Below are 56,785 nucleotides of genomic sequence, written 5' to 3'. Positions count from 1 at the left end.
CGCCCGATCGGGGCGCGGCTGGTCGTGGAGCCGCCGTTCTACCAGGGCGTCACGGTCGTCGCCCGGCTCGTCCCCCGCCCCGACACCGCCGTCGCCCAGCTCCGGGCCGTCGCGACGGCCACCCTCTACCGCTATCTCGACCCCGTGCACGGCGGGCCGGAGGGGACCGGTTGGCCGTTCGGGCGGCAGGTGCACTCCGGCGAGGTGTTCGGGGTGCTGCAACGGCTGCCGGGGGTCGAGGTCGTCGAGGAGGTACGCATGTTCCCCGCCGACCCGCTGACGGGCCGCCGGGGCGAGCAGGTGACCCGGATCGAGCTGGACCGGCACGCCCTCGTCTTCTCCCACCAGCACCAGGTCCGCGTCGACGAGCACCGGTCGGGTGCCTGAACAGGAGGGGCTCGCATGCGCGCCGCCGTCGAGGGGCTGGCCACGCCCGATCCGCTAGGTCGGCGGCTGCCCGCCGTCTACGCCGCCGACGACCTGGCCCAGCGCCTGACCGGCGCGTACGACCAGGTGATCGCGCCGGTGCACGCCACCCTGGACAACCTGTGGGCGTACTTCGACCCGGCGCTGGCCCCGCCCGACTTCGTGGACTGGCTGGGCGGCTGGGTCGCCGCCGGTGGCCCGCCCGACGGGGCCGGCGACGACCGGCGGCGGGTGGTCGCCGGTGCGGTCGGCCGGCACCGCGTACGCGGCACGGCCGCCGCGCTCGCCGAGGAGGTGCGGCTGGCCACGGGGATCGCTGCGGAGATCGTCGAGAGCGGCGGCACCGCCTGGTCGGCCACCCCCGGCGGCGCGCTGCCCGGGTCGCCCGAGCCGGCCCTGACGGTGCGGATCCGCGTCGCCGAGCCGGGTCCGGCGCTCGCGGCGCGGCTGCGGGCGGTCATCGAGGCGAACCGGCCGGCGCACGTGCCGTACACGGTGGAGGTGCTGCCGCCCGACGGCGGACCGGCGACGGGCGGGGCTCGGTGAGGACCTGCGACAACTGCGGTGCCGAGGTTTCCCCCGGCGACGGGTTCTGCGGCAACTGCGGTGCGTTCCTCGCCTGGAACGACCCCACGCCGCCGCCCGCCACGGCGGCCACAGTCCACGACGCCACGGCCGAGCCCGCCGCGGACGCCGGGGCCGAGCCCGTCGCGGCCGTCGAGGACACCGCCGCCGAGCCCGTCGCGGACGCCGGGGACACCGCCGCGCGGCGGGCCGCCGCGCTCGTCGTACCCGTGCGCCCCGCCGACGACGACGGCCTCGGCGGGCCGCCCGACCCGGTGCCCGCGTCGGCCCCCGCCGAGCCGCCGCCCGCCGCCGACCAGCCCCGCGCGGTGCAGCCGGGGCTGCCCGTGGCCCCCGCGCCGGTGGTCCGCGACTTCGCCGGGGACACCGCCGGCGCGCCGGGCGACGTGGTCTGCCCGGCCTGCGGCACCGGCAACCCGGCGGGCCGGTCGTTCTGCCGCCGCTGCGGCGGGCCGCTGGCCGCACCGACGGGCCCGGCGGGGGCCGTGCCGTGGTGGCGTCGCCTGCGCTGGCCCCGGCGGCGACCCGGCCGGGGCGGGCTGCGCCGGCTGCTCGCGGTGCTGGTCGTCCTGGCCCTGCTCGCCGTGGCGGTCTGGGCGGCGGTCCGGTTCGGCCCCCGGGCCGTCGATGCGGTGCGGGACCGCACGGCGACGCCCGAGGCCGTCCTGCCCAGCGCCGTGGTGGCCTCCAGCGAGGCGCGCGGGCACCCCGCCCGGTCCGTCGTGGACGGGCTGAACAACCGCTACTGGGCGCCCGCCGCCGACCGGCCCGCCACCGGCCAGTACGTGGAGCTGACCTTCGACCCGCCGATCCGGCTGATGGACCTGATCGTGCACACCGGGGCGTCGCCGCAGCAGGACGCCTTCGTCCGGCAGGCGCGACCGGCCGAGCTGACGATGACCCTGTGGACCGGGGACGGCCCGAGCAGCGCCCGGCAGCTGCGGCTGACCGACCGGCCGGGGCCGCAGACCTTCCACCACGTGGTGGGCGGGGTGACCCGGCTCCGGTTGACGATCGACGCCAGCTACGGCGCGCAGCGGGGGCGGGAGGTGGCGCTGGCCGAGGTGGAGGTGTTCAGGCGGCCGTGACGTGCACGGGCCGGGCGGCCGACGGGTGGGTCACGCCCAGCGAGCGCAGCACCCGCTCGTACGTCTGCTGGCTGCGCCGGGACGCGGCCACGTCGCCGGCCCGCCGCTGCGCGGCCACGAGCAGCCGCCAGCCGTCGTCGTGGTAGCCGTCCAGCTCCAGCGCCCGCCGGGCGGCCAGCACCGCCGCCCGCGCCCGCCCCCGGTCCAGTTCCACCCGGGCGAGCAGCGCCGCCGCCTCCGTCGCCCGCGCCCGGTACCGTTCCCGGTCGGCGACCACCCATTCGGCGGTCCCGTCCTCGGGCAGCAGGTCACCGCCGTAGTGGTCGAGGGCGCCGCGCAGCGCCCCGGTGACCGCGGTGGCGTCGCCGGTCGGCCCGGCGTGCCGGGCGACGGCCAGCGCCGCCTCGAAGGCCAGCACGTCGCTGCCGCCGCCCGGCCCCGGGTCCAGCAGGTACGACGCCCCGTCCCGGACGACGAACCGGGACGCGCCCCGGGCCACCCCGGGCTCCAGGAAGGTGCGCAGCGTCGACACGCTCACGTGCAAATTGTTGACGGCGGCCCGTTCCGGCAGCTCCGGCCAGAGCGCCGCCATGATCCGGTCCCGGTGCACGGGCCGGCCGGCCTCGGCCGCCAGGTAGCGCATCAGGGCCCGGACCCGGGGCCGGACGCCCGACCAGGCCACCGGGACGCCGTCCAGTTCCAGCCGGAATCCGCCGAAGCACCGCAGCCACAGGCGGGGGTGTTCTGCCGCAACGATCGGGCGATCCCTCGAAATCATGTGATCTGTCTCCCTTGCCGCCACGGCGACGCCGACCGCGCGCCGGCACGCGCCGGACGCCGACACCGGGCCGCGCGGGGCGACGACGCCGGGGCGGCCCAGGCGCGACGGCCGGTGCTGGGGAGGTGGCGACGTCGACGCCGCGGGGGACAGTGTGCGCGGCGCGCGGGGGACATGGACAGCCGTCATTTTGGGGACTTCTCCGGCATCTACCATCGGTAGCGCTCGGTACACGCTGGAGTTCGGGCACCCCTCCTTCCCGGGAGCAACCTGATGCCGACCGTCGATCCACCCGACGCCGGCCCCGCGCCGGTCGTCGTCCGGTGGGACCGCCTGACCGGCGAACGCTGGCCGGAGCTGGCCACGCTCACCGCCGACGGGCTGGTGCTGCTCGTGCTGCCCCGCGCCACCACGGTCGACCCGCTGGCGTTGCTCGCCGCCGGGGCCCGGGCCGTCCTGCGCGACGGCGACGGCGTCGACGAGCTGGAGCTGGCCCGGTCGGCGGTGCTCACCGGCGGGTCGTACCTGTCGCGGAGCGTGGCGGCGCTGGTCGGCGGCCGACCGGACGGCGGCGGCCGGGCGTCGCCGGGCGGGTCGGAAGTGTCGCTCGGCCCCCGCGAGGTGGAGACCCTGCGGTGCATCGCGCAGGGCCTCACCCACCGGCAGGTCGCCCACCGCCTCGGGGTGACGGAGCAGACCGTCAACACGTACGCCAAGCGGCTGCGCCGCAAGCTCGGGGCGGCCAACAAGGCGGAGCTGACCCGGCGGGCGGTGGAACTCGGCTATTTGTCGGTGTGAACCCGTTCTTGCCGGTCATCTTGCCTCGCCCCGCCACCCGCAGCGTAGTTGACTGCTCACCGAGGGGTGGGGCGATGTTCGACGTGTGTGTGGTGGTGGCCGAGCCGTTGGCCCGGCGCGGGGTGCGCCAGCTCATCGACGGCAACGACCGGGTGCGGAGCCTGCGCACCGTCGACGCGGTGGGCGAGGTGGCGGCCGGGACGGTGGCGGTCGTGGTCCTGGTCGACCCGCCACCGCAGGTGCTCCGCTGGTCGTGCGCCCGGCACCCGACGCTGGTGATGGTGCCGGAGTCCGCGGAGGGCGCGACGCTGGACGCGATCCGGGCCGGCGCCCGCTCGGTGGTGACCACCGCGACCGAGCGGGTCCACCTGTGGACGGCCCTCGACGTGGTCGCGGCCGGCGGGTTCTACCTGTGCCCGACGCTGTCGGCGCGGCTCCGGGCCTGCGCGACCGGCCCGGAGGCGGGGCGGCCGGCGGCCGGCGGAGGTCGGGCCCCGGCCTGCGCGCCGGGGCCCGGCCCCGGCCGCGACCGGGCGCGCTTCCGGCCGCCCGGCCGCCCGGCGCTCGCCCCCCGCGAGGCGGCGACGCTGACGCTGATCGCCCAGGGGCTGACGCACGCCCAGGCCGCGCGCCGGCTGGGCATCTCCGAGGCGACGGTGAACACCTACCTCACCCGGATCAGGTCCAAGTTGGACGTCGGGAACAAGGCGGAGCTGACCCGCGAGGCGATCACCCTCGGCCTGGTGCGGCGGCGGCCGGGGAGCACCGACCCGGTCACCTGAGGGAGCCGGGCCCGCCGGCCCCCGGGCTGGCTGCTGGTCGTGCCGCCGCGCCCCGACCGCGCAGGTGGGCGGCCAACCGCCCCCGGGCCGCCTCCCGGTCCCCGGCCGCCTCGTCACCGGCGAACCGCTCGGCGGCGAACAGCGCCAGCAGCGTGTGCAGGACGTACCGGCCGGGGGCCGCGCCGGTGCCGAGCAGTCCCGCGTCGACCAGCCTGTCGAGCCGGTCCTCGGCGACCGGCACCGGCTCGCCGGACAGCGCCGCGACCACCGGCGCGGTGTACTCCGGCAGCGGGGCCGCGCCCAGCAGCCGGAACGTGCGCCGGACGGACGGGTCGAGCAGCCGGTACGACCGTTCGAACGCCCCCCGCACCTGGATGTCGCCGGCCCGCAGCAGGTCGAGCCGGCGCTGCTCGTCGCGGAGCCGCTCGACGAAGCACCGCGCGCTCCACTCGGGCCGGACCGCGAGTCGGTTCGCGGCAGCCCGGACGGCGAGCGGCAGCCCGCCGCAGAGCCGGCCCAGCTCCGCCGCCGCCGGGTCGTCGGCGGCGATCCGCCCGCCACCCACCGACGCGGCGAGCAGGGTGCGCGTCTCGGCGGCGGACAGCACGCCCAGCGGCATCCGGTCCGCCCCGACCAGCCCGGCCAGGGCGTTGCGGCTGGACACCAGCACCAGCCAGCCCGGCCCGCCCGGCAGCAGGGGCCGCACCTGCGCCTCGTCGCGCGCGTCGTCCAGCACCAGCAGCCCGCGGCGGGCGGCCGCGAGGGTGCGCCACAGAGTCAGCCGGGCGTCCGTGGCAGGCGGTGGGGCCGCCACGCCGAGGGCGGTCAGCAGTTGGTCGAGGGCCTGCGCCGGGGTCGTCGGCTCGTCGTCCATGCCCCGCAGGTCCACGTACAGGGGCCCGCCCGGGAAGCGGCGCGCCAGCTCGTGGGCGGCGTGCACCACCAGGCTGGACTTGCCGACCCCGGGCGCGCCGCTGACGACCACGACCCGGCTGACGCCGGACCGTCCGGCCGCCTCGGCCGCGCCGGCCAGCCGGCGCAGTTCCCCGGCCCGGCCGGCGAAGTCGGCCAGGTCACCGGGGAGGGAGCCCGCCCCGTCGTCCCACCCGCCCCCGCGGGCCGCGGTGAGCAACCGGGACCGGTCCGGCTCGGAGAGGCTGAGGCGGTCGGCCAGTTCCTGCACGGTGCGGCGCTGCGGCCGGGCCACGCGGCCGAGCTCCAGGTTCCGCACCGTACGCACGGCGACGCCCGCGAGGTCGGCCAGCTCCTCCTGGGTCAGGCCGGCGTCCGTGCGGTGTCGCCGCAGCAGGGCCCCCAGCCGGCCGTTCATCCCGACGCCCCCGACGCCGACCCCATCCGTGAACGTCACCCCACGGATAGTTACAGAAACCGAGGGCCGGTGCCCAACCCCGGTCCCGCCCGACGGGGTCACGGGGCGTCGACGGTCCTGCGGCGCTCGGCCCGGAAACGCGACGGGGTCACCGCGTAGTGGGTGAGGAACGCCTGGCGCAGCGACTCGGTGGAGCCGAAGCCGCACCGCCGGGCCACCGCCGCGAGCGGCAGCGCGGTCGACGTCAGCAGGTGCGCGGCGGCCTCGGTGCGCGCCCGCCGCACGTACTGGGCGGGGGTCGACCCGGCGTGGGCGAGAAAGAGCCGGGAGAGCTGCCGCTCGCTGACCCCGGCGAGCCGGGCCAGGGCGGCGGTGCCGAGGTCGTCGGCCAGGTGGGTGGCGATGTGGCTACGGGCCCGGCGCACCACGAGGTCGTCGGTCGAGCAGCGGGCCAGGAACATGCTCAGTTGTGCCTGGGCGCCGGGGCGTTGCAGGTAGGCGACCACGCCCAGCGCGACGCCCCGCGCCAGGGCCATGCCGTGGTCCTCCTCGACGAAGGCGAGGGTGAGGTCGAGGGCGCTGGTGACGCCGCCGGAGGTGGCGACGTTGCCGTCGCGGATGTAGATCGGCTCCGGGTCGACGGTGACGTCGGGATAGCTGCGGGCGAGCTGGTCGGCGTACATCCAGTGGCTGGTGGCCCGGCGGTTGGCGAGCAGGCCGGCCTCGGCGAGCACGGTCGCCCCGGTGCACACCGACGCGACCCGGCGGGCCAGCGCCGCCAGCCGGCGCACGTGGCCGGTCACCAGCGGGTTGGCGGCGGCCCGCGTGTGGCCCAGGCCGCCGGAGACGACCAGCGTGTCGACGGGGCCCGTGCACCGCTCCAGCGTCTCCTGGGCGCAGAGTCGCAGGCCGGAGTCGCAGGTGATGGGCTGCCCGCCGGGCGTGGCCAGCACGATCCGGTACGGCGGGTCCGCGCCGATGCGGTTGGCGATGTCCAGGCTGGAGCTGACGCAGGCGATGTCGATCAGCTCCGCGCCCTCGTAGCCGACGATCAGGACCGTTCTCTCCCCCATCGCCCCACCGTACGAGACGACCGGAAAAGATCGATCACGACTTATAGTGTGGCCATGGCGTGGCAACCGGTGATGGCGATCGACGAGGCGCGGGCGTGGCTCGCCGAGATCCTGTCCGGCACCGACCGGCTCCGGGTGGAGGCGATCGACGGCGGCCGGGTGGTCTGCGCCGCCGGCCCCGACGGGCTCGAACGCCGCATCGACGGGGCGCTGTCCGGGCCGGCCATGTTCTGGGCGATCGACCTGGCCGGCTTCGTCGCGGTGAACGTGCTGGTCGGGCCGGCGCCCGCGATGGCGCTGGCCAACAGCAGCATCAGCTTCCTGGAGCCGGCCGAGCCCGGCGTGCTGCGGGTCGCCGCCGAGGTGGTCAACATCGCCAGCCGCTCGGCGGTCGTGGACGCGCGGGCCACGGACCACCGTGGCCGCCTGGTCGCCATGGCCACGCTGCACTTCGCGCTGCCGTCGCGGGCCGCCCGCGCGGCCACGCTCGCCGCCCAGGCCGGGGCGGAGAGGGCTCAGGCCGGGGCGGAGAGGTAGGTGCCGCGCTGCCACGGGTAGCCGGGCAGCGAGACGACCGCCCGGCCGGGCGGGGCCGGCACCGGCTCGTCCGCGCCGAGCGCCCGCACGGCCGGGTGCGCCTCGCCTGCGGCCAGGGCCGCCAGCGCCGCCGCCGCGCCGGCCGGCTCGGCCGCCTCGACCCACACCGCGTGCTTGAGCCGGGTGCGGCCGCCGGTGGCGGTCGACGCGAACGCCGGGTAGTCCGCGTCGGGCAGGGCGGCCAGGTGCGCCGCGTACCGGCCGGCCAGCTCGGCGAGCGCGCCCGGGGTGGCGGCCGACACGGGGAAGCCGCGCGGGGCGGGCACCGCTGCGGCCGGCTCGGGCGGCGGTGCCGGGGACAGCACCGCGAAGGCGTTGGTGCCGCTCATCCCGTACGAGCTCGTCGACGCGCAGGGGCCCAGCCGGTCGTCCCAGGGCACCGCCGCCGCCGCGATCTCGATGCCGGTGCCCGCGAGGTCGACGCGCGGGTTGAGCGCCCGGTAGTTGGCCTGCGGGGCGATCGTGCGGTGGTGCAGGCACAGCACGGCCTTCACCAGCCCGAGCACCCCGGCGGCCGACTCGGTGTGGCCGACGTTGCCCTTCACCGAGCCCACGTACAGCGGGCGGCCGTCGCGGCGGCCGAGCGCGGCCACGACCGCCTCCAGCTCGGACGGGTCGCCCAGCGGGGTGCCGGTGCCGTGCGCCTCGTGGTAGCCGACGTCCCGCGCGGACACGCCGGCCGCCGCGAGGACGGTGTCGATGAGCCCCGCCTGGGCCGACACGTTCGGCGTCGTGAACGTCGCCGTGCGCCCGTCGTGGTTGATGCCGGTGCCGCCGATCACCGCGAGGACGCGGTCGTGGTCCCGGCGGGCGTCGGCGAGCCGCTTGAGCACCAGCAGGCCGCAGCCCTCGCCCCGGACGAACCCGTTCGCGTCGGCGTCGAACGGGCGGGAGCGGCCCTGCGGCGACAGCGCGCCGGTCTGCGCCACCGCCCGGGTGGTGCCCGGGGCGAGGACCAGGTTGACGCCGCCCGCGAGGGCGACGTCGCAGTCGCCGGCGGCCAGCGCCCGGCACGCGGTGTGCACGGACACCAGCGACGACGAGCACGCCGTGTCCAGCGCGAACACCGGACCCCCCAACCCGAGGGTGTACGCGACCCGGCCGGCGGCGAACGCGTGGCCGTTGCCGATGGTCCAGTACGAGTTGGGGTCGCCGGAGAGCCACTGCCAGTAGTCCCGGCCGGTGATGCCGACGAACACGCCGGTGGACGCGGCGACGGCGGCGACGGGGATCGCCGCGTGCTCGAACGCCTCCCAGGCGACCTCCAGCAGCAGCCGGTGCTGCGGGTCGAGCACCCGGGCCTCCTTCGGCGCGATGCCGAAGAACTTCGGGTCGAAGTCGAACGCCGCGTCGAGGTATCCGCCCCGGGTGACCATGCCGTCCCACGCCGCGCCGAACGCGTCGCGCCGGTCGGCCGGCAGGTCGCCGGTGAGGTCGCGGGCGTGCAGGATGGCCGACCAGTACGCGTCGAGGTCGGCGATGCCGCCCGGCGCGCGGACGGCCATCCCGACCACCGCGATGGGTGTGCCCACTACAGGACCCGGTGCATCCAGCCGTGGGTGTCCTCGGCCCGGCCGTACTGGATGTCCAGCAGGTGGGTGCGGAACTGGCGGGTGTACTTGCCGGGGGTGCCGTCGCCGACCGGGGCGGAGAACTCCTCGCTCTTGAACCCGATGATCGGGGTGATCACGGCGGCGGTGCCGGCCGCGAACGCCTCCGTGACCGTGCCGTCGGCGAGCCCGTCGCGGATCTCGTCCATGCCGATCGACCGCTGCACCGGGTCGAGGCCGTGCTCGGCGGCGAGCGCCAGCACGCTGTCGCGGGTCACCCCGTCGAGGATGGTGCCGAGGCTCGGGGTGACGAGCTGCTGGTCGCGGGTCACGAAGAAGACGTTCATGGTGCCCGACTCGTCGATGTCGCGCCGCTGCTCGCCGCCCAGGTAGAGCACCTGCTCGCAGCCGTGCCCCAGCGCCTCGCGCTGCGGGGCGAGGCTCGCGGCGTAGTTGCCGCCGCACTTGGCCGCGCCGGTGCCGCCGATCGACGCCCGGCTGTACTTCGTGGAGATCCACAGCGTCACGCCGGTGACCCCGTTCGGGAAGTACGACCCGGCCGGGCAGGCGATCACGCAGTAGGTGACCTGCTGCGCCGGCCGCACCCCGAGGAACGCCTCCGCGGCGAACATGAACGGGCGCAGGTAGAGGCTCTGCTCCCCGCCGTACGGCGGCACCCACGCCTCGTCGGCGCGGACCAGCGCGGCGACGCTCTCGACGAAGGTCTCCTCGTCCAGCTCGGGCAGGACCAGCCGGTCGGCGGACGCGGCGAACCGGCGCGCGTTGAGGCCGGGCCGGAACAGCCAGATGCTGCCGTCGGCACGGCGGAACGCCTTGAGCCCTTCGAGGATCTCCTGCGCGTAGTGCAGGACGGCCGCCCCGGGGTGCAGGGTGAACGGGGCCAGCGCGGTGACCTGGTGGTCGTGCCAGCCCGCGTCCGGCGTCCACGTCACGGTGACCATGTGGTCGGTGAAGTGCCGGCCGAACCCGGGATCGGCGAGGATCTCCTCCCGCTGCTGCTGGGGAGTCGGGTGGTCGGTTCGCCTCAACCGGAACTCGGCGGTCATCTGGGCTCTCCTCGGGACGGTGGCTCGGTGAAGACGGCGACGCAGTTCTGCCCGCCGAAGCCGAAGGCGTTGGTGAGCGCGGCCCGCACCGGCATCTCCCTGGCCTGGTGCGGCACGTAGTCCAGGTCGCACTCCGGGTCCGGCTCGTGCAGGTTGATCGTGGGCGGCACGACCTGCTCGCGGATCGCCATGGCGCACACCATCGCGCCGAGTGCCCCGGCCGCGCCGATCAGGTGGCCGAGCATCGACTTGGGCGCGCTGACCGCCACCCGGTCGGCGGCGTCGCCGAGCGCGGCGCGGATCGCGACGGTCTCCGTGCGGTCGTTGGCCTTCGTCGAGGTGCCGTGGGCGCAGATGTAGTCGACGTCGTCGGGGCGCAGCCCGGAGCGGGCCACGGCCTGCCGGATCGCGGCGGCGGCGTGCACGCCGCCCGGGGCGGGGGCGCTCACGTGGAACGCGTCGCTGGTCAGCGCGCCACCGGCGAGGGTGGCATAGGGGGTGGCCCCCCGGCGGCGGGCGTGCTCGGCCGACTCCAGGACCAGCACCACCGCGCCCTCGCCGAAGACGAAGCCGTCGCGGTCGGCGGAGAACGGCCGGCTGGCGCCCGCCGGGTCGGCGTTGCGCTCGGACATCGCGCCCATGCTCACCAGGCCGGCGAACATGGCCGGGGTGATCGCCGCGTCGGTGCCGCCGCAGACGACCACGTCCGCCTCGCCGCTGAGGATCAGGCGGCGGGCGTCGAGCAGCGCGTACGCGCCGCTGGCGCAGGCCAGGGCGCTGGCGTTGACCGGCCCGTGCGCGCCCAGGTCGATGGCGATCTCGCAGGCCGGCATGTTGGTCAGGGAGGACGGCACGAACTGGGCGCTGGGCGCGGACGGCACGGGCGCGAGGAGCCCCCGGGTGGCCGCCTCGACGGTGTCGAAGCCGGCGACGGCCGCGTTGACCACCACGCCCACCCGGTCGGCGTGGTCGGGGTCGACGGTCAGGCCCGCGTCGGCGACCGCCTCCCGCGCGGCGACGACCGCGAACTGGCTGAACCGCGCCATCCGGCGGGCCCGCTTCGGGGTGAAGTGCGCCGCCGGGTCGAAGCCCCGCACCTCGGCGGCGATGCGGGTGGGCAGGTCGGCGGCGTCGAACGCGGTGATCGCGCCGACGCCGGACTTGCCGGCCAGCAGGCCGTGCCAGGTGCTCTCCCGGTCGAGGCCGAGCGGCGTGACGGCGCCGATGCCGGTGATGACGACGTCGCCCCCTACCATCCCGCCACGGCCCCACTTCTCAGGCATCGAACGACCCACCGCAGACTATCAATCGCCGTGACCGCGCGGCAGGCGTCCGTGCGGCGGTCGCCGCTCCCGCCGGTCGTCCCGGGGACCCGGCCGGTCATGCCGGCCGCCCCGGGCCGCGCGCCGCGACGGGCACGCCCCGCCAGGCGTCGGGCCCGGCCCCGGCGGGCGGGGCCGCCACGCAGGCGACGTACCCGTCGGGGGCGGCCACGCCCGTGCGGCCCGGCAGCAGGTCGAGCACGCGCCGGTGCAGTTCCTCCGGTACGGCCGAGGCGTCGGCGACGTACGCCGTCAGCCCGGTGTCCGGCGCGGGCCCGGCGGCGAGGACGGCGACCTCGACGCCCCCGGCCGCCTCGCGGACCAGCTCCGCCACGTCGGCGGGGCGCACCCAGCCGGCGGGGGTACGCACCCAGTCCGCGCCCCGGACGGCGGGGGTGAGGCCGATCCGGCCGGGGATCTCGGCGACGCCGATCTCGTCGGCGACCGCGTCGCACAGCAGCGTCTCGATGCCCCGCACGATGGTCTCGCCGAGCGCACCCGGCAGGTACGTCGTGTCCACCAGCAGGCCGAGGCGGCAGACCCCCTCCCCGGCGTTGCTGGCGGCGACCATGAACTTCATGTCGCTGCGGGGCAGCGGGTCCAGCCGCGTGTAGCGGGACCCGGCGCGCAGCTCGGCGAGCCGGTCCGGCCCCGGTTCCGGGCCGGTGACGGCCCAGTCGTTGCCCCGGTGCCCGTTGTTGAAGTAGGTGGACAGGTCGAACGACACGCCCCGCCGCCGGCCCACCTCCTCGACCACCGTCCGGACGGCGCGCGGGTCGCACTGCGCCCGGCGGTACGCGTCGAACGCCGGCCGGTGCGTCTGCCGGATGGCGGTGAGCAGGTCCACGTCGCGCGGGACGGTGAACGCCAGCAGCGCGTCCAGGGTGTTCAGCGCGATCAGGTCGCGGCTGCGCCGGTCGAGCCGGTTGCCCGTGATCAGCTTGAGCACGGCCGTGTCGTGGCCGTTGTAGGCGGTCAGGACGAGCGTGGTGAGGCAGAGCAGCACGGTCGAGAACGACGTGCGGGTGCGCGCCGCGAGGGTGGCCGCCGCCGCGGCCACCGCCGCCGAGTCGAGCAGGTGCCGCTCGATGGGCTGGTCGCCGGTGGCCGCGCGCGGCAGGTCGAACATGGACGCCGGCGCAGCGGACAGGCCCTGTTCCCAGTGCCGGAGCCCGAGCCGGCTCTGCTGCTGGCCGGCGGGTGAGCCCTCGAAGGCGGCCTGCTCCAGCGCCTGCGGCACGCCCTCACCGGCCGACGGCTGCGCACCGACGGGCGACGCCGGCTGCGGCACGGCGACCGGCGGCGACGCCTGCTCCGGCTGGTCCTGCTCGCCGGTGAGCCCGGCGAGCAGGAGGTCGACGAACGTGTTGAACGCCCAGCCGTCGAACGCCAGGTGCGACCCGACGAGCGCCACGGCGGTGACCCGGCGCTCCCCGTCGACGACGCAGCCGACCCGCAGCGGCCACTCGGCCTCGTGGTCGAACGCGGTCTCCGCCAACCGCCCGGCCAGTTCCTCCGCGACGCGCGCCGGGTCGTCGTGCCCGTCGGCCACCACGACGTCGTACGCCCCCGAGGCGTGGACCTCCTGGCGGGGCTGGCCCGACCGGGCCACGTACCGGGTCCGCAGCGTCTGGTGCGCCTCGACCAGGCCCCGCAGGGTCGCGAGCAGCCGGGCCTGCCCGACGGGTTCGGCGAGCACGAGGGGCTGGCCGATGTTGAACTGGTTCGCCTCCTTGCCGAACCACTGCATCGCGTCCCACATCACGCTCTGCGCCCAGGTCAGCGGCCCGGACGCGGCCTCGCCGACGGCGAACGGCAGGTCGAGCACGGCCGGGTCCGGCGGGCCGTCGGTGGTCGCGTCACGCACGGTGCCCCCCGTTCACCGGCGCGGCGGCCGGGCGACCGCCCTTCGGGGTGAGGCGCAGCGGCAGGTGGTCGAGCCCCCGGAACGCCGGGCTGGGGATCTTGACCAGCTCGCCGATCAGCTCGATGTCGTCGGTGCGCTCGATGAGCAGGCGCAGGAACGTCGCCGCCTGGAGGCGGGCCAGGTGCATGCCGACGCAGGTGTGGATGCCCGCCCCGAAACCCAGGTGCCCGTCGGTGCGGCGGTCGATCCGGTAGGCGTTGGGGTCGGGGAACTTGCGCGGGTCGCGGTTGGCCGCCGCGAACGACAGCTCGACCCGGGCGTCCCTCGGGATGGTGGTGTTGCCGACGACGACGTCGGTCGTGGCGGTGCGGAAGACGTTCTGCACGGGCGGGTAGAAGCGGGCCGTCTCCTCGATCGTCGCCGGGATCAGGTCGGGCCGGCTGCGCACCAGGCGGAACTGGTCGGGGTGGTTCAGCAGGGCGTCCAGCATGTTGCCCAGGAAGTGCGTCATGGTCTCCTGGCCGCCGACGAGCAGGGTGAGGCAGAGCCAGAGGATCTCGTTCTCGGTCACCCCGCCCTTCTCGGCGGCGGCGAACAGCTTCGACACCACGTCGCTGCGGGGCGGCTGCGCCCGGCGCTCCTCCAGCAGCCCACCCAGGAAGGTGGACAGGCCGGCGACGGAGGAGAGCGCGGACTTGGCGGCCCGCAGCCGCAGCGCGTTCTCGTCGGGGTCGTCCGGGGCGTCCTCGCCGACCTTCGCATTGGCGATGAAGCTCTCCAGCACCCCGGCGGTCAGCTTCAGCTTGGCGAGGTTGTCGCTGGGCACCCCGACGATCGTGGTGACGACCTTGACGGGCAGCAGGATGATCGCCTGCTGGACGAGGTCGATGTCGCCGGTGGCGACGGCCTCGTCGAGCAGCTCGCCGCAGACCTGCTCGATGAACGGCCGCCAGAACTGCACGCCACGGGGCGAGAAGTCGTGCCGGATCAGCCCGCGCATCCGGGTGTGGTCGGGCTGGTCGAGCCCGAACAGCACGGGCAGCGTGGACCGGTGGTAGGCGATCCCCTCGGCCGAGGAGAGGCCGCCGTGGTCCTTCGCCGCCGCGCGCACGTGGTCGTACCGGATGACCAGCCACATGTCGCGGTCGGCCAGGTACAGCGGCTCCTCGTGGCGCAGCAGCTCCGCGTACGCGGGATAGGGGTCGTCCATGGCGCTCGGGGAGAAGGGGTCGAACTCTGCGGTGTGCGTTGCGCTGGTCACTGACGGGTCCTCCGGACTTCGCTGTGGCTGGTGGGCCGGACGTCGGCGTCCACCCCGGTCACCGGTACGCCCTCGCCTGCAGCTCGAACATCTCCGCGTAGAGGCCGTCGGCGGCGATCAGGTCGGCGTGGCCGCCCAGCTCGGCGACCCGGCCGTCGGCGAGCACCACGATCAGGTCGGCCAACTGGACGGTGGAGAAGCGGTGCGACACGAACACGCTGACCGCGCCGGTGGCGGCGGCGACCCGGGCGGCCTGGAGGCGGTACCGCTCGAACATCGCGTGTTCGGCCTCGGCGTCGAGGGCGGCGGCGGGCTCGTCGAGGACGACCAGCAGGGGATCGTCGCGCATGAACGCCCGGCCGAGGGCGAGCTTCTGCCACTGGCCGCCGGAGAGTTCGGCCCCGTCGGCGTACTCGCGGCCGAGCTGGGTGTCGAGGCCGGCTTCGAGCTGCCCGACGAGGTCGCCGGCGCCGGCGCGCTCCAGCGCGGCACGCACCGCCGGCTCGTCGTCGAGCCGGGGCAGGTCGCCGACGCCGACGGTCCGCCGGGCCGGCAGTTCGAGGCGTACGAAGTCCTGGAAGCCGGCCGCGATCCGGGCCCGCCACCCGGGCAGCGGCAGGTCGGCCAGGTCGACGCCGTCGACGAGGACCCGGCCGGCGGTCGGGCGCAGCAGCCCGCAGACGAGCTTGACGAGGGTGGTCTTGCCGGCGCCGTTGTCGCCGACGATCGCCACGGTCGCGCCCGCCGGCAGGTGCAGGTCGAGGTTGGCGAGCACCGGCTGTTCCCCGCCGGGGTAGCGCAGCTCGACGCCGACGAGCCGGATGCCGTCGCGCAGCCGCTCCGGCGGCGGCGACCCGGCCGGCGGGGCGGGTGAGCCGGCGGGGCCGGGCGGGTCAGTGGGGCCGGGCGGGTCAGCGGAACCGGCGGGTCGGGCCTCGTCCCGGTCGGCGCGCTCCCCGGCCCGGACCAGTTCGTGGACCTCGTCGAGCCGCTGGTAGACGCTGCGCAGCCGCTGGAGGTCCTGGAGGACACCGACCGCGGCGGCCACCTGCTGGTTGACCTGCGCCGCGATGGTGATGACCAGGATGACGTCGCCCACGCCCCGGCGGCCGGCGACGGCGTCGCGCAGGATCAGGAGCACGGCGGCGATGTAGCCGCCCGCGAACGCCAACTGCCCGAGCATGCGGACGAGGCTCGCCACGGCCTGCGTGCGCCACAGCCGCCGGGTGGCGTCCTGCCAGAACGCGCCGTGCCGGCGGCGTACCTCCTGTTTCAGGCCGAAGACCCGCAGCTCCTTGCCGGACGCGGCGTGGGTGGCGAGGCGGAACAGGCCCAGGGCCCGGCGGGTGGACTCGGCGCTGGCCTCGCGAGACCGGTCCACCATCCGCTCCGCCCGCCGGCCGGCCAGCAGCGGCGGCACGGCGACCAGCGGCAGCAACAGCAGCAGCGGGTGCAGCGAGGCGAGCACCGCCGTCGTCAGCGTCATGGACACGGCCAGGCCGACGCCGGTCAGCACGGCCTGGAGGCCGACGCGGAGCTGCTCGACGTCCTCCTCCAGGATCCTGACCTTGTCGGCGAACTCGGGCTGCTCGAAGTGGGCCATCCCGGCCGAGCCGTTGGTGGCGTCCATCAGCTCCTGGTGCAGGTGCAGGACGTCCAGCTCCGACAGCTCGAAGTAGGCGATGTGCGCGAAGTGGCCGAGGGTGAGGCCGGCGATCAGCAGCACCGCCACGGCGACCCCGGCGAGGCTCGCGGCGACCGGCCGCCCGGCGTTCGCGGCCTCGAACAGGACGCGCAGCATGATCGCCACCAGAGGCCACGCCGCCGCGCCGGCGACGACGAGCACCAGCGCCGTGACGGCCTTGCGCCGGTCCTGCCGCAGCGAGGTCCGCCACAGCGACCAGGCGGCCGACAGCAGTCCGCGACTCATCCGAGGCTCCGTTCCTGTCCGATCTCCGCCGGCGCGCCGTCGCCCTCCGGGCCGCCCGGGTCGTCGCCGTCCGGGTGGTCCGGGTGGTCGTCCGGGCGGTCGTCGAGGAACCGGGCCGCCTGCAACTCGAACAGCCGGGCGTACCGGCCGCCGTGGCGCAACAGTTCGTCGTGCGAGCCCTGCTCGACGACGCGCCCCTCGGCCAGCACGACGATGTGGTCGGCGCGGCGCACGGTGGCGAACCGGTGCGAGATGAGGACCGTGGTGACGCCCGCCGTGGCGGCGATGATCTCGTCGAAGAACCGCGCCTCGGCGCGGACGTCCAGGCTGGCCGTCGGCTCGTCGAGCACGAGCACCGACGCGCCGTGGCGGACGGCGAACAGCGCCCGGGCGATGGCGAGCCGCTGCCACTGGCCGCCGGAGAGGTCCACCCCGCCGCGCAGCTGCCCGGACAGCGGGGTGTCCAGCCCTCGCGGCAGCGCGTCGAGCGTGCCCAGGATGCCCGCCGCCTCGGCCGCCGCCCGGATGCCGGCGAGGTCACCGGCGTGCCCGGCGGCACCGAGCGCGATGTTGTCGGCGGCGCTGGCCTCGTACCGCAGGTAGTCCTGGAAGATCACGGCGAGGTTGCCGCGCCAGCGCGCCACGGGCAGGGCGTCGACGGGCTGCCCGCCCACGGTGATCCGGCCCGAGGTCGGGGTCGCCAGCCGGGCGAGCAGCTTGACCAGGGTGGTCTTGCCGGCGCCGTTGAGCCCCACGATCGCGGTGCACCTGCCTGGGGGCAGGGTGAGGTCGAGGTCGGTGAACACGGGCGCGGACCGGTGCGGGTAGCGGTAGGACACCGCCTCGAACCGGATCGGCACGGCGGCGGGCGGCGCGCCCGGCTCCCCGGCCGGGCGCGGCGCGGGCACCGGCGGGGGTGCCGATGCGGGCCCGGGAACGAGGGCGGGGGCCTGGTCCGGGGCGGACCGGGCCCGCATGCCGGCGCGGAACTCGTCGACCGCCCGGTAGGCGTTCATGCCGAACTGGGTCTGCACGTCGGCCTCGGGATAGAACTCGCCGAGCTGGATCGCCGCCAGGACGGCCTGGATGACCAGCGCCAGCCGGGTGAGGTCGACCTCCCGCTGCCCGCCGGCCAGGCCCAGCGCGGCGAGGACCGCGACGAGCACCACCAGCCCGAGGGCCGTGTAGCCGAAGTAGGGCCGCAGGTAGACGCGGCGCCGCTCGGCCCACACCGGGCGCATCCAGTCCAGGTACGCCGCCGCGTACTGCTCGCGCAGCCACGGCAGGAGACCGAAGACGCGGATCTCCTTGGCGGCCGGCTTGCCCGTGGCGACGGAGCGGAAGTATGTCAGCCGGCGTACCCGGGCCACGATCGTGCCGTAGATCGCCGCGTACTTGCGCAGGCCACCGCGCTGGCCGTGGCGGAACGCCAGGACGGCGGCGAGCAGGCCCACGCCCGCGAACCAGGAGAACACGACGCCGACGACCACCGCGTACCCGGTGAGCTGGCCGTAGCGGGCGAGCAGCGCCAGCATCCCGGCGCAGGCGGCCCCGGGGCTCTGGATGCCCTGCTCCACCTCGCGGGACGCCTCGCTGAGCCGGTCGGTCAGCGCCCGGTCGTCCAGCGGTTCCATGCCCGGGCTGCTCAGCGCGGCGGCCATCAGCTCGTCGGCGACCCACCCGTCGACGCGGCGCTGGACCAGCAGCCCGGTGGTGAGCTGGAGCTGGGCCAGCAGCTGCTGCGCGCTGAGCGCGGCGGCGGCGACGACGAACGCGGTCACCAGCCGCCCGAACGCCGGCGAGTCCACGCCGTCGCGGACGGCGGCGGGCAGCCGCCCGACGAGCAGGCTCGTCATCACGATGAACAGCACCGGCGCGGCGGCCAGCAGCACGTTGTTGACGACGGCGGCGGTCACCGCCGCCCAGCCCGCGCGCGGCAGCAGCCGCACGATGCGCCACCGGTCCACGGCGGTGCGCCGCAGCACGCCGAGCGCGGTAATGCGTTCCGGCCCGTCGACGGTCATACCCGTTCCTCGATCCCAGCGAGTTGGTCGGCGTGGTCCTGCGCGCGCCGGAACGCCTCCGCCGCCGCCGTGCCCTCGGCGAAGGCCCGCACCGCGTCCAGCCCGGCGGTGTCCCGCGCGCCGCCGACGACGTGGTGCCAGACGCCGGCCGCGCGCACCGTCGCCACGAGGCCGTCGTCGGGCACCTGCCCGGCGGCGATCACCACGGTGTCGGCGGGCACAACGCGCTCCTGTCCCTCGGCGTCGGCGAAGTGCACCCCGGCCGGGCTGATCCGCAGGTCGCGGACGCCGGGCACGACGTCGACCCGCTGCCGGCGCAGCTCGGCGAGCACCGCCCACCGCGTCGAGCGCCCCAGCCGGGAGCCGAGCCGGCGGCCCCGGTGCAGCACCGTGACCCGCCGTGCCGGCCCGGCCGGGTGGCTGGCCAGGTGCGCCACGTCCACGGCGACGCCGCCGCCGCCGATCACGACGACGCGTTCGGCCAGCGCCCCGTCGGCGAAGGCGGCCGGATAGTCGAGCACGTGCGGCAGGTCCGCGCCGGGAATGGCGACGGGCCGGGGCAGCACGCCGGTGGCGACGACCACCCCGTCGTAGCCGCCGAGCAGGTCCCGGTCGGCGGCGGTCATCCGACGGCCGGTGCGCAGCTCGACGTCGAGCCGGGCCAGCTCGGCGACGAGGAAGCCGATCGCGGCGAGGTAGTCGGCCTTGCCGGGCACCCGGCCCGCCAGCCGGAACTGGCCGCCGGGTTCGTCGGCGGCCTCGTACACGGTGACCCGGTGCCCGGCCAGCGCAAGCTCGCGGGCGGCCCTGAGGCCCGCCGGGCCGGCCCCGACGACGGCGACCCGGCGGGGCGACGTGGCGGGCGTCGCCGCCGGCTCATGCTCGCGCCCGACCCGGGGGTTGACCATGCAGGACACCGGCTCGTCGGCCAGCGACCGGTCGATGCAGGACTGGTTGCAGGCCACGCAGACGTTCACCGGCCGGCCGGCGCGGGCGTTGGCGACCAGCGCCGGGTCGGCGAGGAACGGCCGCGCCATCGACACCAGGTCCAACGGCGTGCCGGCGAGGACGGCCTCGGCCTGCGACAGCCGGTTGATCCGGTTGCTGGCCAGCACGGGCAACGCGCCGACGGCCTCCTTGACCGCCGCCGCCACCGGCACCCAGTGCCCCGGCGGGACCACGGCCTGCACGGTGGGGACCGGGGACTCGTGCCAGCCGACCCCGACGTTGAGGGCGTCCGCACCGGCGGCGGCGAGCGCGCGGGCGTACGCCAGGACGTCGTCGCGGGTCGTGCCGCCGGCCATCAGGTCGTCACCGGTCATCCGCATGATGACCGGAAAGTCGGTGCCGACGGCCGCGCGCACCGCCCGGACCACCTCCACCGGGAAGCGGGACCGCCGCCGCGGGTCGCCGCCCCACTCGTCGTCGCGAAGGTTGGTCAGCGGGGAGAGGAACTGGTCGAGCAGGTAGCCCTCGGAGCCCATGATCTCCACGGCGGCGAAGCCGAGGTCGCGGGCGTGGGCGGCCCCCCGGGCGAAGTCCGCGACCGTGTGGGCGATGCCGGCGGCGTCGAGCGCGGTCGGGGTGTGCCGGGAGAAGGCGCTGTAGACGGCGGACGGGGCGACCGGGTGGGGGCCGCCCGCCGCCGGCCGGGCGTACCGGCCGGCGTGGAACAACTGCAGCGCGAGCAGCCCTCCGGCCGCGCGCACCTCGGCGGCGACGCGCCGCAGCCGGGCGCGGAAGCGGGCGTCGTCGAGCACGCCGTAGCCCGGCCCCCCGGCGCCCTCCGGGCTGACGGCCGCGCCGCCGGTCACCATCAGCCCGGCCCCGCCCCGGGCCCGCTCGACGTAGAACGCCGCCAGCGCCGCCCCGCCGTCGTCGCGGGCCTCCCAGCCCAGGTGCATGGCCCCGGTGACGACGCGGTGCGGCAGCGCCAGCCGGCCGATCCGGCCGGGGCGCAGCACGTGCTCCAGGCCGGACGTCATGTCAGGGGGGCGGTCAGGTCCTGGACGAACGGCGGCGAGACGATCGACAGTCCGCCGTCGGCGACGATCGTCTGCCCGGTGATGTACTCGGCCGCCGGGGAGAGCAGGAACGCGACGACGTCGGCGATCTCCTGGGCGGTGCCCATCCGGCCCTTGGGGATCTTGGGCAGCACCGTGGACAGCGGGGCCATCCCGGGCACGTCGTAGAAGTACTGCGACGACTCCGTCTCGATGATGCCGCCGTTGACGGCGTTGACGTTGATGCCGCGCCCGCCGAACTCCAGGGCCATGTAGCGCACCCACGCCTCGATCGCGGCCTTGGCCGCGCCGAGGTTCGCGTACGTGGGGTAGGCGCGGATGCTGCCGTAGCTGGACAGGGCCACGATCCGGCCGCCGTCGGGCATCAGCCGCACCGCGTGCTGGCAGCCGAGCACGAACGCGCGCAGGTTCATCGCGTACGAGCGGTCGAGGTGGTGCACCTTCAGGTCCATGATGTTCTTGAACGAGCTGGCCGCCGCGTTGCAGACGAAGTAGTCGAGGGTGCCGAACTCCTGCTCGGCGGCGGCGAACAGCCGGTCGATCTCCTCGGGCTGCTCGACGTCGGCGGCCACGGTGAGCGCCCGGCCGCCGAGCTGCTCGATCTCCTTGCGGACCTGGTCGGCCAGCTCCGCGTTCTTCTTGTAGTTGACGACGACCGAGCCGCCGCCCCGGGCCAGGGTGAGCGCGAGGGCCCGCCCGATGCCCCGGGAGCTGCCGGTGATCAGTGCGGTCTTGCCGTGGTAGCTCGTCACCGTTGCTCCGCCAGGATCTCTCGTGCGATGACCGTCTTCTGGATCTCGTTGGTGCCTTCCTCGAACCGCTGGGCGCGGGCGTCGCGGTAGACGCGCTCGATGGGGCTGCCCTCCCAGTAGCCGATGCCGCCGTGCGCCTGCAGCGCCTTGTCGGTGACCCGGGTCAGCATGTCGACGGCGACCAGCTTGGCCATCGAGGACAGCGCGTCCGCGTCGGCGGCCCCCGCCTCCCACCGCCGCGCCGCGTGCAGGGTGAGCTGCCGGGCGGCCTCGATGTCGGCGGCGTTCTCGGCGAGCGCGAAGGCGATCGCCTGGCGGGCGTTCAGCGGCTTGCCGAAGGTGACCCGGCGGCGCGCGTGGGCGACCGCCAGCTCCTGGGCGCGGCGGGCCAGTCCGACGCAGGTCATGGCGACGCCGATGCGGCTGGGGGTGAGGAAGCCGCCGAGGGCGACCGCGAGGCCCGCGCCCTCCTCGCCGAGCCGGTTGGCCACCGGCACCGGGGCCCCGTCGAAGATCAGGTGGGCGTGGTCGGTGCCGCGTACCCCCATGGTGTCGGCCATCGGCTCGACCCGGACGCCCGGGACGTGCCGGTCCACCATGAGCGCGACGGTGCCGTCCTTGCCGGTGGTGCCGGCGAGCCGGGCGAACAGCAGCCAGTAGTCGCAGCTCACCCCGAAGGTGATCAGGTGCTTCTCGCCGGAAAGGAGATAGGTGTCGCCGTCGCGGACCACGCTGGCGCGCAGGTCGGCCCCGGTGCCGGCGGTGGGTTCGGTGAGGGTGAACGCCACCCGCAGGTCGCCGGCCACCTGCGGGAGGACGAACCGCTTGCGCTGCTCGTCGGTGGCGAACTGGTCCATGGCCCGCCAGACGCCGTTGCAGACGTGCACGATCATCCGCAGCGACGCGTGGGACATGGAGAACAGTTCGAGCAGCCGCAGGTACTGCGTGAAGGAGAGCCCGGCGCCGCCGTACTCGGCCGGGGCGGCCAGCCGCAGGTAGCCACGGTCGCGCAGGTCGTCCCAGAGCTGCGGCGGCACCGCCCGGGTGCGCTCGATGGTCTCGGCGTACTCCTCGCCGGGCCCGCGGACGAACGCCTCGACCTCGCGGGCGAGCGTCGCGAACGCCTCGCCGTCGTCGTCGGTCACGTGGCCTCCTCGCTGATGATCTGCTTGAGCTGGTCTCGCAGCACGAACTTCTGCACCTTGCCGACCACGTTGCGGGGCAGCTCGGGCACGGTCTCCAGCCGCTCGGGCCAGTACTGCTTGGCGACCTTGCGCGCGTCCAGGAACCGCCGCATCCCGTCGAGGGTGAGCGGTTCCGGCGAACCCCCCGGCCCGGTCGCCTCTGCCGGCCCGGCCGCCTCTGCCGGTCCGGTTGCCTCCGGCCCGGTTGCCTCCGGTGCCGGCTGCGGCACGACGAAGGCGCAGGCCCGCTCGCCGAGGCGCGGGTCCGGCATCGCGACGATCGCCACGTCGCGGACGGCCGGGTGGGTGTGCAGGAGCTGCTCCACCTCGGCCACCGGGATCTTCTCCCCGCCCCGGTTGATGACGTCGCGCACCCGGCCGGTGATCCGCACGAAGCCGGCCTCGTCGATGACCGCCAGGTCCCCGCTGCGGTACCAGCCGTCCGGCGTCAGGGCGGCGGCCGTCCACTCCGGATGGTCGAGGTAGCCGGCGAAGAGGCAGTCGCCGCCGACCTCGAAGTTGCCCTCGGTGCCGGCGGGCAGGACGGTGCCGTCGTCGCCGGTGACCCGGATCCGCACGCCGCGCAGCGCGCGGCCGTCCGTGCCCCAGGCGCGGGCCGGCTCGTCGGTCGGCGCGGCGAGCGTGCCGAGGCAGGACTCGGTGGAGCCCCACGCGCCGCACACCGCCGCCCCCAGGGTGCGGGTGGCCCGCTCGGCCAGCGTGCGGGGCACCGCCGCGCCGGTGGCGACGAAGACGCGCAGCGCCTCGGGCGGCCCGCCGCCGGTCTCGACGGCGTCCACCAGGTCGGCGAGGAACGGCGTGGCGGCCTGGACGAAGGTCGCGCCGGTGCGGTGCAGGGTGGCCAGGGCGGCGGGGCCGCTCCAGATGGGCTCCAGCACGACCGGCGCGCCGAGGACGAAGCCGACCCACATGCCGTAGAGGAAGCCGGTCTGGTGCGCCAGTGGCGACGGCACGTACAACCGGTCGGCCGCCGTGAGCCCGAGGTGGCGGGCCTGCATGGCCGCCGCGCGGGTCAGCGTGTCGGCGCGGTGCAGCACGCCCTTGGGCTGGCCGGACGTGCCCGAGGTGAACATGAGCTGGGCGAGGGCGTCCGGGGCGGGCCGGCGGGCGGAAAGGGCCGCCGCGTCGGGGCGCTGCCGGGCGAGGGCCGCGTCGAACCGCTGCCACCGCGCGGCCGGGCCGCCCTCCGGCGGCGAAACGGGCGCCACCGGACCCGCCGGTTCCGGGCCCGGGGACGCCGGGCCCGCCGGCAGCGGGCCGTCGCCGCCGACGACGAGGACGTGCGCCACGGCCGGCGCGCCGGGCGCGGCCAGCACCGACGCGGTCTCGGCGACGTGGTCGCGCCCCCGGAAGGCGGCGGGCACCACGAACACCCGCGCCCGCGAGCGGCGCAGCAGGTCGTCGACCTCCCGCTCACGGAAGAACGGCATCATCGGGCAGCAGACCGCGCCGACGCGCAGGGTGGCGAGGGAGAGCACGACGAACTCGTGCCAGTTGGGCAGCTGCCAGGCGACCACGTCGCCCGGCCCGACGCCCAGCTCCAGCAGCAGCGCCGCCGCGGCGTCCGCGCGCCGGTCCAGCTCCCGCCAGGTGAGTACGCCGCCCGGCCGCCCCGGCGAGGCGGCCTCGATCACGGCGGCGGTGCCCGGGTGGGCGCGGGCGTGCCGGCGTACCAGGTCGGCGGGGCCGGTGGCGGCCAGCCGGGCCGGGGACGGCAGCGCCGCCGGCCGGGCCGGCTCCCGGTCGGCCGGCGGCCTGTCGACCGGTGCCCGGTCGACGGACATGTTCAGGCCGACCGCGTTCATCTGGTCGAGGAACTGCGGGTAGGAGATCCGGTGGGCGTTGGGGTAGGTGAGCCGGCTCTCGCCGGAGGCCCGGGACGCGGCCACGGCCAGGGCCATCAGCACCCGGTGGTCGTTGAACGACGACAGGTCGGCCTCCCGCAGCCGGTCCACGCCGTCGCAGACGAGCCGGTCGGCGTCCAGCCGCACCCGCCCGCCCATCCGGTTGAGCTGGAGCATCGCGGCCACCCGGTCGGACTCCTTGAGCCGCACGTGCGCCACGTTCTCCAGGACGGTGCTGCCCCGGGCGTGGGCCCCGAGCACGCTGAGCACCGGGAGCATGTCGGGCACGGCGCGGCAGTCGACGCGTACGCCGGCCAGCCGCGACCCGTCGTGCCGCACCCGCGTCCAGCCGGTGGCCGGGTCGCGCAGCAGCGGCAGGCCCATCTCGCGCAGGTGGTCCAGCAGGTCGGCCTCGGGGTGGTCCACCTCGCCCGACGGGCCGGCCGGCAGCCCCCGGAACAGGACGTCGGACGGGTGCAGGGCCGCCGCCGCCAGGCCGAAGGCCGCCGCGCCGACGTCGGGCGGCAGGTGGATCTCGGCGGGGGTGGCCCGCTGCCCCGGCTCGATCTCGAACCGCCGCCCGTCCGCGCCGACGCTCACGTGCAGGCCGAACCGTCGCATCATCGCGATGGTCAGGTCGACGTAGGTGCGCTCGTTGAACGGGCCGACGACGTCGACCACGGTCGGGCCCGTGGCGAACGGGCCGACCAGCAGCAGGCTGGAGATCCACTGCGAGAGGGTGCCCGGGATCTCCACCCGGCCCCCGGTCGGCGGACGGGCCGGGACCCGGATCGGCAGGAGCCCGCCGGTGGACCCGATCTCCACGCCGATGCCGGCCAGCGCGTCGAGCAGCGGGCCGATGGGCCGCCGCCGGAAGTACTTCTGGCCGGTGATGGTGACCGGCGACCCGGCCAGCGCGGCCAGCCCGGTCAGGAAGTAGAGCGTCGTGCCGGAGCTGCCGACCGAGACCTCCGGCCGGACCGGCCGGTAGGGGCCGCCCCGCACCACGAACGTGTCGTCGTCGACGGTGATCGACGTGCCGAGGTCACGCAGGGCGCCGATGGTGTGGCGCACGTGGCCGGCGCCGCAGGCGCCGTGGATGCGGCTCGTCCCGTCGGCGAGCGACGCCAGCATCAGCGCGCGGTGGGCATGGTATTTCGATGCCGGTATGTCGAGTTCCCCCACGAGGGGTTCGCTGGTCCCCTTGATGACAAGACGCACGGTCGCTCCCCGCAGTGTGTGTCAGCCGGTCGCGGTCTCGCCGCGCGACGCCGTCGTCCCGCCGGCCTGAGCCGTCGCGGCGGGGGGCACGCCGGTGCCCGTCGCCGGCGACACGCCGACCCCGCCGAAGACGGCGTGCATGCCGCCGTCGGCGTGCACCACCTGCCCCGTGGTGTGCCGGGACAGGTCCGACAGCAGGAACAGGACCGCGCCGACGACACGCGCCGGGTCGGCGCGGTCCCAGCCCAGCGGGGCCCACCGCTCGTACTGGTCGGCCAGTTCGGCGAAGGTGCGCACCCCGCGCGCCGACACGGTCTCGACCGGGCCGGCGGCGACCAGGTTGACCCGGATGCCGGACGGCCCGAGGTGCAGCGCGAGGTAGCGGGCGACGGCCTCCAGCGCCGACTTGTAGACCCCCATCCAGCCGTAGCCGGGCAGCGCGCGGGTGGAGTCGACGGTCAGGCCGACCGCCGCGCCGCCGCCCGGGGCGCGCGCGAGCAGCGGCGCGAGCGCGGTGGTGAGCTGCTGGAAGGAGTACGCCGAAGCCCGGAACCCGTCGAGCACGCCGCTGGCCGGCGCGCTGACGAAGCCCGGGCCCAGCGCGTCGGGCGGCGCGGCGGCGATGCTGTGCAGCACGCCGTCGAGCTGCCCCCAGCGGCTCTCGATCTGCTCGGCCAGGGACGCGACGCTCTCGTCGGACATGACGTCCAGGTCGAGCACCTCGGCCGGGGACGGCAGCAGGTCGGCCACCTTGCGGGTGATGCGGGCCACCCGACCGAACGAGGTCAGGACGACCTCGCAGCCCTCCCGTTGCAGGGCCGCCGCCACGTGCCAGGCGATCGACTCGTTGTTGAGGACGCCGGTGACGAGGTAGCGGCGCTTGTCCAGGCTGAGCAGGGAGGTCAATGTGACGCGCCCGCGACGATCCGCGTGACGAGTTGCCCGATGGTGACGTCGGCCAGCTCGCTACGCGGGATCTCCACCTTGAACTCCTTGACGACCATGGCCATCAGGTCGGCGACGTCCAGCGAGTCGATGTCGAGCTGGTCGAACTTGGCGTCCGGGGTGATCGCCTCCTCGTCGACGCCGAGGTCGATCAGCTCCACGCGGAGCCGGTCGGCGACGACGGACTCGGTGATCGGGGCAGAGGGGGAAGACATGCGGGGCGCTCCTTCGATCGGATGGGTTGGCTACGCGGCCAGCGGCGCGCGGCGGGCGAAGTTGGCGTGGTGCCGCTGCGCCCAGTACCACTGACGCCAGTAGCTCTCCGCCAGGTCCAGCCAGGTCTCCAGCCGGCCGACGTCGTCGAGGAACCGGTTGGCGCTGACCAGGAGCCAGCTGTAGACGCCCTGGCTGTCGCGGCAGTCGGCGCAGTTGCCGGACGTGCAGCAGAACTGGAGGGTCTGGTAGTCGGCACCGTAGACGGCGAAGCCGTCCAGGACGGGGTTGCCGTTGGCGATCCGGTCGGCGTGGTCGGGGTGCTCGACGCTGATGCTCGGGCAGACGTCGTAGCCGAACTGGCCGCCCCAGTGGCTGCGCCCGGTGATCAGCGTCTCGATGAAGTACGGGTGGCTGACCACGGTCTCCGGATACTTCTCCTTGATCCGCAGCGCCTCGGCGAGGGTGCGCTGCTCGTTGTCGATCCGCAGTGCGTGGTCGCTGCCGTGGTCGGAGTAGAAGTTGAAGGTGACCTGGTTGCCGTTGTCCTGGATGGCCCGCACCGTCGGCTCGACGTACTGCAGGCCCTCCTCGGACAGCGCGTACACGAAGATGACGCGGGGGTCGTTGCGGTAGTGCCCGAGGGCGGTCTCGAAGAGCCCGGTGAACGCCGACCCGTTCGGGCGGTAGCCGCGCAGGGAGTCGTCGAGCGGGCCGCCGCCGAACAGGCTGATCGCCACCGCGACGTCCTCGAACCCGGCGCGCGGCAGCGGCCGGATCCCGTTGGTGGAGATCGTGACGTACGGGAGCCGCTCGACGAACGGCACGACCCGGTTGAGCACCAGCGTGGGCTCGCCGCCGATGAGCGTCGCCTGGGTGACGCCCCGGGCGACGAGCGAGTCGACGAAGTCGGAGATGACGACGGGGTCCGACGTCTCGGGGACGGCCGCGTCGAAGCCTCCCTCGAAGTACCAGCAGCCCTTGCACCGGATGTTGCACGTGGTGGTCAGGTGGACCTCGGACGCGGTGACCCGCAGGCCCATGTCCCGGACGGCGGCGAGCCGCCCGGCCAGGTCGGGGCGGCCGGCGAGCAGCGCCTGGAGCCGGGCCTTGGCCTCCTTGCGGGAGGGCGGGCGTGGATTGATGGCGACAGGGGTGGGCATGACGCGGTCGTCCCTTCCGTCAGTCCGGTACGACGAGCCCGAGGGAGTGGATGCGGGGCGTGACCGTCTGCAACCACTTCTCCAGGGCCTCGCGGTTGGTCGTCCTGCGCAGGCCGAACCGGACCGCCCGCTTGGAGCGCTCGGAGTCCGGCGTGCCGAAGAGGCCCTGGAACACCGGCCACAGGCGGTTGAGGCCCGCCTGGAGCTGCTCGCGGCCCTCGTCGGTGGTGGCCAGGTTGCGGCAGACCCGCGCGCCGTGCGCGATGTGGATCTTCTCGTCCAGGATGATCGTGCGGACGGCGTCGGCCCAGGGCTTGTAGCTGCTCTCGGCGAACTCCCTGATCATCAGCAGGGCGCTCTCCTCGCCGATGTAGGAGTAGATCCCGCGCTCGGCCCACGTGGTGCACTGGTGCAGGCGCTTGTCGGAGAAGAGCCGCCGCTCCTCGATCGTCTGCTCCTCCATGTAGGTCGTGTCGATGCCGATCTCGGCGAGGACCCGCTTGCCGATCTTGTAGTGGTCGTACTCCTCCGCCGCCCGCTCGGCGCACACCTGGCGCTCCTCGGCGTTGGGGGCCAGCGGGATGAACATCATGGTGTAGTCGTCGCCGCCGGAGAGCTCGCCCTCCGTATTGATCATGACCTGGCTGATGAGCGCCTTCTGGTACGCCCGGGGCATGCGCTTGAACTCTTCGGGGGTGCGCACCACGACTTCCTCGTCGTCGAGAATCTCGACTGACATGACAAACCACCTCCTGTCGACTAAAGCCCGAATGGTGCCGGCCGAAAAGAAAGGGATCTGCCGCACCGTTACGGCATTCCCGCCTAATCGCGTGGAGTTCTGGTGGCCCGAATCAGGTCCGGGTCGGGGAAAGACTGTCGACGGCCAGCCGCTGCACTTCCGGCCGCTGGATCTTCCCGAGCGGGGTACGGGGGAAGGCGTCGACGCCGATCTCCTTGAGCGCGACGAACCTGCGGGGCACCTTGAACGGGCTCAGGAACCGCAGCAGCGTCGCGCGCCAGGCGTCGTCGTCGGCGACGGCGCCGGGCAGCAGCGTGTAGACGAGGATCAGCTCCACGCCCGTGACCGGGTGCGGCAGCGCCGCGACGACCGCGTCCTCGACGCCCGCCAGGTGGGGCACCGCGTTCTCGATCTCGGCGGGGTAGACGTTCTCGCCGCTGACGATGACCATGCTGTCGATCCGGTCGACGATGGACAGCTCGCCGCGCTCGTCGAGGTGCCCCAGGTCGCCGCTGCGCACCCAGCCGTCGTCGAGCCGCTTCGCGGTGAGCTCCGGCGCGGCCTCGTAGCGGGTGAAGATGCTCGGGCCGCTGAGCAGGACCTCGCCGTTCTCGCCCGCCGGGGCGTCCCGCCCGTCCGGGCCGACCACGCGCACCCGGGCGAACGGCACGGGCAGCCCGGCGCTGCGGGGCTCCCCCGGCCGGCGGTCGCGCGGCTCCACCGTCGTCAGGGAGGTCATCTCCGTCATGCCGTAGACCTGGTGGACGCCGATGCCGAAGGTGTCCTCGAAGCGGTGGATCAGCTCGGGGCCGAGCGCCGAGCCCCCGGCGAGGACGCCCTTGAGGCTGTCGGTCGCCGGCCGCTCCGGCCGCTCCACCAGGTTGGCCAGGTAGGCGTTGACGACCAGCGTCCAGGTCGGGCGGTGCCGGTCGACGTAGTGCCAGAACCGCACCAGCGCCGTCTCGGAGCGCACGCAGACCGACCGGCCGCCGCTCCACAGCGGGGTGAGCGTCGGGAACCCCTGCCCGCCGGCGTGGAACAGCGGGACGACGTTGAGGAAGACGTCGTCGGGGCCCGCGTCGGCCCACTTCACCATGGCCAGCGAGTTGGCGAGCAGGCTGCGGTGCGACAGCACGACGCCCTTGGGGACCCCGGTCGAGCCGGAGGTGTAGACGATCTCCGCGTCGCCCGCCCCGCCGTCGCGGGGGGCGGTCAGTTCCCCCTGGTACGCCGCGCCGCGCGCCAGCACGTCGGCCAGGAGGGCCTCGGCGTCGTCCACGGCGACCCGGCGGGGCCCCGGGCCGATCTTCGCGGCGACCGGCGTGGGGGCGAGCACCAGCGCGGGCGCGCAGTGCGCGAGCAGCGCGTCCAGCTCTCCCGGCCCCGACTTCGGGTTGAGCGGCACGAGGACGCGCTGCGCGGCGATGACGCCGATGAACAGCAGCGCCGTCAGCGAGGAGTTGTGCATGACCACCGCCACCCGGCCGCCCGGTGGCACCCCGTGCTCGTCGAGCAGCGCGGCGCAGCCCCGGGTGAAGGTCAGGACGTCGGCGAAGCTCGCCGTCCGGCCGCCCGGCTCGGCGGGGACCAGGTACGGGCGGTCGCCGTGGCGCTCGGCGGCGGCGCGGACGAGGTCGAGCAGGTTCGTGGTGACCGCGAGATCCGGCTCGTCCAGCGGACTAGGCATGTGTGCTGTCGCTGCCGGCGGTCGCCCCCACCAGGTCACAGAGGCGGTTCACCGTGGGGTTGTCGAAGATGACGTCGACGACGTCGACCCCGTAGGCCGTCTCGACGCGGGTCACGATCTCCACCGCCGCGACCGAGTCCATGCCCAGCGCGACGAGGTCCTCGTCCGGCCCGAGGGTGGAACGGTTCAGCACGTCGGCGCAGATGGATGTCATCTTCAGTTGCAAATCGGTCATAGTCACTGAAGCGGTCTCCATGTCAATGTGATTCCACGGGCCACCGCGACCTTGCAGCAGCGAGCGAATCCCTCGCTTGGGAACTCGTCGGGACCATACCGAGGGGGCCTGACGCTGTCCAGAAGGGACATCGATTCGTCCCACCACCTGCGACGTCCGGATATCTGCGCCACAAATTCGTTTACATATATGTACCATCGGCCGCATGGGGGGAAAGGGCCGACCGAAGGCCGAGCTGATGCTGAGCGAGGAGGAGCGGGCACGGCTGGCGCGGGGCGCGCGGGCCGCCCGTTCGACACAGGCGTACGCGCTGCGTTGCCGGATCGTGCTGGCCTGCGCCGACGGGGCCAGCAACGCGGAGGTCGCGGCCCGGTTCGGCGTGTCACCGCCGACCGTGGGCAAGTGGCGGTCCCGGTTCGTGGCGCGCGGGCTGCCGGGCCTCGCCGACGCACCGCGCGCCGGCCGGCCCCCGACGATCGGGCCGGGCCGGGTGGAGCAGGTGGTGGCCGCCACCCTGGGTTCGCAGCCGGAGCGGGCGGCCCGCTGGTCCCGGGCGTCGATGGCCGCGCACAGCGGGCTGTCCGCCTCGACGGTCGGCCGGATCTGGCGGCGGTTCGACCTGCGGCCGCACGTCCAGGACGGGCACCGACTCGCCGCCGACCCGCGGTTCGTGGCGCGGGTCGTCGGCGTCGTCGGCCTCTATCGGCATCCGCCGGGGCGGGCGGTGGTGCTGTGCACGGCCGACGCTCCGCCGGCACGGGGGCCCGGGTGGAGCCGGCCGACGACCGTGCCGGCCCCCCGCGCGCCGGCCGGCGGGGCCGCGACGGGGCGCGGGGGGAACCGGTCCGCCGAGTACCGCAGGTTCCTCCTCGCCGTCGACCGGGCGGTGCCGGCCGCACTGGACGTGCACGTCATCTGCGACGACGCCGCCGTGCAGGGATCGGCGGCGGTGCGGGCCTGGCTGGCCCGCCACCCCCGCTTCCACGTCCACCTCACGCCGGCCGGCCGGTCGTGGGTGGAACAGGCCGAGCGGTGGTTCGCCCTGCTCGGCGAGGAGTTGCCGGCCTGGGCGGGCGCCGGGGGCGGGGCCGGCACCGACAGCCGAACCTGGGTGGCGCAGCCCCGCACCTGGTGGCGGGCCCCCGAGGAGGTCCGCCGCCCGCTCGCCGGGCGTCGTGGACGGACACCCGGACATCGTGAACGGACTTCGGGCGCGGAGCCGCCGCCCGACGGGACTCAGGGCTTGCGGGCCACCCCGCCGACGATGGTGTGGTAGGTGGCGGTCTGCTTGGGGTCCTCCTCGCCGTCCGGGTGCCACTCCGCCAGCGGGACCAGCCCGGGCGGCAGCAGCTCCAGGTCACCGAAGAAGCCCATGATCTCCTCGCGGGTGCGCCACCGGCCGGTGCCGAGGGTCGCGTTGAACACCTTTTCCACCGCGCGCGCCCGCTCCGAGACCTCCGGCTGGGCGTCGCCCGGATCGTGGAAGTGGGAGATGGCCAGGTAGCTGCCGGAGGGCAGGGCGGCGACGAGCCGCCGGGCGACGCCGGCGGGGTCGTCCTCGTCGTTGAGGTGGTGCAGGATCGCCAGGAGCAGCAGGCCGACCGGCTGGTCGAAGTCGATCAGCTTGCGTTCGGTGAGCTGCGCCAGCAGCTCCTCGGGCCGGCGGGCGTCACCCCCGAGCACGGTGGTGGTGCGGGCGTCGGCGAGCAGGGCCCGGCCGTGGGCGAGGGCCATCGGGTCGTTGTCCACATAGACCACCCGGGCGTTCGGGTCCACCTCGTGGGCGATCTCGTGCACGTTGCCCTGGGTGGGCAGCCCGGAGCCGATGTCGAGGAACTGCCGGATGCCGGCCTCGGCCGCGAGGAATCTGACCGATCGACGGAGGAAGGCCCGGCAGGCCAGCCCCGCCTCGGGACCGTCCGGCGTGATCTGCATGGCCATCTGGGCGGCCTGCCGGTCGACCGCGAAGTTGTCCTTGCCGCCTAGGTAGTAGTCGTAGACCCGGGCAATGCTGGGCCGGGTGGTGTCGACGCCCGGAGGCGCCACATTTTCGCTGGTCAACGCTTCGACCCCTCCGTACACGGCCATGGTCGCTCACAGACTGGCGGGGAGACCACACACGACACCCATGGCTGCCGAACCGACGCCGGCCCACGAAAGTTGAGACCGGATGTGCCCTGAGGGTAGATGAGCAACCCTGAAACGTCGATTCCACCCACGACAGTCCGGACGGCCGGGGCGCAGAAGTTGCTCACCTCGACGGCAACCCATTGAAGCGTGGCGATATTACCGGGCCATTTCGCTGAACTCAAGCACTGCGGCCCACCGCGCCCACATGGGAAGTTGGCGGCAACGAAATCATGCGGATCGATGGATTAGGACTTATGCTGCCCGATGTCCCCATCGTGCCCGACGGGCTCGCCCCGCCACCACCGGAGCCACTCGGCGGATCCGTCGCCGCACCACCCCGCGCCCGCCATCGGCGGCGGGCCCTCGCCGATCGGAGCCCCCGATGGTCCCGACTCCCACACTCGCCGCGCTGGCCAGCCTCTGCCTCGCCCTGCCCGCCGTCGTCCCGGTGGGCGCCGCCGCCTCGCCCCCGCAGATTCTTCGCGCCGGCCATGTGAGCGCTCACACCACGACCGCGCTGGCCGGGCCACCCGGGGCCCCGCCCGGCGTCTGCCCGTCCGGCGCCAGCTACGGCCCGCCGCTGCCGGCGACCTCGGTCACGGCGGCGAAGATCCGGGGCGGCTTCTCGTTCCTCGAAGGGCCCGTCTGGCTCGCCGACCGGGGCTACCTGCTGGTGTCCGACATGGGCGCGGCCACCGGGCCGGAGCGGGTCCAGCCGTCGACCATCCGCCGCTTCACCCCGCCGGCGACCTTCGACACGTTCCTCGCCAACTCCGGCAGCAACGGGCTCGCCCTCAGCCCCGACGGGCGGCAGCTCGTCGCCGCCACACACGACCAGCGCAGCGTCTCGTCGTACCGGATCGACGACCTGACCCGCGGCGTGGTCGCCGCCAACTACCAGGGCCGGGCGTTCAACTCGCCGAACGACGTGGCGGTCCGCGCCGACGGCGTCGTCTACTTCACCGACCCCAACTTCCAGCGCGGGGCCCGCGCCGACCAGATGAGCGGGCGCACCAGCGTCTTCCGCGTCTCCGGCGGCCAGGTGTCGCTCGTCGACGACGCGCTGCGCCAGCCCAACGGCATCGCGCTCTCCCCGGACGGCGCGACGCTCTACGTGGGCGCCTACGGCGAGAACAAGATCTACAAGTACGCCGTCGCACCCGACGGCAGCACCGGCCCCCGCAGCGTCTTCGTCAACTACGTCGGCGGCCCGGACGGCGGCACGATCGACTGCGCCGGCAACGTGTACTGGGCGTCGGGCTTCGACGGCCTGGTCCACGTCTACTCGCCCACGGGCGTCGAGCTCGGCACCGTCCGCTCCGGCTCCACGGGCACCACCAACGTGGCATTCGGCGGGTCCGACCGGCGGACCCTCTACGTCACCTCCGGCCCGACGAACGACTCCGGGCTCTACAGCGTGCGGCTGAACGTGCCCGGCTACCCGTACTGACCGCCAGGATCCACCGGAAGGGACGAATCACGTGCCAACCCGCCCCCTCGCCACCCTCGCACTGCTGACCAGCGCCTGCACCGTCCTGGCAGGTGCACCCGCCATCGCCGCGCCACCGCCGGCCGGCGGGTCGACGGCCGCAGCCGCCCGGTCCGCCGCCGACACCAGGCCGCCCACCCCGCCGACCAACCTGCGCAGCAGCAGGCTGACCTGCCAGTCCGTCACGCTCACCTGGTCCGCGGCCCGCGACGACGTCGGCGTCACGAGCTACGACGTCTACCACGACGGGCAGCTCGTCACCTCCGTCGGCGGCAGCACGCTGACCGCCACGCTCACCGTCGCGCAGGGCGTCACCTGGGGCTGGTACGTCAACGCCCGGGACGCCGCCGGCAACGTGTCGCAGGCCAGCGCCACGCTCACCGTCACGCCACCGTTCTGCCAGGTCGACACGTCCCGGCCCAGCACGCCGACCAACCTCGCCGCCACCGCCAACGGCACCGACGTGCGCCTGACCTGGTCGGCCGCCACCGACAACGTCGCCGTCACCCGGTACGACGTCCTGCGCGGCGGCACGACCGTCGGCTCCGTCACCGGCACGGCCACCAACCCGCCCGCCACCACGTTCACCGACACCGGGCTGGCGGCGAACACCCAGTTCAGCTACACCGTCGTCGCCCGCGACGCCCAGGGCAACGCCTCGACGGCGAGCGCCCCGGTGACCGTACGCACCGGCTCGGCCTGCACGAGCGCGGTCTGCGGCACGACGGTGGTCACCACCGAGCGGGACCTGCCGTGGGGGCTGGTGCAGCTCGCCGACGGCACCGTCCTCTACGGGCGGCGCGACCTGTTCGACGTCGTCGCCATGAACCCCGACGGCACCAACAAGCGCAGCATCGGCTCGGTGCCGAACGCCGCCGGCACCAACGGCGAGGGCGGCGTCCTCGGGCTGGCCGTGGCGTCGACCTTCGCCACCGACCGGTGGCTGTACATCTACCACACCACGACGACCGACAACCGGATCGTCCGCATGCGCTACGACGGCACGCTCCAGACCAGCAGCCTCCAGGTGCTGGTGACCGGCATCCCGCGCAACAAGTACCACAACGGCGGTCGGTTGCGCTTCGGCCCCGACGGGATGCTCTACGCCGCCACCGGCGACGGGCAGACCCCGGACCGCGCCCAGGACGTCAACGACCTGGCCGGCAAGGTGCTGCGGATCCGCCCCGACGGCAGCGTGCCCGCGGACAACCCGTTCGGCAACCAGGTGTGGAGCTACGGCCACCGCAACCCGCAGGGGCTGGCGTTCGACTCCCGGGGCCGCCTCTTCGAGCAGGAGTTCGGCAACAACGTCATGGACGAGACCAACATCATCGTCCGGGGCGGCAACTACGGGTGGCCGGCCTGCGAGGGCACGGTCGGCGACTGCGCCAACCCCAACTACCTCGCACCGGTACGCACGTACCCCGTCGCCGAGGCCTCGTGCAGCGGCCTCGCCATCGTCCGCGACGTGGTGTACCTCGCCTGCCTGCGCGGCAACCGGATGTACCGGGAGGTGATCAGTGGCGACACCCTCACCGACGTGCAGCAGTACTTCGTCGGCACCTACAGCCGCCTGCGCACCGTCGAGCCGACCATCGACGGGAACCTGTGGCTGACGACGAGCACCGGCGGCGACAAGGACAGCGTCCCGAACAACAGCAACGAGCGGATCCTCAAGGTGACGCTCGGCGGCTAGCCCCACCCCACCACCATCCCCGTCCCACCAGATCGGAGCCCATGTCCGTGAAGCGTCTACTCAGGGCGGTGGCGGCCCTCGCGGTCGTGCCACTGCTCGCCATGACGGTGCTGATGGCCGCGCAGCCGGCCTCGGCGGCGGCCCTGACCCAGGTCACCAACTTCGGCAACAACCCCAGCGGCCTCAACATGTACCTCTACGTGCCCGACAACGTCGCGCCCAGGCCGGCGCTGCTGGTGCTGATCCACTACTGCGGCGGCTCCGGACCGGCGATCTTCAACGGCAACGGCCGCGACTATGTCACCGCCGCCGACCGGTACGGCTACATCATCGTGCTGCCCGAGGTCACGCGCAGCAGCAAGTGCTTCGACGTCTACTCGCCGCAGGGGCTGCGGCGCGGGGGCGGGAGCGACTCCGACGGCATCATCTCCATGGTCAACTATGCGAAGCAGCGGCACAACGTCGACCCCGCCCGGGTCGTCGTCAGCGGCTTCTCCTCCGGGGCGATGATGACCAACGTGATGGCCGCCGAGTATCCGGACGTGTTCGCCGCCGGCTCGGCGTTCAGCGGGGTCCCCGCCACCTGCTTCGCGACCGGCAGCAGCACCAACACCTGGAACGGCCAGTGCGCCGGTGGGCAGATCACCAAGACCGCCCAGCAGTGGGGCGACGCCGCCCGCGCCATGTACCCCGGCTACACGGGCCGGTACCCCCGGATGCAGTTCCTGCACGGGACCACCGACACCACCCTGTCGTACGTCAACTTCGGTGAAGAAATCAAGCAGTGGACCAACCTGCACGGGTTGAGCCAGACGCCGGCGTTCACCGACCGCCCGCAGTCGAACTGGACCCGCACCCGGTACGGCGACACGGGAACCCGGGCGACGGTCGAGGGCATCAGCATCAGCGGCGTCGGGCACGAGCTGCCGCAGGCCGGTCAGATCGCGTACTCGATCGCCTTCCTCGGCCTCGACGGCACCACCACCACGCCGACCCCGACCCCGACGACCCCGACCCCGACGACCCCGCCGCCGGCGGCCGGGGTGACGGTTGTCGGCACCCAGTCGGGCCGTTGCCTGGACGTGCCGACCAACGGCGGCAACGGCGTCCAGATCCAGCTGTGGGACTGCCACGGTGGCACCCAGCAGCGCTGGACCTACACGGCGGGCAGGCAGCTCACGGTCAACGGCACCAAGTGCCTGGACGCCAGTGGCGCCGGCACCAGCAACGGCACCCCGGTGATCATCTGGGACTGCCACGGCGGCACCAACCAGCAGTGGAACGTCAACGCCGACGGCACCATCACCAACGCCCAGTCCGGGCTCTGCCTGGACGCCAGCGGGTTGGGCACCGCCAACGGCACCAAGATCATTCTCTGGTCCTGCAGCGGCCAGGCCAACCAGCGCTGGACGCTGCGGGCCTGATCCACGCGCCGCAGCCGGCCGCCCGGGCGCTCGGGCCCGACCGGCCTGACGCCGGGCCGGGCCGGGCAGGCCCCGGCGGGTGGCACGGGCGGGGCGGGGTCGCGTCGACTCCGCCCCGCTAGCCCGGCCGCAGGCACGGATCGGTGACCGGGTAGGACGGGCTCTGCGCGGTGCGGCCGTCGGCGGCGGTCGCCCGCACCGTCCAGGTCAGGGCCGACGCGCGGAGCTGGCCCACGCTCGCCCGCGCCGACGTCCCGTCCACGGTCATGGCCCGGCTCGACGCGGTCCCACCGGACGCGGTCCAGCGCACCTGGGCCGCCTCGATCGCGGCGCTGCCGGTGGCCTGCACGACAAGCGTGTAGGTGTCCGCCCCGCAGCGCACGTGCGCGCTCGCCCGCAGCGTGAACGCCGTGGCCAGCTTCGGCGTGCCCGTCGGCCGGGGCGCGACCGGCGACCCGGTCGGCGAAGCCGTCGGTCCGGGCCCGGAGCCCGGTCCGGCGACCGGACCGGCAGCGCCGGGCGGCGGCGCACCGGTTGACGTGCCGCCGGTGCCGTCCGGCTCGGGTCCCGGCCCCGCCGGAGCGCCGGAGCCACCGGGCGCGGCGGCGTCGGTCGGGCCCGCCGAGCCCGCCGACCCCACCGGGGGCGTCGCCGTTCCGTCGGCCGCCGCGCCGGAGGTCGCCGCCACCCGGTCGGCGGCCGGACGACCGGGCCCGAGCGCCCAGGTGCCGGCCGCGACGAGCAACACCAGCAGCCCGGCGCTCGCCGCCAGCCGACGCCGCCGCCGGGACCGCGACGCCGTACGCGGAGCCGCCGCCCCGGCCCGCGGAGCCGCCGCGCCGCCCCCGACCAACGCGGTGGCGGGCCCGGCGGCGGGCCGCTCCGCCGACCTCGCGGTGTGCCCGCCCTCCTCCGACGCCGCGCCCTCCTCCGGCCCGCTGTCCGGCCCGGCCGTCTGCGGCGGGCCGGCGGGCTCGACCGGTGCCGGCGGCGACGCGGTCGCCGCGTCGGCGGCGGACGGCCCGACCCCGCCGTCGGCCGACCCGGGCACCCCACCGTCGGCCGCCTCCGCCGGCCCGCCGTCGGGCGACCCCGGCCACACCGAGTCGGCCAGTCTCGGCCACACCGTGTCCGCGACGACCAGGAACCCCGGAGCCGTGTACGCGGAGAGCAGCGCCGCCGGGTTGAGCTGCTCGCGCCGGAGCAGCCCGCAGGTGGCGCAGCCGTCGATGTGCCGGGCGACCCGCTTGCGCAGGGTCGGGGTCAGCCGCCCCTGCCAACCGTCGAGCACACCGGCGAGGGCCGGGCAGTCCCGGGACCCGCTGCGGGCGACGAGCAGCGCGCCGAGCGCCCGCTCGAGCTGCGACCGGGCCCGGGACAGCCGGGCGTGGGCGTGGTTGGTGGGCACCCCGAGAGCCGCGCCGATGTCGACGGAGGACAGGTCGTGACGGATCGCCAGGTGCACCACCTCGCGGTCGCCCGGGTTGAGCGCCGCCGCCGCGCTGTGCACGAGCTCACGCACCTGGTCGGCGTTGACCCCGGCGGCCGGGTCGACGGTGTCGGCGACCGGGTCGCCCGCCTCCTCCAGCGCGGAGGAGCGGGACCGCTCCCGCAACTGCCGGAGGCATTCGTTGCGCACGATCGCGTACAGCCAGGGCCGCAGCCGGTCGGGGTCACGGAGCTGGTCGATGCGCCCGCTGGCGGTGAGGAACGCGTCGTGGACGACGTCCGCGGCGGCCTCCGGCTCGCGCACCAGCACCCGCGCGTACGTGTAGAGCCGGTCGGCGTACCGCCGGTACATGCCCTCCAGGCCGGCCCGGTCGCCCCGGCGCACCGCCTCGACGAGCGCCCTGTCGTCCTGTGCCGCCGTGTCCATCCGTGCCCCCACCGCTCTCTCCGACCGGTCCAGTAGAACGGAAAAGATAAATCCCGGTGCGTTTCTGTTGGCATGCCGACCCGTCCACGCTCCCACCGGTGTCAGCGCACCGCCGACACCGAGGAGACGCTCATGACACCGACACCCGCCAGCCGCCGTACCGCCGCCGTACCGCGCCGGATCCTGGCCGCCGCCGTGGCGGCGGCGCTCGCCGCAGGCATGGTCACGAACACCGGGGCGGCCGCCGTCGCGGCGCCGGCGCCAACCACCACCACCGCCGCGCCGGCACCCGCCGGCTCGGCCGCGACGCCCGGCGGCACCGGCAGCGAGCCGCTGGCCTTCCGGATCGACCCGGGGCTGCCCGCTCCCCGGCTGCCGATCGACCCCGTCGGCCGGCTCGGCACCGACCGGCAGCTCGGCGTGGTGGCCGGGCCGGACGGTTCGCCCGCCGGCCTGGTGCTCGACGAGGTGATGGTGCGGGTCGCCGACCAGGCCGAGTTGGACGCGTTCCTGACCCGCTGGGGCGGTCAGGTGCTCGACTCGTTCGCGCCGGACGAGCAGGGGCAGGACCACCTGGTCCGGGTGGACGCCGACCGCGCAGACCCGGCCAAGCTGGTCGAGGACCTGCGGGTCACCGAGCCGGGCCAGTCCGGGGCCTACCGGGTCGGCGACGAGCGGGCGCTGCGGCTGCTCGCGCTCGCCGCCGCCGAGTGGCGGGCGGGGACCGAGCTGGTCCTCGACTGGCTGGTGGAGCCGACCGGCATCGTCGACGGCGAGGTCTACGAGGCCCCCGACATCACCAACAACGTCTTCGACTGGATGTTCATGGAGTACGGCGGCGCGATGGACATCGGGGTCGCGCCGGCCTGGCAGCTGCTGGAGGCCAAGGGCAAGCTGACCAAGCAGGTGAAGTACCTGGTGCAGGACGGCGGGTTCCAGTCCAACCCCGACTTCCCGACCAAGGTGTCCCTGCACTCGGTGGAGTGGGGCAAGACCAACACCAACGACTGCACGGGCGGCAATCCCTGCCCGTGGCACGCCACGGACGTGGTGCTCGCCGCGATGGGCCGGGTCGACAACGGCTACGGCACCGCCGGGCCGGCCGGGCCGGTGGTCGACGAGCTGGTCGCCGTGCGCAACGGCATCGACTACTGGACGGTGCTGCGCCGGCTGGAGAAGGCCGCCGAGGCGAGCCACCCGGACGTGGTCAACCTCAGCTTCACCCGGGACGTGAACCTCGGCAAGTCCCACGCCAGCAAGTGGACCGACCGGCGGATGAAGCACGTCCGCGACACGGGCGCACTGATCGTCTCGTCCGCCGGCAACGACGCCGTGAACATCGACGGCGACACCCTCTACGTGCCGTGCGAGAGCACCCACGTCATGTGCGTGGGCGGCATGAGGACGGACGCGACGCTGGCGAACAAGTCGAACTACGGCACCAGCGACCTGACCACCTCGGTGGAGATCTACGGCCCCTACTGCGTCATGGGACTCAAGGACCCCGGCAAGCCGGCCGTCAACGAGACCCGGTCCGACGCCTGCGGCACGAGCGTCGCCGCGCCGTTCGTGGGTGGCGTCGCCGCGCTGGTGATGGCCGCCGACCCGAGCCTGACCGCCGCGCAGGTCCGGGACATCCTCAACGACACCGCGCACGTCGGCGGGCTCGGTGCCCACGTGACGGGCAGCCAGCGCCGCATCGACGCCCTGGCCGCCGTCGCCAAGGCACTGGGGGCCAAGGTCGACAAGCCCGCGGTGAGCATCAGCGCGCCGACGACCGGTCAGCACGTCGGGGTGGGCCAGTCGGTCGACCTGTGGGGCAAGGCGACCGACTTCCTCGGCAAGCAGCTCCCGATCACCTGGATCAGCAGCCTCGACGGCGTGCTGGGCCACGAGTCGCAGACGTTCGTGCCGTCGTTGTCGCCCGGCACCCACGTCATCACCGCCAAGGCCACCGACGGCCTCGGGCGCACCGGCTCGGCGACCGTCTCCGTCACGGTGGTGGACAGCCCGACGACCGCGGCCATCGTCTCGCCGCCGGTCGGGTTGACGATCGCCCCGGGACAGTCGGTCAGCCTTGCGGGCACCTCCAACGACCCGGACGCGTTCGGGCCGGTGCCCGACGCCGAGGCGTCCTGGACGGTCCGGCGGGGCGGGACGGTGGTCCACCAGCAGACCGGGCACCTGGCCCTCCTGCCGGCCAGCAAGGTCACGGCGGGGTCGTACACGGCGACGTTCACGGCCGGCGGCGCGAGCGCGCAGCGCAGCTTCACGGTCACCGCGCTGCTGGCCGGGCAGAACCGGCCGACCGCCACGATCACCAAGCCGGCGGCGGCGCTGGACCTGTCGGTGATCGACGGCAAGCCGAAGGTCGTCGCGTTCGCCGGCACGGCCACCGACGTGGAGGACGGCGCGGTCGCCGGGACCCGCTACCGGTGGACCGCGTACGGCGACGGCGGCGTCAAGAAGGTGCTCTGCCAGGGCAGCGCGGTGCCCACCGGCGGCCCGGTCGACGACATCGTCCTGCCGAAGAGCTGCGCCGGCTTCAGCGCGGAGCTGGGCCTGGGCGCGGGCAATGTCACCACCTGGTCGGTGTGGCTGGAGGTCTTCGACTCGGCCGGGCTGGTCGGCGTGGACTCCGTGCCGGTGCGGATCCAGGTGGCCACGCCCTGACCCGGGCGTCCGTCGGTCACCGGGGCCCGGCCGTTCGGCCGGGCCCTCCCGGCTGGGCAGCCTCCGGTGGGCCGCGGAACCCGGCATGCCTTGGGCACTCCCCGTGATGAGCGCGGGGCCGCACACCCTGCGGCCAGTCGACCTGACTCTTCGTGATTCTCCTCCGGCCCCCACCGACGCCCTCGACCGCTTTGCTCTGCACCCATCGGCGCAGCACCTCGCCCGACCAGCACTCACACCAGAGCACGGACGATCAAGGCCGCGACGACCGATGACGCTACGTGGCTGTTGCGCAGGTGGGTGCAGAGCAAAGGGAGCCCGGTGGGGTGGGCCGTCGAGCGAGACGGCCACTCTACGTCACCGATCGGCGCTCAGGAGGGAGCGACCGCAGGAGATGGCGATGCCCGCGGCACGGTCCTTCGTCGCGGCGCGGACGGGGTGGCATGATCCCGGGAGTGACCAGCGGTGCCGCCGAAGCCCAGCGCCTGCGTGACCTCGCGCGGCTGCGGCGGGTCCGCGACCGGATCGACCGGGACTACGCCCAGCCGCTGGACGTGGAGGCGCTCGCCCGGGGGGCGAACATGTCGGCCGGCCACCTCAGCCGCCAGTTCCGCCTCGCCTACGGCGAGTCGCCGTACTCCTACCTGATGACGCGACGCATCGAGCGCGCGATGGCGCTGTTGCGCCGTGGCGACCTCAGCGTCACCGAGGTCTGTTTCGCGGTCGGCTGCGCGTCGCTGGGCACCTTCAGCACCCGCTTCACCGAGCTGGTGGGGATGCCGCCCAGCACCTACCGGCAACGCGCGGCGCTCAGCACCGTGGGGCTGCCGGCCTGCGTGTCGAAGCAGGTGACCAGGCCCGTCCGGGACGCTCCCCGGCACCAGACGACCTGACCGGGGGAACCCCGATCACCAGCCGCCCTGGAAGAAGGCCAGGAGCGCCGGTGCCGGGTCCGCCGCAGTGGTCGCGTTCGCCACCGCCAGTGCGACCGCCGGCAGCAGCAACAGCGCCGAGAGAAGGCCGTACGCCGCGAGCACCTGCCGCTTCCGCCGGTCAGCGGGGCGGGTCGCCGCGAATCTCCGCCAGGCCAGCACGCTCGTGGCGACGAGGACGACCGCCACGACGGCGGCCGTCCCGGCCATCGCCTCGTGATACCAGGAGAAGTCGTCGATCATGAGGTCGAGGGCGGGCGAGCTGCTGCCGCCGGTGCCGCCCGACTCGGCCAGTCCCTGCTCGACCTGGGTCAGGGTGTCGGCGAGGTCCGCGTCGGTCACGCCTTCGGTCAGCATCGGCAGCAACGAGGCGAAGGGCGCGACGGCACCCTGGACGTTGGCCATCACCATCGCCAACGAGAACGGCGCGAGCACCGCGACGAGGACGCCGGCCGCCGCGAGGGCGGCCCGTTTCCCCGCCCCGAGACCGCCGGTCGTCACGAACGCCCTGGCGAGACGAAAGCCAAGGGCGACCAGCACGGTCAGCAACAGCGCGGCGAGCACGGCCTTGACCAGGTGGTAGCGGGACCAGTAGTCGACCACCCGCGCCAGGTCCGGGGGGAGGTCCCGGTCGCCGGCGCGCCAGTATGCGACGAACGCCGCCGGCAGGGCCTCGCTGAGGTCGCGCCTGTCGACGATGCCACCCGCCCGGTCCGCCGTCAGCGCGGGCGGGGCGACAACGAAGGCGACGACCAGGGCCGCGGCGAGTACGCCGAGCGCGGCGATGACCCGGCCGGAGGCGCCCGCCGGGCGCGGCGGGGCAGCGGAACTGATCACGAGGGCTCCCTGGATCGATCGAGTGGGTGAGCGGGGCCCGCCGTCCCGGTCGTGGGTCACGGTCGACCCCGCAGGTACGTGAGGACGGCGAGGACCCGCCGGTTCGTGTCGTCGCTGACCGGCAGGCGCAACTTGGCGAGGACGTTGCCGATGTGCTTGCCCACGCCGGCCTCGGTCAGGGTGAGCATGCGGGCGATCGCGGCGTTGGAGTGGCCCTCGGCGACCAACGCCAGCACCTCGCGCTCCCGGGGCGAGAGGTGCTCGATCGGGTCTCGGCCCCGCAGCATCAGCTGACGCACCACCTCGGGATCGACGACCGTGCCGCCCTCGGCCACCCGCCGAAGCATGTCGGCGAACTCGGCGACGTCGGCCACCCGATCCTTGAGCAGATAGCCGATGGCCCGGCCCTGGCCCGAGCCGAGCAGCTCGCCGGCGTAGCTGTGCTGCACGTACTGGCTGAGCGCCACCACGGCGAGGTCGGGGCGCGCTGCGCGGAGGGCCACGGCGGCCCGCAGCCCCTCGTCGGTGAAGCCCGGCGGCATGCGGACATCGGTGACGACGAGGTCGGGGGCGGTCTGTTCCACCGCCGTCACCAGGGCGGCGGCGTCACCGACGGCGGCGACGACGTCGAAGCCGAACCGGGAGAGCAGCCCGACCAGCCCCTCGCGCAGCAGGACCGAGTCCTCGGCGATCACGACGCGCACGGCAACTCCACCCGCAGGGTCGTCGGCCCGCCGGGCGGGCTGGAGATGAGCAGCCGACCGCCGGCTGCGGCCGCCCGGTCGGCGAGGCCCGTGATGCCCGACCCGCGCGACGGGTCGGCGCCGCCGTGCCCGTCGTCGCGCACCTGGACCGTCAGCATGACGCCGGATCGTCGGGCGGCGACGGTGGCCTCGGTGGCGGCGGCGTGCTTCACGGCGTTGGCGAGCGCCTCCGACACGGCGGCGTAGGCCACCGTCTCCACCGCCGGCGGGAACCGACCCGGGTCGACGTCGACGTGGACCCGGAGGGGGCTGCCGGCGGCGAGCTCCTCGATCGCGGCCCGCAGCCCGAGCTCGCGCAGCGTCTGTGGGCTGATGCCCCGGATCAGGTCGCGGAGTTCCGCCATCAGGGTCTTTGCGTGGTCGTGCGCCGAGGCCACCGCGACCGCCGCGGGCGAGCCGCTCGGCAGGTCGAGCCTGGCGAGGCCGAGCTGCATGGTCAGGCTCACCAGCCGCTGCTGGGCGACGTCGTGCAGGTCACGCTCGATGCGGTGCCGCTCGGCGTCGAACGCGTCGGCCAGCCGCGCCCGGGACCGGGTCACCTCGACCAGTTCGGCTGCGGCCGGGTCGGGCTCGCAGCACAGCAGCAGCCGGGCGAGCGCGGCGTGCCCGCCGCCGAACGCCGAGGTCAGATAGAGCACCGCCGGGATCAACACCAGCCCCAGGACGGCGCGGCTGACCGCGCTGCCCGTCGACTCCATGGTGACCAGCCGGTAGTGCACCGCGATCGGGGTGGAGACGACGAGCAGGCCGGCGAGGCCCAGCACGCCGAGCCACACCGGCGCGACGATGCCGAGGAGCAGCAGATAGGCCACGGAACGCCAGGTGGCCGGGTCGGTGTAGAGGTTGCCGCTTCGACGCGCCACCGCCGGGGCGTCGTCGGCCAGCCGCAACCGCCACCGCTCGATGCCGGCCACGGCGGTGGCCAGCCTCGGCACCGTCAGCGCGAGCAGGCCCACCCCGACCAGGCTGAGCACCACCGCGACCGACACGTAGGTGCCGGCCCACCAGTGTGGCGCCGCCTCGACCGCCCGCGCCCCTTCCGTCCTCAGCACCCCGATGGCCAGGGCCAGCGGAGCCAGCGGGACGGAGAGCACGAGCCAGAGCAGACCCGAGGCCACGGCCGTGGTCAGGGTGTAGGCGATCCCGCGCCACGGCCACGTCGACAGGAGGAAACCAGGCCGCATCACCGCCCTGAGCAGCGTGGTCGTCGACGTCATGCGCCCAAGCTAGCCAAGGGGACCGGTGCGAACCAGGACGCTGGACCGAGTCTTCGGGTGGGGCTGGCCCTACCCGGCGAGCAGGCCGTCGATCTGGCCCAGGGCCTCGCGGAGGCCCTCCTCCATGCCCATGTTCACCATCCGCTCGAGCTGCTCGGCGTCGACGAAGCTGCTGACCAGCGTCAGTCGGGTGCGCGTACCGTCGGCCGTCAGCGTCGCGACGGCGTGGGTCGGCCGGTCGGTGTCGGTCGGGGTGCCGTGCTCGTCCGAGAAGCCGTCGTCGAACTCCAGCTGATGCGGCGCGTCGAGGGCGGTGATCCGCCACCAGCCGCGCGCCTTCTCGCCCTCCGGGCCGGTCATGTAGTAATGGGACCAGCCCCCCACCACGAAGTCGTGCTGCTCGAACGTGGCCGGCCAGGTCGGCGGCCCCCACCACCGCTCCAGCTGGCGGGCGTCCGCCCACACCTGCCACACACGCTCGATCCCGGCGTCGAACTCGGCGACGAAGGTCAGCGTCAACGCCTCGGCGTCCTTCTGGATGCTCGTCACGGGCATGGTTCGGTTCCCTCTCAGTCTTCGGCGATCAGCTGGTCGATGCGGGCCACACGTTCCCGCCAGATCTCCTCGTACGCGTCGAGGAGCCTGGCGGCCCGGCGGAGCACGGTCATGTCCGCGTGCACGAGCTGCTCCCTCCCCCGCCGCTCCTTCGTCACGAGCGAGGCTCTTTCGAGCACCGCGACGTGCTTCTGCACGGCCGCGAAGCTCATCGGGTAGTGCCGGGCGAGCGCCGAGACGGACTCCGCGTGGCGGATCACCCGGGCGACGATGTCGCGCCGGGTGGCGTCCGCGAGGGCGTGGAAGACGCGGTCGGCATGCTCCCCGCTCACCATTTCTACAACCATATGGTTGTACGTTAGCGGCGGCCGGCGGGCGGCGCAAGCGACTCGGTGGCGCCGGGCCGGCCCACCACGAACGGCCGGTCCACCACGGACGGGGCCGATCACGCCTCTGTTAGGGTCGATTTCGTGGTAAACCTCGACGTCATCACCGACCGGTCGGATCCGGCCGTGCAGCGGATCGCCGACGTCACCAAACCCTCGCGGTCCGTCGTCCGCACCGTGCTCATCGAGGACGCCGAGCCGCTGGTCGAGTGCATCCGCGCCGGGCTTGAGTTCATCGAGGTCTACGGGGTGGAGACCACCCCACTGCCCGGCGAGGTGCTCGCGGCCTGCCGGCAGCGGGAGATCCCGGTCCGCCTGGTCGGGGCACCGATCATGAACGACCTGTTCAAGACGGACAAGAAGCCCAAGGCGTTCGGGATCGCCCGGGTCCCGAGGCCGTGGAGCTTCGACGAGTTGGCCCGCACGACCGGCGACATCATCGTCCTGGACGGCGTGAAGATCGTCGGCAACATCGGCGCCATCGTGCGCACGTCCTTCGCGCTCGGCGCCGGCGGCATCGTGCTCGTGGACAGCGACCTCACCACCATCGCGGACCGACGCCTGGTCCGGGCCAGCCGGGGCTACGTCTTCTCGCTCCCGATCGTGCTCGCGTCGCGCGCCGACGCCATCGCCCACTTCCGGCGCACCGGCGTCCCCCTGGTCGCCTTCGACACCGAGGGCGACCTCGCGGTCGGCGACCTGCGCGACGCCGACGAGCAGCTCGCGCTCCTGCTCGGCAGCGAGAAGACCGGCACGTCGAGCTCCTTCGAGAGCATCGCCAGCCACTCGGTGTCGATCCCCATCAACCCGGCCGCGGAATCGCTGAACGTCTCCGTCTGCGCCGGGATCGCGCTCTACGAGCGTTCCCACTGGAACCTCGCCGACCGGCGGCGCGCGCCGCAGCCGCCCCGGGCCGAGCGGCCGGCTGCGGGGCGCGGCTCCGGGCGTCCCACGCGACCGGCCTACCCGGGCCGCCGGAGCCGCTGACCCGACCCGCGCGCTACCTCCCGCCCGGCACCTGGTCCTTGATCTCGTCGTAGCCGACCTTCCCGGGCGCCGCGGTGGGGGCGTAGATCACGCGGAGCACACCCGTCGGATACGCCTCCGTCGCCGCCACCCTCAGGTGGTACGGCGCGTCCCCCTCGTCGAACAGCCTGCGCCCCTTGCGCGCCGCCACCGGATGCACCAGCAGGCGCAGCTCGTCGACCAGCCCTGCGGCGAGCAGTTGCTGCACCACGGAGATCGAGCCGGGGATGAGAACGCCCCGGATGCCGGCGTCGGCCCTGAGCGAGGCGACAGCCTCCAGGAGATCGCCGTCGACCAGCTCGGAGTTGCGCCACGAGAACTCCAACGGCTGGCGCGAGACGACCACCTTGCGCATGTCCCCGAGCTGCTTGGCGAACGGCGCGTCGTCCCCACCGGCGGCCTCGCGGTCGGGCCAGGCCCCGGCGAAGCTGTCGTAGGTCTCGCGGCCGATGAGCAGCACGTCGGCGGCGTCGTAGTCCTCGCCGACGGCGCGGCCCATGTTCTCGTCGAAGTACGGCATGTGCCAGTCGGGATCGATCTCGGCCACCCCGTCGGCCGAGATGAAGAGCGTGGAGATGACCTTCGCCATCGGATGCCCCCTTGGGATCAGGTGATTCGGTAGGCAGACCGGCGCATCATCCCAAACTCATCGGCCGGCCACCCGCCGTCTCGCGCAGGTGGGAGCGGTCGACGCCGGCCAGGCCGACCACCTCGGCGTCGTCCAGCGCCCCGCAGTCCAGTCCGCGCAGCAGGAACCCGGCGAGCGCCCGGGCGGTGGCCGGCTCGTCGAGGATGCCGCTGTCGGCCCGGTCGAGGTACGCCCGCAGCCGCCCGGCAGCCGCCGGCAGCCCGTCCCGATAGAAGGCGAACGTCGCCGCGAAGCGGGTGGGCAGCTGCCCGGGGTGCAGGTCCCAGCCCTGGTAGAGGCCGCGTTCCAGGGACCGGCGGACCAGCCGCAGGTGCAGCGCCCAGCCGGCGTGCACCGCCGCGCGGTCGCCGACCGGCAGCACGTTGGTCGACCCGTCGCTGACCGCGACCCCGGTGCCGGCCGCCGCCACCTGGAGCACCGCCTTGGCGTGGTCGGCCACCGGATGCTCCAGGCTCTGCCAGCCGGCGGCGACCCCCAGCGCGGCGGAGTAGTCGTAGGTGCCGTAGTGCAGCCCGACGCAGCGCCCGGCGGCGGCGTGCACCATCCGGGCGACGGTCGCGGTGCCGTCGGCCCCGAGCACGGCCTGCGGGGTCTCCACCTGGATCTCGAAGCGCAGGGACGGCAGCCGGTGGGCGGCCTCCAACTCGGCGCAGAGCTGCACCATCGCCTCGACCTGGGGCAGCGACGTCACCTTCGGCAGGGTCACCCGGAACCCGTCGGGCAGGGTCCGGTGCCGCAGCAGCGCGTCGAGGAAGAGGTCGAGCGTGCGTACCGCCCGGCGGCGGGTCGCCGGCTCCAGCGACTTGATCCGCAGCCCGACGTGGCGGGGCGCCGGCCCCCGGGCGAGCGCGGTGGCGGCGGCCCGGACGGCGGCGTCCTCCTCGGCGTCGTCCCGGACGCCGTACCCGTCCTCGAAGTCGATCCGCAGGTCCTCGATGGGCTCGGCGGCGAGCTTGGCGCGGACCCGGGCGGCCAGCGCGTCGGCCACGCCGGGCAGCGGGCCGTGCCGGTCGAGCGCCGCGAGCGCGGCGGCCCGCCACTCGTCGACGGTGTCCGGGCCGTACCGGTCGGCCGGCACGTAGACGGTGTGCACGGGCTGGCCCGTCGGCGCCAGGCCCGGGTAGCGCGCGGCCCGCTGCCGGTCGTCGTCGGCGAGGAGGGCGTCGAGCCGGCGCAGGACTGCGGGGTCCACCATCAGTCGATCATCCGGTAGGCGGGCAGGGTGAGAAAGTCGACGAACTCGTCGGCCAGCGCCACCTCGACGAAGAGTTCCCGGGCCACGTCGGCGTGCGGCCCGCCGAGCGGTTCGGCGTCGACGAGCCGCCGCACCAGTTCCGCGGTGACCGGCTCGCCGGTGTCGAGGGTGACCGCGCCGTGCACCCACTGCCAGACCTGGGAGCGGGAGATCTCGGCGGTCGCCGCGTCCTCCATCAGGTTGTCGATGGCGACCGCGCCGCTGCCGGCCAGCCAGGCGGCCAGGTAGCGCAGCGCCACGGAGACGTTGGCGCGCAGCCCGGCGGCCGTCGGGGGCGCGACCGACGCGGACAGGTCGATCAGGGCGGCGCCGTCGGCCGCCACCTCGTCGCGGCGCCGGTCGAGCTGGTGAGGGCGCCCGCCCAGCACCGCGTCGAACTCCTCGCGGCAGACCGGGACGAGATCCGGGTGGGCGACCCAGGAGCCGTCGAAGCCGTCGGCGGCCTCGCGCTGCTTGTCGGCCCGGACCCTGGCCAGCGCCCGCGCGTTGACCTCCGGGTCGCGGCGCGACGGGATGAAGGCCGCCATGCCGCCGATCGCCATCGCGCCGTGGGCGTGACAGGTCCGCACCAACTGCTCCGTGTACGCGCGCATGAACGGCGCGGTCATGGTCAGCGATGCGCGGTCGGGCAGGACGTACGCCGGGCCGGCGTCGCGGAAGTACTTGATGATGCTGAACAGGTAGTCCCAGCGCCCCGCGTTGAGCCCCGCCGCGTGTTCGCGCAGCTCGTAGAGGATCTCGGCCATCTCGAACGCCGCCGGGATGGTCTCGATGAGCGCGGTGGCCCGGATGGTCCCGGCCGGCAGCCCCAGGTGCTCCTCGGCGGCGGCGAAGACCTCGTGCCACAGCCGCGCCTCGCGGTGGCTCTCCATCTTCGGCAGGTAGAAGTACGGGCCGGAGCCGGCGGCCAGCAGCGCCCGCGCGTTGTGAAAGAAGTAGAGGCCGAAGTCGACAAGCGCCCCCACCGCCGGTGTCCCGTCGATGCGCAGGTGCCGCTCGTCGAGGTGCCAGCCTCGGGGCCGGACGACGATCGTGGCGCGCGGCGCGTCGGTGCGCAGCGCGTACTCCCGGCCGTCGGCGGCGGTGAACGAGGCTGTGCCGGCGATCGCGTCGCGCAGGTTGACCTGGCCGGACACCACGTTGTGCCAGTGCGGCGTGTTGGCGTCCTCCAGGTCGGCCAGCCACACCTTCGCGCCGGAGTTCAGCGCGTTGATCATCATCTTGCGTTCGGTGGGACCGGTGATCTCGACCCGCCGGTCGGTCAGGCCGGCCGGGGGCGGGGGCACCCGCCAGTCGCCGGAGCGGACGTCGGCCGTCTCCGGGAGGAAGTCGAGCCGCCCGGTGCGGGCGACCTCGGCGCGGCGTTCGGCGCGGCTGCGCAGCAGCTCCGCCCGGGTGGCGGCGAACCGGCGGTGCAGGCCGGCGACGAAGTCGAGCGCGTCGGGGGTGAGGATCTCCCCGGCCCGGTCGACCTCCGGCCCGCTGACGATGACGGTCATTGTCGTCCTTCCTACCCGAAGACTTCCGTCGATGTCCGGGCCACCAGTCTGCCCCGACGCTCGCCGGGTCGCACCGGTCGGCCGGCGAGCCAGGTCTGCCGGACGACGCCGCGCAGCCGGCGACCGGCGTACGGGGTCACCGGGTGGCGGTGCGCGAGCCGCGCCGGGTCGACCACGAACGTCTCGTCCGGGGCGAACACCACCAGGTCGGCCCGGTTGCCGGCGGTGATCGCCCCGCGTCCGGACAGCCGGGTGAGGGCGGCCGGCGCGGCGGCCATCCAGCCGACCACCTGGTCGAGGCCGATTCCCCGCCGCCGGGCCTCGGTCCACACCAGCGGCAGGCTCAGCTGTACGGAGGCGATGCCGCCCCACGCGGCGGCGAAGTCACCGGTGTCGAGCGCCTTGAGCCCGGCGGTGCACGGCGAGTGGTCGGAGACGACGCAGTCGATCGTTCCGTCGCGCAGTCCGGCCCACAGCGCGGCGCGGTTGGCGTCGTCCCGGATCGGCGGGCAGCACTTGAACTCGGTGGCCCCGTCGGGGACCTCGTCGGCGCGCAGCACGAGGTAGTGCGGGCAGGTCTCGGCGGTGACGGGCAGCCCCTCGTCCTTCGCCGCCCGCAGCAGCGGCAGCACCGCCGCGCTGGACACGTGCACGACGTGGGCGCGGCAGCCGGTGCGGCGGGCCGTGTCGACCAGCCGCGCGACGGCGCGCGACTCCGCCTCGGGCGGCCGGGACGCGACGAAGTCGAGGTGGCGGCGGCCGACCGGCGGCGGTGCCGCGGCGAGGACGTCCGGGTCCTCGGCGTGCGCGACGAGCAGCCCGTCGAAGCCGGCGACCGTCGTCATGGCGGTGTGCAGTGCGACGGCGTCCAGCGGCGGGAACTCGTCGACCCCGGACGGGGCCAGGAAGCACTTGAACCCGACGACCCCGGCGTCGTGCAGCGCCTGCAGCCGGTCGGCGTTGCCGGGCACCGCGCCGCCCCAGAACGCGACGTCGACGGCGAGTTGACCCCGGGCGGCGGCCCGCTTGGCGGCGAGGGCGGCGGCGTCGACGGTGGGCGGGACGCTGTTGAGCGGCATGTCGACGAGGGTGGTGATGCCGCTGGCCGCGGCGGCGGCGGTCGCGCTGGCGAACCCCTCCCACTCGGTGCGCCCCGGCTCGTTGACGTGCACATGGCTGTCGACCAGCCCGGGGAGCAGCACCTCGTCGTCGGCCAGGCGGACCTGGTCGCCGTCGACGGGCGCGTGCCGGTCGGTGACGGCGAGGACGCGGCCGTCACCGACCACCACGGCGGCGGGGCGGATCCCGTCGGGGGTCACCACCCGGTCGGCCCGCAGGACGATCACGTTGGTCCTCCGGTGCCGCCGGTCGTCTGCCACTCGGCCAGGGCCGCGCGGCGGCGGGCGGCCGACACCGTGCCGAGCACCCGCAGCCGGGCGAAGCCGCCGTCGGGGTGGATCGCCACCCGCACGTGCGACAGTTCGGGGCCGGCGGCGACCGGGAGCCGGTGGCGCTGGTCGGGCTGCACGGGGGTGGGCGGCAGCACCGGCACCCAGTCGTCGGTGCCGGCGACCCGGCCGGTCACTTCCACGGCGTCGGGCGAGTTGCCGAGGAAGTGGGTGGTGTCGACCACCACCTGTTCGCAGGTCCCGGGCAGGCCGAGCCGGACCAGCACCCAGTCGTGCCCGTCGTCGCGGCGGCGGGCGGTCTCCCAGCCCTCGCCCATCGACCGGGCGCGGCCGGGGAGCAGCAGGTGCGTCGGGTCGGAGTAGAACCGGTCCGAGCAGTCCTCGACCACCGCGCCGTTGCTGACGGCGGCGAGGTCGACGGTCGTGGTCAGCAGCCGCGGGTCGGGCAGCACCCGGCCGTACGCCCGCAGCCGGGCGACCCCGCCGTCGGGGTGGATGGCCAGCCGCAGGTGGGTCCAGCGCCGGGGGTCGGCCAGCGGGTAGCTGTTCTCCTGGTCGCCGGCCGCCGGTGACGGGGGCAGCAGCGGCTGCCACGGCGCGGCGAGCACGTCGGCGAGCGCGGGGTGGCCGTCGACCGTGGTGGCGTCGACGGAGACCAGCGGCGGGTAGTTGCCGGTGAAGTGCGCGGTGTCGACGACGAGGCGCTCGACCACGCCGCTCGCCCCGAGCCGGACGATCACCCGGTCGGCGTCGTCGGCGGTGGCCCGGGGCCGGCGGCGGCGGGTCTCCCAGCCGTCGTACACCTTGCCGCGCGGGCCGAACTCGGGGTGGGCGGCGGCGGGGCCGGGCTGGACGAGGCGTTCCTTCTCGGCGAAGAACTCGTCGGTGGCCCACGGCACCGAGCCGCCGAGGGCGCGGGACGCGAGGTCCACCGGGTGGGCGTTCACGCGGGGATCCCGGTGCCGACGACGGTTCCCCGGGCCAGCACCAGCCGGACGTCCGCCGCGCGGGCGACGTCGGCCAGCACGTCGCCGCCGACCGCCACGAGGTCGGCGGCGTGGCCGGGGGTGATCCGGCCGGTGCTCGCGCCGAGTCCGCAGACCTCGGCGGCCCGGGTGGTCGCGGCGCGGAGCACGTCGGCGGCGGGGTAGCCCGCCTCGGCGGCCAGGGCGAGACCGAGGTGGAACCGGCCGAACCGGGTGTCCGCCGGCCCGGCGTCCGTGCTGATCACGATCCGCTCCCCCAGTCCGTCGTCGAGCAGCCGGCGCAGCACGCCGAGCTTGTCGCGGAAGTACCGCTCCAGCCGGGCCACGACCCGCTCGTCGGGGTCGGGTCGGCCCCGCTGGTCGAGCAGCGTGTCGTAGCCGCCGGCCTGCATGGTCATGCTCAGGTACGTCCCGGCGTCGCGGATCATCCGCACCGTCTCGGCGTCGTACTCGACGGTCGGGTCGCCGCCGGCCACCGGGCGCAGGAAGTCCAGGTGTTCCAGGCAGTCGACGCCGGCGGCCACGGCCTGGCGTGCCGACTCGGCGGCCCGGCAGTGCGCGGCGGTACGCAGTCCCCGGGCCCGGGCCGCGCCGACCGCCGCGCGCAGGTGCTCCCCGGAGTAGGTGCACTCCTCGGGCCGGCTGCCGGCGGTGCCGCCGCCCGAAGCGATGATCTTGATGTGGTCGACGCCCTCGTCGGCCAGCCGGTGCACGGCGTCCCGGATCTCGGCGGGGGTGCCGGCGGTGCCGCCGCAGAAGTGGAAGTGACCGCCGGGCGGGGTGAGGGGACGCCCGGCCGCCAGCACCCGGGGCGCGGCTGGGGCGCCGGCGAGAAGGTCGCGCAGCCGGACGCCGAGCGTGCCGCGCGCCCCGTTGTCGCGGACCGTCGTCACGCCGCAGCGCAGGTGGCGTTCGGCGTTCGCGCGGCCGAAGGCGAGCAGGTCGGGGTCGGGCAGCTCGTGCACCGCCTCGTAGCCGCGCCGGTCGGCCGGCAGGGTGAGGTGGGCGTGCGCGTCGACGAAGCCGGGCAGCAGCGTGGCGTCGCCGAGGTCGAGCACGACGGTGTCGTCGGGCAACGGGTCGGTGGCGGCGCACACCGCCTCGATCGCGCCGCCGCGCACCAGCACCACGGCGTCGGGTCGGGCCGGCTCGCCGTCGCCGGTGAGGATCCGCGCGGCGCGCAGTGCCAGCGGGCGGGGAGCGGTGCCCACTCAGCCCGCCGTGGCGTAGAACTCGGCGATCGGCGCGGCGAGCACGTCCTGGGCGACGGCGATGTCACCGGCACGCCCGAGCAGGCCCAGCAGCGCCTCGACGGTGTAGTCGCCGAGCGGGGCCTCCCCGACGGTGCGGCGGGCCCCGATCACCAGCGCGCCGACGCCCGCCTCCAGGATCGCGCCGAAGCACATCGGGCACGGCTCGAAGGTGGTGAGCAGCAGCGCGCCCCGGAGGCTGTCGATGCCCCACCGGGCCGCCGCGGTCCGCAGGGCCATCACCTCGCTGTGCGCGGTCGGGTCGCTGGTCGAGACGACCCGGTTGCGCTCGGCGACCGTGCCCGAGGCGGTGACCACCACCGACCCGAACGGATGGTCGCCGGCGGCGAGCGCCTCGCGGGCCATGTCCAGCGCCTCGCTCATCAGTTGGTCCTGGTCGACTGCCTGCACGGCACACCTCCGGAATCCTCGGCTTCTTGGTATACAGAACACTAGAAGCCGATTGTTTCGGCGATGCTTCGGGGGCCGGGTCAGCCCCGCTCCAGCCGCCCGGTGGCGAGATACCCGACCGCGCGCTCCCGGGCGACCGCAGCGGTGGACGGGTCGGCGTCGTGGTGCTCGAAGAGCATCGCCAGCGCCGGCACCTCGTGCCGCCCCATCGCCAGGACGCCGCTCGGCACATCGACGACGACCACGTCAGCGGGGTGCATCCGACGGTGCAGCGCCCGGATCTCGGTGGCGAGCCGGGCCAGCGCCCCGGCCGGGGCGCGGTCGAGGTCGCCGGGCGAGACGGCGGTGTCGATTCTGGTCATGGCGCCGATGGTGGCACACGGTCCAACACCTGCCGACCCCGGAAACACGACTGCAACACGCGGAAATTGTTCTGTGACTTGTGTTCTGTATACAACTCGCAGCGGTTGCGGTCGCCACCGCCAGGACGACCACAGGAGGCACCGACAGCCATGCGGATCGGCATCGACGGTCGCAAGATACCGGGGAGCGTGGGGCGCGGCCCGGTCGACAACGTCCGGTACGCGCACGAACTCGGCATGGACGGCATCTTCTTCCGCACCGTCCTCGACATGACCCCGACCCTCGACGCGGGCGTGCTCCGCGACGTGCGGGACTGCGCCGACGAGCTGGGCCTCTACCTCGAAGCCGGCCTCGGCAAGGTCAACCCGTACGCGATGGCGGAGGCCCCCGAGCTGCGGGCTGCCGGCGACGGCGACACGCTGCTCGGCTTCACCCGCATGATCGCCGCCTGCGCCCGGGTCGGCATCACCGAGCTGTGGGCCGGCACCGCAAACTACAAGCCCTACGGCGGCCGCTACGCCTACGACCGGTTCCGCACCGACGTCGACTGGTCCGACCAGCTGGCGGCCACCGCCAAGTTCCTGGGCCGGCTCGCCCCGATCGCCCGCGACCACGGGGTGCACGTCAACCTGGAGACGCACGAGGAGATCACCAGCTTCGAGGTGGTCCGCCTCGTCGAGGCGGCCGGCCCGGACACGTTCGGCATCGTCTTCGACACCTCCAACCTGCTCCAGCGTGGCGAGCACCCGCTGCGCACCGCCCAGCGGGTGGCCCCGTACGTCCGGCAGACCCACATCAAGGACGCCGCGCTGAGCTTGACCCCCGACGGCGTGCTCTACCAGGAGCGGACCGTCGGCCTCGGCGTCGTCGACCTCCGGGCGATCCTGCCGATCCTGCACGCGGCCAACCCCGACCTCACCATCACCATCGAGAACGCGCAGCCCTGGGACGAGGTGGCCGTCACCTACCCCACCTTCACCACCGAGCAGATACCGCTGCGCGGCCGCACCCTGGTCGAGGTCTTCGACCCCGCGTGGCAGGCCGGCCACCCCGACATGTCGGTCGCCGAACTCGGCGACTACCTCCAACTGGCCCGGCACAGCGACGCGTTGATCGCCACCGGCACGCTGCCGACGTTCGACGAGTGCGCGCCGGACACCTTCGGGTTCGACGAGGCCGTCCAGGCCGCGCGGGCCAGCGCCGACGTGCTGCGGACGATCGTCGCCGAGGCGGGGCTGGCCGGATGACCGACGCCGACCGCCTGGGCGTGTTCGCCGGGAGCCTCGCCGACGAGCGGCTCGACGCGGACACCGCGATCGCCCGCGCCGCCGGGCACGGCTTCGCCGCCTGCCTCTTCGGCTCGGTCTTCGAGGTCAGCCCGACGCTGGACCCGGGCGAGATCGCCGCCCGGCGCGACGCCGCCGCCGAGCGGGGCGTCGAGGTGGCGGTCGG

At 74.7% G+C, this 56,785-nt stretch carries 50 protein-coding genes (2 of these 50 only partly in view); 15 read left to right on the top strand and 35 right to left on the bottom strand.

The window, feature by feature from the left end; all coding sequences use genetic code 11:
- The 3 genes in view from ACVMYR_RS05850 to ACVMYR_RS05840 are tightly spaced (at most 15 nt apart) and all read left to right on the top strand, a layout consistent with a single transcriptional unit that may run on beyond the window.
- Window positions 1-387: the 3' end of a putative baseplate assembly protein gene (locus ACVMYR_RS05850; protein ID WP_431894445.1), read on the top strand. 1,575 nt of this gene lie to the left of the window's left edge; only the last 387 of its 1,962 coding nucleotides appear in the window; its start codon lies off the left edge, out of view; its stop codon occupies window positions 385-387.
- 15 nt (window positions 388-402) lie between these two features.
- Window positions 403-972 (top strand): phage tail protein, encoded by a 570-nt coding sequence (locus tag ACVMYR_RS05845; protein WP_043960749.1) that lies wholly within the window; start codon window positions 403-405, stop codon window positions 970-972.
- Window positions 969-2,099: a zinc ribbon domain-containing protein gene (locus ACVMYR_RS05840; protein ID WP_457121262.1), complete on the top strand. Its 1,131-nt coding sequence runs from the start codon at window positions 969-971 to the stop codon at window positions 2,097-2,099. Before ACVMYR_RS05845 ends, ACVMYR_RS05840 begins: the two co-directional genes overlap by 4 nt.
- On the opposite strand, the gene ACVMYR_RS05835 is transcribed toward ACVMYR_RS05840, so the two are convergent.
- Entirely contained in the window at window positions 2,086-2,877 is a 792-nt protein-coding gene (locus tag ACVMYR_RS05835) for an AfsR/SARP family transcriptional regulator (protein ID WP_457121261.1), read from the bottom strand. The genes ACVMYR_RS05840 and ACVMYR_RS05835 overlap by 14 nt on opposite strands.
- A gap of 273 nt (window positions 2,878-3,150) precedes the next feature.
- On the opposite strand from ACVMYR_RS05835, the gene ACVMYR_RS05830 reads away from it, so the two are divergent.
- Window positions 3,151-3,675 carry a helix-turn-helix transcriptional regulator gene (locus ACVMYR_RS05830; protein WP_096761530.1) on the top strand — a complete coding sequence of 175 codons (525 nt, stop codon included), beginning with the start codon at window positions 3,151-3,153 and terminating at the stop codon, window positions 3,673-3,675.
- A 74-nt stretch (window positions 3,676-3,749) separates the two neighbouring features.
- Window positions 3,750-4,457 carry a response regulator transcription factor gene (locus ACVMYR_RS05825; protein ID WP_457121260.1) on the top strand — a complete coding sequence of 236 codons (708 nt, stop codon included), beginning with the start codon at window positions 3,750-3,752 and terminating at the stop codon, window positions 4,455-4,457.
- Here the strand turns inward: ACVMYR_RS05825 and ACVMYR_RS05820 are convergent.
- Window positions 4,450-5,826 carry a helix-turn-helix domain-containing protein gene (locus ACVMYR_RS05820; protein ID WP_457121259.1) on the bottom strand — a complete coding sequence of 459 codons (1,377 nt, stop codon included), beginning with the start codon at window positions 5,824-5,826 and terminating at the stop codon, window positions 4,450-4,452. The genes ACVMYR_RS05825 and ACVMYR_RS05820 overlap by 8 nt on opposite strands.
- 59 nt (window positions 5,827-5,885) lie before the next feature.
- Window positions 5,886-6,860 (bottom strand): GlxA family transcriptional regulator, encoded by a 975-nt coding sequence (locus ACVMYR_RS05815; protein WP_077935102.1) that lies wholly within the window; start codon window positions 6,858-6,860, stop codon window positions 5,886-5,888.
- A 54-nt stretch (window positions 6,861-6,914) separates the two neighbouring features.
- On the opposite strand from ACVMYR_RS05815, the gene ACVMYR_RS05810 reads away from it, so the two are divergent.
- Window positions 6,915-7,397: a PaaI family thioesterase gene (locus tag ACVMYR_RS05810; RefSeq protein WP_077935103.1), complete on the top strand. Its 483-nt coding sequence runs from the start codon at window positions 6,915-6,917 to the stop codon at window positions 7,395-7,397.
- Here ACVMYR_RS05810 and ACVMYR_RS05805 read toward each other — a convergent pair.
- From ACVMYR_RS05805 to ACVMYR_RS05725, 17 genes are all read right to left on the bottom strand, one after another.
- Window positions 7,376-8,989 (bottom strand): beta-ketoacyl synthase N-terminal-like domain-containing protein, encoded by a 1,614-nt coding sequence (locus tag ACVMYR_RS05805; RefSeq protein ID WP_457121258.1) that lies wholly within the window; start codon window positions 8,987-8,989, stop codon window positions 7,376-7,378. The genes ACVMYR_RS05810 and ACVMYR_RS05805 overlap by 22 nt on opposite strands.
- Complete coding sequence (locus tag ACVMYR_RS05800; protein WP_077935104.1) at window positions 8,989-10,074, bottom strand: branched-chain amino acid aminotransferase; 1,086 nt, start codon at window positions 10,072-10,074, stop codon at window positions 8,989-8,991. Before ACVMYR_RS05800 ends, ACVMYR_RS05805 begins: the two co-directional genes overlap by 1 nt.
- Complete coding sequence (gene fabF, locus ACVMYR_RS05795; RefSeq protein WP_431894438.1) at window positions 10,071-11,357, bottom strand: beta-ketoacyl-ACP synthase II; 1,287 nt, start codon at window positions 11,355-11,357, stop codon at window positions 10,071-10,073. Before fabF ends, ACVMYR_RS05800 begins: the two co-directional genes overlap by 4 nt.
- Window positions 11,358-11,454: 97 nt before the next feature.
- On the bottom strand, window positions 11,455-13,263 hold the full coding sequence (locus ACVMYR_RS05790; protein WP_457121257.1) for a condensation domain-containing protein: 1,809 nt from the start codon (window positions 13,261-13,263) through the stop codon (window positions 11,455-11,457).
- Window positions 13,256-14,524 carry a cytochrome P450 gene (locus ACVMYR_RS05785; protein WP_077935107.1) on the bottom strand — a complete coding sequence of 423 codons (1,269 nt, stop codon included), beginning with the start codon at window positions 14,522-14,524 and terminating at the stop codon, window positions 13,256-13,258. Before ACVMYR_RS05785 ends, ACVMYR_RS05790 begins: the two co-directional genes overlap by 8 nt.
- Before the next feature lie 58 nt (window positions 14,525-14,582).
- Window positions 14,583-16,454, bottom strand: coding sequence for an ABC transporter ATP-binding protein (locus ACVMYR_RS05780; protein ID WP_457121256.1), 1,872 nt, complete (start codon window positions 16,452-16,454; stop codon window positions 14,583-14,585).
- A complete protein-coding gene (locus ACVMYR_RS05775; RefSeq protein WP_457121255.1) occupies window positions 16,451-18,478 on the bottom strand; it encodes an ATP-binding cassette domain-containing protein in 2,028 nt (675 codons plus the stop codon). The genes ACVMYR_RS05780 and ACVMYR_RS05775 overlap by 4 nt, the downstream gene beginning before the upstream one ends.
- Window positions 18,475-20,463 (bottom strand): FAD-dependent oxidoreductase, encoded by a 1,989-nt coding sequence (locus ACVMYR_RS05770; RefSeq protein ID WP_457121254.1) that lies wholly within the window; start codon window positions 20,461-20,463, stop codon window positions 18,475-18,477. Before ACVMYR_RS05770 ends, ACVMYR_RS05775 begins: the two co-directional genes overlap by 4 nt.
- Window positions 20,460-21,254, bottom strand: coding sequence for an SDR family oxidoreductase (locus ACVMYR_RS05765; protein ID WP_077935111.1), 795 nt, complete (start codon window positions 21,252-21,254; stop codon window positions 20,460-20,462). Before ACVMYR_RS05765 ends, ACVMYR_RS05770 begins: the two co-directional genes overlap by 4 nt.
- Entirely contained in the window at window positions 21,251-22,399 is a 1,149-nt protein-coding gene (locus ACVMYR_RS05760; RefSeq protein WP_457121253.1) for an acyl-CoA dehydrogenase family protein, read from the bottom strand. The genes ACVMYR_RS05765 and ACVMYR_RS05760 overlap by 4 nt, the downstream gene beginning before the upstream one ends.
- Window positions 22,396-25,524 carry a 3-phosphoshikimate 1-carboxyvinyltransferase gene (aroA, locus tag ACVMYR_RS05755; RefSeq protein WP_457121252.1) on the bottom strand — a complete coding sequence of 1,043 codons (3,129 nt, stop codon included), beginning with the start codon at window positions 25,522-25,524 and terminating at the stop codon, window positions 22,396-22,398. The genes ACVMYR_RS05760 and aroA overlap by 4 nt, the downstream gene beginning before the upstream one ends.
- A gap of 21 nt (window positions 25,525-25,545) precedes the next feature.
- A complete protein-coding gene (locus ACVMYR_RS05750; protein ID WP_228986437.1) occupies window positions 25,546-26,430 on the bottom strand; it encodes an SDR family oxidoreductase in 885 nt (294 codons plus the stop codon).
- Window positions 26,427-26,684: an acyl carrier protein gene (locus ACVMYR_RS05745; RefSeq protein ID WP_043960761.1), complete on the bottom strand. Its 258-nt coding sequence runs from the start codon at window positions 26,682-26,684 to the stop codon at window positions 26,427-26,429. Before ACVMYR_RS05745 ends, ACVMYR_RS05750 begins: the two co-directional genes overlap by 4 nt.
- A gap of 30 nt (window positions 26,685-26,714) precedes the next feature.
- Complete coding sequence (locus tag ACVMYR_RS05740; protein ID WP_077935114.1) at window positions 26,715-27,845, bottom strand: radical SAM protein; 1,131 nt, start codon at window positions 27,843-27,845, stop codon at window positions 26,715-26,717.
- Window positions 27,846-27,864: 19 nt separating this feature from the next.
- The gene (locus ACVMYR_RS05735) at window positions 27,865-28,584 is read right to left on the bottom strand and encodes a Phenylacetic acid catabolic protein (RefSeq protein ID WP_176734421.1); all 720 of its coding nucleotides are present in this window, start codon (window positions 28,582-28,584) and stop codon (window positions 27,865-27,867) included.
- Window positions 28,585-28,696: 112 nt separating this feature from the next.
- The gene (locus tag ACVMYR_RS05730) at window positions 28,697-30,271 is read right to left on the bottom strand and encodes a class I adenylate-forming enzyme family protein (RefSeq protein ID WP_457121251.1); all 1,575 of its coding nucleotides are present in this window, start codon (window positions 30,269-30,271) and stop codon (window positions 28,697-28,699) included.
- Entirely contained in the window at window positions 30,264-30,485 is a 222-nt protein-coding gene (locus ACVMYR_RS05725; RefSeq protein WP_158229347.1) for an acyl carrier protein, read from the bottom strand. The genes ACVMYR_RS05730 and ACVMYR_RS05725 overlap by 8 nt, the downstream gene beginning before the upstream one ends.
- A 226-nt stretch (window positions 30,486-30,711) precedes the next feature.
- On the opposite strand from ACVMYR_RS05725, the gene ACVMYR_RS05720 reads away from it, so the two are divergent.
- Window positions 30,712-31,782: an IS630 family transposase gene (locus ACVMYR_RS05720; protein ID WP_457121250.1), complete on the top strand. Its 1,071-nt coding sequence runs from the start codon at window positions 30,712-30,714 to the stop codon at window positions 31,780-31,782.
- On the opposite strand, the gene ACVMYR_RS05715 is transcribed toward ACVMYR_RS05720, so the two are convergent.
- Window positions 31,743-32,567, bottom strand: coding sequence for an SAM-dependent methyltransferase (locus tag ACVMYR_RS05715; RefSeq protein ID WP_077935145.1), 825 nt, complete (start codon window positions 32,565-32,567; stop codon window positions 31,743-31,745). The genes ACVMYR_RS05720 and ACVMYR_RS05715 overlap by 40 nt on opposite strands.
- Window positions 32,568-33,018: 451 nt before the next feature.
- Here ACVMYR_RS05715 and ACVMYR_RS05710 point away from each other — a divergent pair, with 451 nt between their 5' ends.
- The 3 genes from ACVMYR_RS05710 (at window position 33,019) to ACVMYR_RS05700 (ending at window position 37,245) form a co-directional block, all read left to right on the top strand.
- Window positions 33,019-34,086: an SMP-30/gluconolactonase/LRE family protein gene (locus ACVMYR_RS05710; protein WP_457121249.1), complete on the top strand. Its 1,068-nt coding sequence runs from the start codon at window positions 33,019-33,021 to the stop codon at window positions 34,084-34,086.
- 31 nt (window positions 34,087-34,117) lie between these two features.
- Window positions 34,118-35,821 carry a PQQ-dependent sugar dehydrogenase gene (locus ACVMYR_RS05705; RefSeq protein ID WP_457121248.1) on the top strand — a complete coding sequence of 568 codons (1,704 nt, stop codon included), beginning with the start codon at window positions 34,118-34,120 and terminating at the stop codon, window positions 35,819-35,821.
- Window positions 35,822-35,934: 113 nt separating this feature from the next.
- Window positions 35,935-37,245 carry an extracellular catalytic domain type 1 short-chain-length polyhydroxyalkanoate depolymerase gene (locus ACVMYR_RS05700; RefSeq protein WP_457121304.1) on the top strand — a complete coding sequence of 437 codons (1,311 nt, stop codon included), beginning with the start codon at window positions 35,935-35,937 and terminating at the stop codon, window positions 37,243-37,245.
- A 118-nt stretch (window positions 37,246-37,363) separates the two neighbouring features.
- Here the strand turns inward: ACVMYR_RS05700 and ACVMYR_RS05695 are convergent, their stop codons facing one another.
- A complete protein-coding gene (locus tag ACVMYR_RS05695) occupies window positions 37,364-39,121 on the bottom strand; it encodes a sigma-70 family RNA polymerase sigma factor (RefSeq protein ID WP_457121247.1) in 1,758 nt (585 codons plus the stop codon).
- A 132-nt stretch (window positions 39,122-39,253) separates the two neighbouring features.
- Here ACVMYR_RS05695 and ACVMYR_RS05690 point away from each other — a divergent pair, with 132 nt between their 5' ends.
- A complete protein-coding gene (locus tag ACVMYR_RS05690) occupies window positions 39,254-41,794 on the top strand; it encodes a S8 family serine peptidase (RefSeq protein WP_457121246.1) in 2,541 nt (846 codons plus the stop codon).
- A gap of 455 nt (window positions 41,795-42,249) precedes the next feature.
- Window positions 42,250-42,687, top strand: coding sequence for a helix-turn-helix transcriptional regulator (locus tag ACVMYR_RS05685; protein ID WP_431894416.1), 438 nt, complete (start codon window positions 42,250-42,252; stop codon window positions 42,685-42,687).
- A gap of 15 nt (window positions 42,688-42,702) precedes the next feature.
- On the opposite strand, the gene ACVMYR_RS05680 is transcribed toward ACVMYR_RS05685, so the two are convergent.
- The 5 genes from ACVMYR_RS05680 to ACVMYR_RS05660 form a co-directional block, all read right to left on the bottom strand.
- Complete coding sequence (locus ACVMYR_RS05680; protein ID WP_457121245.1) at window positions 42,703-43,563, bottom strand: hypothetical protein; 861 nt, start codon at window positions 43,561-43,563, stop codon at window positions 42,703-42,705.
- 56 nt (window positions 43,564-43,619) lie between these two features.
- Window positions 43,620-44,267: a response regulator gene (locus ACVMYR_RS05675; RefSeq protein WP_077935124.1), complete on the bottom strand. Its 648-nt coding sequence runs from the start codon at window positions 44,265-44,267 to the stop codon at window positions 43,620-43,622.
- Window positions 44,255-45,544, bottom strand: coding sequence for a sensor histidine kinase (locus ACVMYR_RS05670; protein WP_077935125.1), 1,290 nt, complete (start codon window positions 45,542-45,544; stop codon window positions 44,255-44,257). The genes ACVMYR_RS05675 and ACVMYR_RS05670 overlap by 13 nt, the downstream gene beginning before the upstream one ends.
- A 69-nt stretch (window positions 45,545-45,613) precedes the next feature.
- Complete coding sequence (locus ACVMYR_RS05665) at window positions 45,614-46,099, bottom strand: SRPBCC family protein (protein ID WP_457121244.1); 486 nt, start codon at window positions 46,097-46,099, stop codon at window positions 45,614-45,616.
- Between the two features lie 14 nt (window positions 46,100-46,113).
- Window positions 46,114-46,434 (bottom strand): ArsR/SmtB family transcription factor, encoded by a 321-nt coding sequence (locus ACVMYR_RS05660; RefSeq protein WP_228986435.1) that lies wholly within the window; start codon window positions 46,432-46,434, stop codon window positions 46,114-46,116.
- 135 nt (window positions 46,435-46,569) lie between these two features.
- Here ACVMYR_RS05660 and nshR point away from each other — a divergent pair, with 135 nt between their 5' ends.
- Window positions 46,570-47,472, top strand: a complete 903-nt coding sequence (nshR, locus tag ACVMYR_RS05655; RefSeq protein WP_077935128.1) for an NshR/TsnR family 23S rRNA methyltransferase — start codon at window positions 46,570-46,572, stop codon at window positions 47,470-47,472.
- Between the two features lie 13 nt (window positions 47,473-47,485).
- Here nshR and ACVMYR_RS05650 read toward each other — a convergent pair whose 3' ends face one another.
- The 8 genes from ACVMYR_RS05650 to ACVMYR_RS05615 all read right to left on the bottom strand — a co-directional run bounded on the left by ACVMYR_RS05650 (window position 47,486) and on the right by ACVMYR_RS05615 (window position 55,332).
- Window positions 47,486-48,100: a dihydrofolate reductase family protein gene (locus tag ACVMYR_RS05650; protein ID WP_457121243.1), complete on the bottom strand. Its 615-nt coding sequence runs from the start codon at window positions 48,098-48,100 to the stop codon at window positions 47,486-47,488.
- Window positions 48,101-48,146: 46 nt separating this feature from the next.
- The gene (locus tag ACVMYR_RS05645; protein WP_457121242.1) at window positions 48,147-49,355 is read right to left on the bottom strand and encodes a DUF6986 family protein; all 1,209 of its coding nucleotides are present in this window, start codon (window positions 49,353-49,355) and stop codon (window positions 48,147-48,149) included.
- The gene (gene aceB, locus ACVMYR_RS05640; RefSeq protein ID WP_457121241.1) at window positions 49,355-50,914 is read right to left on the bottom strand and encodes a malate synthase A; all 1,560 of its coding nucleotides are present in this window, start codon (window positions 50,912-50,914) and stop codon (window positions 49,355-49,357) included. Before aceB ends, ACVMYR_RS05645 begins: the two co-directional genes overlap by 1 nt.
- Before the next feature lie 11 nt (window positions 50,915-50,925).
- Window positions 50,926-52,260 (bottom strand): allantoinase AllB, encoded by a 1,335-nt coding sequence (gene allB, locus ACVMYR_RS05635; RefSeq protein ID WP_457121240.1) that lies wholly within the window; start codon window positions 52,258-52,260, stop codon window positions 50,926-50,928.
- A complete protein-coding gene (alc, locus tag ACVMYR_RS05630; RefSeq protein ID WP_396791976.1) occupies window positions 52,257-53,270 on the bottom strand; it encodes an allantoicase in 1,014 nt (337 codons plus the stop codon). Before alc ends, allB begins: the two co-directional genes overlap by 4 nt.
- Complete coding sequence (locus tag ACVMYR_RS05625; protein WP_077935134.1) at window positions 53,267-54,520, bottom strand: amidohydrolase family protein; 1,254 nt, start codon at window positions 54,518-54,520, stop codon at window positions 53,267-53,269. The genes alc and ACVMYR_RS05625 overlap by 4 nt, the downstream gene beginning before the upstream one ends.
- Complete coding sequence (locus ACVMYR_RS05620; RefSeq protein ID WP_198956375.1) at window positions 54,521-54,970, bottom strand: nucleoside deaminase; 450 nt, start codon at window positions 54,968-54,970, stop codon at window positions 54,521-54,523.
- Window positions 54,971-55,050: 80 nt separating this feature from the next.
- Complete coding sequence (locus ACVMYR_RS05615) at window positions 55,051-55,332, bottom strand: hypothetical protein (RefSeq protein WP_457121239.1); 282 nt, start codon at window positions 55,330-55,332, stop codon at window positions 55,051-55,053.
- Window positions 55,333-55,482: 150 nt separating this feature from the next.
- Here ACVMYR_RS05615 and ACVMYR_RS05610 point away from each other — a divergent pair, with 150 nt between their 5' ends.
- Window positions 55,483-56,580 carry a sugar phosphate isomerase/epimerase family protein gene (locus ACVMYR_RS05610; protein WP_457121238.1) on the top strand — a complete coding sequence of 366 codons (1,098 nt, stop codon included), beginning with the start codon at window positions 55,483-55,485 and terminating at the stop codon, window positions 56,578-56,580.
- A protein-coding gene (locus ACVMYR_RS05605; protein ID WP_457121237.1) for a sugar phosphate isomerase/epimerase family protein crosses the window boundary here: on the top strand, window positions 56,577-56,785 show its 5' end (the start). 799 nt of this gene lie beyond the right edge of the window; 209 of the gene's 1,008 nt are visible here — the first part of the coding sequence; the start codon lies at window positions 56,577-56,579; its stop codon lies off the right edge, out of view. The genes ACVMYR_RS05610 and ACVMYR_RS05605 overlap by 4 nt, the downstream gene beginning before the upstream one ends.

It is taken from the genome of Micromonospora sp. PTRAS2, assembly GCF_054052245.1.
This window is presented reverse-complemented; position numbering and strand designations above follow the sequence as displayed.

What these genes read in the sequence shown, in the direction of transcription:
- ACVMYR_RS05845 (WP_043960749.1), top strand. Translation starts at nt 403, where the DNA reads ATGCGCGCCGCCGTCGAGGGGCTGGCCACGCCCGATCCGCTAGGTCGG.
- ACVMYR_RS05835 (WP_457121261.1), bottom strand. Translation starts at nt 2,877, where the DNA reads ATGATTTCGAGGGATCGCCCGATCGTTGCGGCAGAACACCCCCGCCTG.
- ACVMYR_RS05830 (WP_096761530.1), top strand. Translation starts at nt 3,151, where the DNA reads ATGCCGACCGTCGATCCACCCGACGCCGGCCCCGCGCCGGTCGTCGTC.
- ACVMYR_RS05825 (WP_457121260.1), top strand. Translation starts at nt 3,750, where the DNA reads ATGTTCGACGTGTGTGTGGTGGTGGCCGAGCCGTTGGCCCGGCGCGGG.
- ACVMYR_RS05815 (WP_077935102.1), bottom strand. Translation starts at nt 6,860, where the DNA reads ATGGGGGAGAGAACGGTCCTGATCGTCGGCTACGAGGGCGCGGAGCTG.
- ACVMYR_RS05810 (WP_077935103.1), top strand. Translation starts at nt 6,915, where the DNA reads ATGGCGTGGCAACCGGTGATGGCGATCGACGAGGCGCGGGCGTGGCTC.
- ACVMYR_RS05800 (WP_077935104.1), bottom strand. Translation starts at nt 10,074, where the DNA reads ATGACCGCCGAGTTCCGGTTGAGGCGAACCGACCACCCGACTCCCCAG.
- fabF (WP_431894438.1), bottom strand. Translation starts at nt 11,357, where the DNA reads ATGCCTGAGAAGTGGGGCCGTGGCGGGATGGTAGGGGGCGACGTCGTC.
- ACVMYR_RS05780 (WP_457121256.1), bottom strand. Translation starts at nt 16,454, where the DNA reads ATGAGTCGCGGACTGCTGTCGGCCGCCTGGTCGCTGTGGCGGACCTCG.
- ACVMYR_RS05775 (WP_457121255.1), bottom strand. Translation starts at nt 18,478, where the DNA reads ATGACCGTCGACGGGCCGGAACGCATTACCGCGCTCGGCGTGCTGCGG.
- ACVMYR_RS05770 (WP_457121254.1), bottom strand. Translation starts at nt 20,463, where the DNA reads ATGACGTCCGGCCTGGAGCACGTGCTGCGCCCCGGCCGGATCGGCCGG.
- ACVMYR_RS05745 (WP_043960761.1), bottom strand. Translation starts at nt 26,684, where the DNA reads ATGTCTTCCCCCTCTGCCCCGATCACCGAGTCCGTCGTCGCCGACCGG.
- ACVMYR_RS05740 (WP_077935114.1), bottom strand. Translation starts at nt 27,845, where the DNA reads ATGCCCACCCCTGTCGCCATCAATCCACGCCCGCCCTCCCGCAAGGAG.
- ACVMYR_RS05735 (WP_176734421.1), bottom strand. Translation starts at nt 28,584, where the DNA reads ATGTCAGTCGAGATTCTCGACGACGAGGAAGTCGTGGTGCGCACCCCC.
- ACVMYR_RS05730 (WP_457121251.1), bottom strand. Translation starts at nt 30,271, where the DNA reads ATGCCTAGTCCGCTGGACGAGCCGGATCTCGCGGTCACCACGAACCTG.
- ACVMYR_RS05725 (WP_158229347.1), bottom strand. Translation starts at nt 30,485, where the DNA reads ATGACATCCATCTGCGCCGACGTGCTGAACCGTTCCACCCTCGGGCCG.
- ACVMYR_RS05720 (WP_457121250.1), top strand. Translation starts at nt 30,712, where the DNA reads ATGGGGGGAAAGGGCCGACCGAAGGCCGAGCTGATGCTGAGCGAGGAG.
- ACVMYR_RS05710 (WP_457121249.1), top strand. Translation starts at nt 33,019, where the DNA reads ATGGTCCCGACTCCCACACTCGCCGCGCTGGCCAGCCTCTGCCTCGCC.
- ACVMYR_RS05700 (WP_457121304.1), top strand. Translation starts at nt 35,935, where the DNA reads ATGGCCGCGCAGCCGGCCTCGGCGGCGGCCCTGACCCAGGTCACCAAC.
- ACVMYR_RS05695 (WP_457121247.1), bottom strand. Translation starts at nt 39,121, where the DNA reads ATGGACACGGCGGCACAGGACGACAGGGCGCTCGTCGAGGCGGTGCGC.
- ACVMYR_RS05690 (WP_457121246.1), top strand. Translation starts at nt 39,254, where the DNA reads ATGACACCGACACCCGCCAGCCGCCGTACCGCCGCCGTACCGCGCCGG.
- ACVMYR_RS05670 (WP_077935125.1), bottom strand. Translation starts at nt 45,544, where the DNA reads ATGACGTCGACGACCACGCTGCTCAGGGCGGTGATGCGGCCTGGTTTC.
- ACVMYR_RS05665 (WP_457121244.1), bottom strand. Translation starts at nt 46,099, where the DNA reads ATGCCCGTGACGAGCATCCAGAAGGACGCCGAGGCGTTGACGCTGACC.
- ACVMYR_RS05660 (WP_228986435.1), bottom strand. Translation starts at nt 46,434, where the DNA reads ATGGTGAGCGGGGAGCATGCCGACCGCGTCTTCCACGCCCTCGCGGAC.
- ACVMYR_RS05650 (WP_457121243.1), bottom strand. Translation starts at nt 48,100, where the DNA reads ATGGCGAAGGTCATCTCCACGCTCTTCATCTCGGCCGACGGGGTGGCC.
- ACVMYR_RS05645 (WP_457121242.1), bottom strand. Translation starts at nt 49,355, where the DNA reads ATGGTGGACCCCGCAGTCCTGCGCCGGCTCGACGCCCTCCTCGCCGAC.
- aceB (WP_457121241.1), bottom strand. Translation starts at nt 50,914, where the DNA reads ATGACCGTCATCGTCAGCGGGCCGGAGGTCGACCGGGCCGGGGAGATC.
- ACVMYR_RS05615 (WP_457121239.1), bottom strand. Translation starts at nt 55,332, where the DNA reads ATGACCAGAATCGACACCGCCGTCTCGCCCGGCGACCTCGACCGCGCC.
- ACVMYR_RS05610 (WP_457121238.1), top strand. Translation starts at nt 55,483, where the DNA reads ATGCGGATCGGCATCGACGGTCGCAAGATACCGGGGAGCGTGGGGCGC.